The sequence below is a fragment of the Polynucleobacter necessarius genome, from assembly GCF_900095185.1.
Lineage (GTDB): Bacteria > Pseudomonadota > Gammaproteobacteria > Burkholderiales > Burkholderiaceae > Polynucleobacter.
Genome location: NZ_LT606948.1, coordinates 1,361,342 through 1,419,012, shown reverse-complemented (window position 1 = coordinate 1,419,012; position 57,671 = coordinate 1,361,342). Strand labels below are relative to the sequence as shown.

General features: G+C 44.2%; 52 protein-coding genes, 3 tRNA genes and 8 pseudogenes (2 of these 63 running past the window's edge). 14 read left to right on the top strand and 49 right to left on the bottom strand.

Annotated elements, in window-relative coordinates; translation table 11 throughout:
• The 5 genes and pseudogenes from DXE31_RS08200 to DXE31_RS08175 all read right to left on the bottom strand — a co-directional run.
• Positions 1 to 539 (bottom strand): annotated as a pseudogene (locus tag DXE31_RS08200) (alpha/beta fold hydrolase); it reaches 101 nt to the left of the window's first position.
• A gap of 60 nt (positions 540 to 599) precedes the next feature.
• Positions 600 to 851 (bottom strand): hypothetical protein, encoded by a 252-nt coding sequence (locus tag DXE31_RS08195; RefSeq protein ID WP_162785581.1) that lies wholly within the window; start codon positions 849 to 851, stop codon positions 600 to 602.
• 120 nt (positions 852 to 971) lie between these two features.
• Entirely contained in the window at positions 972 to 1,244 is a 273-nt protein-coding gene (locus DXE31_RS13015) for a DUF3313 family protein (RefSeq protein ID WP_197712211.1), read from the bottom strand.
• 467 nt (positions 1,245 to 1,711) lie between these two features.
• Positions 1,712 to 1,788, bottom strand: a tRNA-Arg gene (locus DXE31_RS08180).
• 41 nt (positions 1,789 to 1,829) lie between these two features.
• Positions 1,830 to 1,906, bottom strand: a tRNA-Pro gene (locus DXE31_RS08175).
• Positions 1,907 to 2,537: 631 nt separating this feature from the next.
• On the opposite strand from DXE31_RS08175, the gene DXE31_RS08170 reads away from it, so the two are divergent.
• The 3 genes from DXE31_RS08170 (at position 2,538) to DXE31_RS13010 (ending at position 3,944) form a co-directional block, all read left to right on the top strand.
• Complete coding sequence (locus DXE31_RS08170) at positions 2,538 to 2,777, top strand: hypothetical protein (protein ID WP_114698439.1); 240 nt, start codon at positions 2,538 to 2,540, stop codon at positions 2,775 to 2,777.
• A gap of 107 nt (positions 2,778 to 2,884) precedes the next feature.
• Positions 2,885 to 3,139, top strand: coding sequence for a hypothetical protein (locus tag DXE31_RS09800; RefSeq protein ID WP_162785580.1), 255 nt, complete (start codon positions 2,885 to 2,887; stop codon positions 3,137 to 3,139).
• Between the two features lie 400 nt (positions 3,140 to 3,539).
• Positions 3,540 to 3,944: a TonB-dependent receptor domain-containing protein gene (locus DXE31_RS13010; protein ID WP_114698437.1), complete on the top strand. Its 405-nt coding sequence runs from the start codon at positions 3,540 to 3,542 to the stop codon at positions 3,942 to 3,944.
• A 229-nt stretch (positions 3,945 to 4,173) separates the two neighbouring features.
• Here DXE31_RS13010 and glmM read toward each other — a convergent pair whose 3' ends face one another.
• From glmM to DXE31_RS08140, 5 genes and pseudogenes are all read right to left on the bottom strand, one after another.
• On the bottom strand, positions 4,174 to 5,517 hold the full coding sequence (gene glmM, locus DXE31_RS08155; protein ID WP_114698436.1) for a phosphoglucosamine mutase: 1,344 nt from the start codon (positions 5,515 to 5,517) through the stop codon (positions 4,174 to 4,176).
• Between the two features lie 7 nt (positions 5,518 to 5,524).
• A pseudogene (locus DXE31_RS11640) lies at positions 5,525 to 5,950 on the bottom strand (dihydropteroate synthase).
• A gap of 165 nt (positions 5,951 to 6,115) precedes the next feature.
• Positions 6,116 to 6,337: a dihydropteroate synthase gene (locus DXE31_RS11635; protein WP_231969481.1), complete on the bottom strand. Its 222-nt coding sequence runs from the start codon at positions 6,335 to 6,337 to the stop codon at positions 6,116 to 6,118.
• Between the two features lie 56 nt (positions 6,338 to 6,393).
• A complete protein-coding gene (gene ftsH / locus DXE31_RS08145; protein WP_114698435.1) occupies positions 6,394 to 8,271 on the bottom strand; it encodes an ATP-dependent zinc metalloprotease FtsH in 1,878 nt (625 codons plus the stop codon).
• A 139-nt stretch (positions 8,272 to 8,410) separates the two neighbouring features.
• Positions 8,411 to 9,091 (bottom strand): RlmE family RNA methyltransferase, encoded by a 681-nt coding sequence (locus DXE31_RS08140; protein ID WP_114698434.1) that lies wholly within the window; start codon positions 9,089 to 9,091, stop codon positions 8,411 to 8,413.
• Between the two features lie 126 nt (positions 9,092 to 9,217).
• Between DXE31_RS08140 and DXE31_RS08135 the strand changes: the two genes are divergently transcribed.
• Positions 9,218 to 9,790, top strand: coding sequence for a YhbY family RNA-binding protein (locus tag DXE31_RS08135; protein WP_114698433.1), 573 nt, complete (start codon positions 9,218 to 9,220; stop codon positions 9,788 to 9,790).
• Between the two features lie 197 nt (positions 9,791 to 9,987).
• Here the strand turns inward: DXE31_RS08135 and greA are convergent, their stop codons facing one another.
• The 7 genes and pseudogenes from greA to DXE31_RS11625 all read right to left on the bottom strand — a co-directional run bounded on the left by greA (position 9,988) and on the right by DXE31_RS11625 (position 19,141).
• Positions 9,988 to 10,464, bottom strand: coding sequence for a transcription elongation factor GreA (gene greA / locus DXE31_RS08130; protein WP_114698432.1), 477 nt, complete (start codon positions 10,462 to 10,464; stop codon positions 9,988 to 9,990).
• Between the two features lie 58 nt (positions 10,465 to 10,522).
• Entirely contained in the window at positions 10,523 to 13,786 is a 3,264-nt protein-coding gene (gene carB, locus DXE31_RS08125; protein ID WP_114698431.1) for a carbamoyl-phosphate synthase large subunit, read from the bottom strand.
• Complete coding sequence (carA, locus tag DXE31_RS08120; RefSeq protein WP_114698686.1) at positions 13,786 to 14,970, bottom strand: glutamine-hydrolyzing carbamoyl-phosphate synthase small subunit; 1,185 nt, start codon at positions 14,968 to 14,970, stop codon at positions 13,786 to 13,788. Before carA ends, carB begins: the two co-directional genes overlap by 1 nt.
• Before the next feature lie 182 nt (positions 14,971 to 15,152).
• Positions 15,153 to 16,903, bottom strand: a pseudogene (locus DXE31_RS08115) (AMP-binding protein).
• Positions 16,904 to 16,938: 35 nt separating this feature from the next.
• Positions 16,939 to 18,345: a transglycosylase SLT domain-containing protein gene (locus DXE31_RS08110; protein ID WP_231969480.1), complete on the bottom strand. Its 1,407-nt coding sequence runs from the start codon at positions 18,343 to 18,345 to the stop codon at positions 16,939 to 16,941.
• Between the two features lie 11 nt (positions 18,346 to 18,356).
• The gene (locus tag DXE31_RS11630) at positions 18,357 to 18,758 is read right to left on the bottom strand and encodes a hydroxyacylglutathione hydrolase C-terminal domain-containing protein (protein WP_231969479.1); all 402 of its coding nucleotides are present in this window, start codon (positions 18,756 to 18,758) and stop codon (positions 18,357 to 18,359) included.
• 47 nt (positions 18,759 to 18,805) lie between these two features.
• The gene (locus tag DXE31_RS11625; protein WP_231969478.1) at positions 18,806 to 19,141 is read right to left on the bottom strand and encodes an MBL fold metallo-hydrolase; all 336 of its coding nucleotides are present in this window, start codon (positions 19,139 to 19,141) and stop codon (positions 18,806 to 18,808) included.
• A gap of 54 nt (positions 19,142 to 19,195) precedes the next feature.
• On the opposite strand from DXE31_RS11625, the gene DXE31_RS08100 reads away from it, so the two are divergent.
• The 5 genes and pseudogenes from DXE31_RS08100 to dnaQ all read left to right on the top strand — a co-directional run bounded on the left by DXE31_RS08100 (position 19,196) and on the right by dnaQ (position 25,008).
• Complete coding sequence (locus DXE31_RS08100; RefSeq protein WP_231969477.1) at positions 19,196 to 19,984, top strand: class I SAM-dependent methyltransferase; 789 nt, start codon at positions 19,196 to 19,198, stop codon at positions 19,982 to 19,984.
• Positions 19,985 to 19,993: 9 nt separating this feature from the next.
• A complete protein-coding gene (gene rnhA / locus DXE31_RS08095) occupies positions 19,994 to 20,446 on the top strand; it encodes a ribonuclease HI (RefSeq protein WP_114698428.1) in 453 nt (150 codons plus the stop codon).
• A 417-nt stretch (positions 20,447 to 20,863) separates the two neighbouring features.
• Positions 20,864 to 21,199 carry an efflux RND transporter periplasmic adaptor subunit gene (locus tag DXE31_RS10620; RefSeq protein WP_197712210.1) on the top strand — a complete coding sequence of 112 codons (336 nt, stop codon included), beginning with the start codon at positions 20,864 to 20,866 and terminating at the stop codon, positions 21,197 to 21,199.
• Between the two features lie 170 nt (positions 21,200 to 21,369).
• Positions 21,370 to 24,290, top strand: a pseudogene (locus tag DXE31_RS08085) (efflux RND transporter permease subunit).
• 10 nt (positions 24,291 to 24,300) lie between these two features.
• Positions 24,301 to 25,008, top strand: coding sequence for a DNA polymerase III subunit epsilon (gene dnaQ, locus DXE31_RS08080; protein WP_114698685.1), 708 nt, complete (start codon positions 24,301 to 24,303; stop codon positions 25,006 to 25,008).
• On the opposite strand, the gene DXE31_RS08075 is transcribed toward dnaQ, so the two are convergent.
• The 3 genes and pseudogenes from DXE31_RS08075 to DXE31_RS09840 form a co-directional block, all read right to left on the bottom strand.
• The gene (locus DXE31_RS08075; RefSeq protein WP_231969476.1) at positions 25,005 to 26,936 is read right to left on the bottom strand and encodes an O-linked N-acetylglucosamine transferase, SPINDLY family protein; all 1,932 of its coding nucleotides are present in this window, start codon (positions 26,934 to 26,936) and stop codon (positions 25,005 to 25,007) included. The two genes, dnaQ and DXE31_RS08075, sit on opposite strands and share 4 nt — an antisense overlap.
• A gap of 148 nt (positions 26,937 to 27,084) precedes the next feature.
• A pseudogene (locus tag DXE31_RS08070) lies at positions 27,085 to 28,047 on the bottom strand (isocitrate/isopropylmalate family dehydrogenase).
• 37 nt (positions 28,048 to 28,084) lie between these two features.
• Complete coding sequence (locus tag DXE31_RS09840) at positions 28,085 to 28,546, bottom strand: SprT-like domain-containing protein (RefSeq protein ID WP_174222252.1); 462 nt, start codon at positions 28,544 to 28,546, stop codon at positions 28,085 to 28,087.
• 547 nt (positions 28,547 to 29,093) lie between these two features.
• Between DXE31_RS09840 and DXE31_RS08055 the strand changes: the two genes are divergently transcribed.
• On the top strand, positions 29,094 to 29,396 hold the full coding sequence (locus DXE31_RS08055; protein WP_162785477.1) for a hypothetical protein: 303 nt from the start codon (positions 29,094 to 29,096) through the stop codon (positions 29,394 to 29,396).
• Between the two features lie 27 nt (positions 29,397 to 29,423).
• Positions 29,424 to 29,834, top strand: a complete 411-nt coding sequence (locus tag DXE31_RS08050; RefSeq protein WP_114698423.1) for an amidase family protein — start codon at positions 29,424 to 29,426, stop codon at positions 29,832 to 29,834.
• An 8-nt stretch (positions 29,835 to 29,842) separates the two neighbouring features.
• On the opposite strand, the gene DXE31_RS08045 is transcribed toward DXE31_RS08050, so the two are convergent.
• Together DXE31_RS08045 and DXE31_RS10615 are read right to left on the bottom strand one after the other, a co-directional pair.
• Positions 29,843 to 29,989: a hypothetical protein gene (locus tag DXE31_RS08045; protein ID WP_197712209.1), complete on the bottom strand. Its 147-nt coding sequence runs from the start codon at positions 29,987 to 29,989 to the stop codon at positions 29,843 to 29,845.
• 181 nt (positions 29,990 to 30,170) lie between these two features.
• A pseudogene (locus DXE31_RS10615) lies at positions 30,171 to 30,653 on the bottom strand (oxidoreductase).
• Between the two features lie 266 nt (positions 30,654 to 30,919).
• Here DXE31_RS10615 and DXE31_RS13005 point away from each other — a divergent pair.
• Positions 30,920 to 31,235, top strand: a pseudogene (locus DXE31_RS13005) (aldehyde dehydrogenase family protein); the annotation flags it as partial.
• 14 nt (positions 31,236 to 31,249) lie between these two features.
• Positions 31,250 to 31,438: a hypothetical protein gene (locus DXE31_RS13000; protein WP_415077947.1), complete on the top strand. Its 189-nt coding sequence runs from the start codon at positions 31,250 to 31,252 to the stop codon at positions 31,436 to 31,438.
• A gap of 72 nt (positions 31,439 to 31,510) precedes the next feature.
• On the opposite strand, the gene DXE31_RS08030 is transcribed toward DXE31_RS13000, so the two are convergent.
• The 22 genes from DXE31_RS08030 to rpsO form a co-directional block, all read right to left on the bottom strand.
• The gene (locus DXE31_RS08030; RefSeq protein WP_114698422.1) at positions 31,511 to 31,999 is read right to left on the bottom strand and encodes a DUF1178 family protein; all 489 of its coding nucleotides are present in this window, start codon (positions 31,997 to 31,999) and stop codon (positions 31,511 to 31,513) included.
• 65 nt (positions 32,000 to 32,064) lie between these two features.
• Entirely contained in the window at positions 32,065 to 32,664 is a 600-nt protein-coding gene (locus DXE31_RS08025) for an NUDIX domain-containing protein (protein WP_114698421.1), read from the bottom strand.
• Between the two features lie 127 nt (positions 32,665 to 32,791).
• Positions 32,792 to 34,291 carry an NADH-quinone oxidoreductase subunit NuoN gene (nuoN, locus tag DXE31_RS08020; RefSeq protein ID WP_114698420.1) on the bottom strand — a complete coding sequence of 500 codons (1,500 nt, stop codon included), beginning with the start codon at positions 34,289 to 34,291 and terminating at the stop codon, positions 32,792 to 32,794.
• A gap of 10 nt (positions 34,292 to 34,301) precedes the next feature.
• The gene (locus DXE31_RS08015) at positions 34,302 to 35,768 is read right to left on the bottom strand and encodes an NADH-quinone oxidoreductase subunit M (protein WP_114698419.1); all 1,467 of its coding nucleotides are present in this window, start codon (positions 35,766 to 35,768) and stop codon (positions 34,302 to 34,304) included.
• A gap of 24 nt (positions 35,769 to 35,792) precedes the next feature.
• Positions 35,793 to 37,814, bottom strand: coding sequence for an NADH-quinone oxidoreductase subunit L (gene nuoL / locus DXE31_RS08010; protein ID WP_114698418.1), 2,022 nt, complete (start codon positions 37,812 to 37,814; stop codon positions 35,793 to 35,795).
• Between the two features lie 2 nt (positions 37,815 to 37,816).
• Positions 37,817 to 38,125, bottom strand: a complete 309-nt coding sequence (gene nuoK / locus DXE31_RS08005; RefSeq protein ID WP_114698417.1) for an NADH-quinone oxidoreductase subunit NuoK — start codon at positions 38,123 to 38,125, stop codon at positions 37,817 to 37,819.
• Positions 38,122 to 38,769 carry an NADH-quinone oxidoreductase subunit J gene (locus DXE31_RS08000; protein WP_114698416.1) on the bottom strand — a complete coding sequence of 216 codons (648 nt, stop codon included), beginning with the start codon at positions 38,767 to 38,769 and terminating at the stop codon, positions 38,122 to 38,124. Before DXE31_RS08000 ends, nuoK begins: the two co-directional genes overlap by 4 nt.
• A 20-nt stretch (positions 38,770 to 38,789) precedes the next feature.
• The gene (gene nuoI, locus DXE31_RS07995) at positions 38,790 to 39,281 is read right to left on the bottom strand and encodes an NADH-quinone oxidoreductase subunit NuoI (RefSeq protein WP_114698415.1); all 492 of its coding nucleotides are present in this window, start codon (positions 39,279 to 39,281) and stop codon (positions 38,790 to 38,792) included.
• 11 nt (positions 39,282 to 39,292) lie between these two features.
• The gene (gene nuoH / locus DXE31_RS07990) at positions 39,293 to 40,366 is read right to left on the bottom strand and encodes an NADH-quinone oxidoreductase subunit NuoH (protein ID WP_114698414.1); all 1,074 of its coding nucleotides are present in this window, start codon (positions 40,364 to 40,366) and stop codon (positions 39,293 to 39,295) included.
• Positions 40,367 to 40,374: 8 nt separating this feature from the next.
• Complete coding sequence (gene nuoG, locus DXE31_RS07985) at positions 40,375 to 42,690, bottom strand: NADH-quinone oxidoreductase subunit NuoG (RefSeq protein ID WP_114698413.1); 2,316 nt, start codon at positions 42,688 to 42,690, stop codon at positions 40,375 to 40,377.
• A gap of 31 nt (positions 42,691 to 42,721) precedes the next feature.
• On the bottom strand, positions 42,722 to 44,020 hold the full coding sequence (nuoF, locus tag DXE31_RS07980; RefSeq protein WP_114698412.1) for an NADH-quinone oxidoreductase subunit NuoF: 1,299 nt from the start codon (positions 44,018 to 44,020) through the stop codon (positions 42,722 to 42,724).
• The gene (nuoE, locus tag DXE31_RS07975) at positions 44,017 to 44,523 is read right to left on the bottom strand and encodes an NADH-quinone oxidoreductase subunit NuoE (protein WP_114698411.1); all 507 of its coding nucleotides are present in this window, start codon (positions 44,521 to 44,523) and stop codon (positions 44,017 to 44,019) included. Before nuoE ends, nuoF begins: the two co-directional genes overlap by 4 nt.
• A 23-nt stretch (positions 44,524 to 44,546) precedes the next feature.
• A complete protein-coding gene (locus DXE31_RS07970; protein ID WP_114698410.1) occupies positions 44,547 to 45,800 on the bottom strand; it encodes an NADH-quinone oxidoreductase subunit D in 1,254 nt (417 codons plus the stop codon).
• Between the two features lie 3 nt (positions 45,801 to 45,803).
• Complete coding sequence (locus tag DXE31_RS07965; protein WP_114698409.1) at positions 45,804 to 46,403, bottom strand: NADH-quinone oxidoreductase subunit C; 600 nt, start codon at positions 46,401 to 46,403, stop codon at positions 45,804 to 45,806.
• 3 nt (positions 46,404 to 46,406) lie between these two features.
• A complete protein-coding gene (locus DXE31_RS07960; RefSeq protein WP_114698684.1) occupies positions 46,407 to 46,889 on the bottom strand; it encodes a NuoB/complex I 20 kDa subunit family protein in 483 nt (160 codons plus the stop codon).
• 5 nt (positions 46,890 to 46,894) lie between these two features.
• Entirely contained in the window at positions 46,895 to 47,254 is a 360-nt protein-coding gene (locus DXE31_RS07955; RefSeq protein WP_114698408.1) for an NADH-quinone oxidoreductase subunit A, read from the bottom strand.
• Between the two features lie 110 nt (positions 47,255 to 47,364).
• Positions 47,365 to 47,449: transfer RNA gene (locus DXE31_RS07950), tRNA-Leu, on the bottom strand.
• An 86-nt stretch (positions 47,450 to 47,535) separates the two neighbouring features.
• Positions 47,536 to 47,880 (bottom strand): preprotein translocase subunit SecG, encoded by a 345-nt coding sequence (gene secG, locus DXE31_RS07945; RefSeq protein ID WP_114698407.1) that lies wholly within the window; start codon positions 47,878 to 47,880, stop codon positions 47,536 to 47,538.
• 22 nt (positions 47,881 to 47,902) lie between these two features.
• Positions 47,903 to 48,661: a triose-phosphate isomerase gene (tpiA, locus tag DXE31_RS07940; protein WP_114698406.1), complete on the bottom strand. Its 759-nt coding sequence runs from the start codon at positions 48,659 to 48,661 to the stop codon at positions 47,903 to 47,905.
• 18 nt (positions 48,662 to 48,679) lie between these two features.
• Positions 48,680 to 49,678, bottom strand: coding sequence for an NAD(P)H-quinone oxidoreductase (locus tag DXE31_RS07935; protein ID WP_114698405.1), 999 nt, complete (start codon positions 49,676 to 49,678; stop codon positions 48,680 to 48,682).
• 26 nt (positions 49,679 to 49,704) lie between these two features.
• Positions 49,705 to 51,873 (bottom strand): polyribonucleotide nucleotidyltransferase, encoded by a 2,169-nt coding sequence (pnp, locus tag DXE31_RS07930; protein WP_114698404.1) that lies wholly within the window; start codon positions 51,871 to 51,873, stop codon positions 49,705 to 49,707.
• A gap of 268 nt (positions 51,874 to 52,141) precedes the next feature.
• Positions 52,142 to 52,411 (bottom strand): 30S ribosomal protein S15, encoded by a 270-nt coding sequence (rpsO, locus tag DXE31_RS07925; protein WP_114698403.1) that lies wholly within the window; start codon positions 52,409 to 52,411, stop codon positions 52,142 to 52,144.
• Between the two features lie 541 nt (positions 52,412 to 52,952).
• Between rpsO and DXE31_RS10605 the strand changes: the two genes are divergently transcribed.
• A complete protein-coding gene (locus DXE31_RS10605) occupies positions 52,953 to 53,114 on the top strand; it encodes a lipid-binding SYLF domain-containing protein (protein WP_197712207.1) in 162 nt (53 codons plus the stop codon).
• Between the two features lie 112 nt (positions 53,115 to 53,226).
• Here the strand turns inward: DXE31_RS10605 and DXE31_RS07915 are convergent.
• From DXE31_RS07915 to ilvN, 5 genes and pseudogenes are all read right to left on the bottom strand, one after another.
• Positions 53,227 to 54,759, bottom strand: a pseudogene (locus DXE31_RS07915) (2-isopropylmalate synthase).
• A 223-nt stretch (positions 54,760 to 54,982) separates the two neighbouring features.
• Positions 54,983 to 55,846 (bottom strand): CDP-diacylglycerol--serine O-phosphatidyltransferase, encoded by an 864-nt coding sequence (gene pssA, locus DXE31_RS07910; protein WP_114698402.1) that lies wholly within the window; start codon positions 55,844 to 55,846, stop codon positions 54,983 to 54,985.
• A 29-nt stretch (positions 55,847 to 55,875) separates the two neighbouring features.
• Positions 55,876 to 56,523: a phosphatidylserine decarboxylase gene (locus DXE31_RS07905; protein WP_114698401.1), complete on the bottom strand. Its 648-nt coding sequence runs from the start codon at positions 56,521 to 56,523 to the stop codon at positions 55,876 to 55,878.
• Positions 56,524 to 56,577: 54 nt separating this feature from the next.
• On the bottom strand, positions 56,578 to 57,594 hold the full coding sequence (gene ilvC / locus DXE31_RS07900) for a ketol-acid reductoisomerase (RefSeq protein ID WP_231969475.1): 1,017 nt from the start codon (positions 57,592 to 57,594) through the stop codon (positions 56,578 to 56,580).
• Between the two features lie 50 nt (positions 57,595 to 57,644).
• Positions 57,645 to 57,671, bottom strand: the end of a protein-coding gene (gene ilvN / locus DXE31_RS07895) for an acetolactate synthase small subunit (RefSeq protein WP_114698399.1). It continues 465 nt past the right edge of the window; the window shows 27 of its 492 coding nt (coding positions 466–492); the start codon falls outside the window, past its right edge; it ends in the stop codon at positions 57,645 to 57,647.

Sequence of the window (57,671 nt, the reverse complement as noted above, 5' to 3'; positions counted from 1 at the left end):
TGTTGATTAAACCATGCTCTCCTCAAAGTGCCCGTAGTAGCATGGATAGCCTTTTTCTGTCCGCCCTATCTGTGCCCCTATCGCGAACCAAATCTATAGAAGCAGCAGCGCGATAATGTTGGAGAAATATCCAACACCATGAGACGCAAAACACTCCCTGAAAAATCCATGGCTAAGCAATGAGCAACTCTTCCGCCTCGGTCATGCCCTGTTAAAAAGAATTGATTATAGCCAAGAGCCTTCATGAGGGCGCGCTGATCTGCAGCCATAGATCTCTTTGAATATGAAGCGTGATCCCTTTTCTTTTACCATGAGGTTTTGAAGAAGCTCCATCACCCCTTAAGATCTGATACAACCACTGTATAGCGTGTTGCTAGTTCTGGAATGACTTGACTCTAAATTCCCTTAGTTTGAGGAAACCCATGAAGAAGCAACAAAGGTGGACCGTTACCTCCTCTCAAATAAGCAATATCTATAGTTCCATCTTCAGAAGGAACTTTCATACTGCTTTGCTCAAAATCAGAAAAACAAATTGACATCGTTCACCCAATTAAAAATGGCCTGCTAAAGACTCTATTCTTGTTATGATTATCTACCAGCTATTGCCTGTATTTCAGCAACATTACCGATCCTTGATTTCCAGGATCAATATAGCTAAAGTTGCTGTAAATACGTGGCATATAACCTTTAGCCTCCCCAAGGGTTAGCTTGTCGTCTTTGTTGACATCACATTTGGCGAAGCGCTCAGCAATTTCTTGATTACGAGAAGCATCATCTGCATAACTTAATAAAGGAGATGTCAATAAAGCACATATGCCGTAAGAAATAAATCTACTGATTGATAAATTCATATTATTCATCATCTGCCAGTTGGGACTGGATTTGCAGAGGTTTCCATTGCTGTACGAACAACTTTTTTTGCCATCGCGAGAACTGCTGAATCCGCTGATCCTGCATTGGTTCTAAAAGATTCACCTTGGACGGAAATCAAACCCGCACCGAAAACCTGTTTGGTCTGAGTATCGGTAATTTTGCTTTCGACTTAAAAGGGCTGGAGTTTGTGAGTTCACACCACCGGCATACGCTGCTGCATTCATCGCTAATCCTATCGGGGTGAAATTCCATGGCTGTAAACTATCTGTTGAGCTCTCAGCTCCAGTAATGCCCACCGAAATGCGAGCTACCCCGGGACCAGGGTGATTTACAATTCTAATATTGCCCCGTGCATTCCCCGCCTCAATCATAGAAGCCTGTAATGCAGCTTTTGCTTTGTTGATGACATCAACGCTATGAAGATGTGGATCCTGATACTGGGGCTAATTCACCTGTTGTGGAGGTGACAAGACACGACGGCAGAATTTACAGTAGATGCGCTATTTTTTGCTGGTATCAGGCCGGCTTCCCTATAAAACAAAACGCCTTATCTGAACCTGGGCACGGCATTAGAGCTCCTGTTTTGGCGTTTAAAACATCCTTACATTGCGGGTTTGCCTCAAGACGCGCCTCTATTTGTGCAATGTTGCATGCTGCAACAAGAGATAAAAGTGCCAAGGGTAACGCGATAGACTTTATGGATGAAATTTTCATCAGATCATGTCTAAGACATAGCTTAAAGCTATTGCATGTTGAGGAAAAAATGAGGTCCAACTTAATGAAAATTAAGTGCGCGAAGGAAGTATTTGCGGAAATGGGAATCTAGTTTTCAGAAATTTGGCCTGCCCAGCAGGAGTCGAACCTGCGACCTACGGCTTAGAAGGCCGTTGCTCTATCCAGCTGAGCTATGGGCAGATAAATGCTGGGTGCGATTCTCGGCGACTCAATAGAAAAAATGGTCGGAGTACAAGGATTCGAACCTTGGACCCCCTGCTCCCAAAGCAGATGCGCTACCAGGCTGCGCTACACTCCGACGGAACCCACATTCTACACCGAGAGGGCTTATACAGGCAAATCCTGTAAAATCCGGATGATGCATGCCTATTTTTCAAGCAATTTTAAGAAGCAAATCCGCACTATTTGTATGGCGGTATTGCTCTTATCGTGCTTGCAAGGAAGGCAATGGTTGGGCGTGTTGCATAGTATTTCGCATTCTCGCTCTCAGGTTCATGAACTAACAAACACCGTTCAATCCGATTGCCAGCTGTTAATAAATCATAGTTCTGATGTTTGCCATCTATTTGATGCGCTATCACTCGCGGGATTTATTCCATCTCTCTTTATAGATAACATTGCACTTAACAACTTTGTAGTTGACTCAAGCCATGCAAGCTACCAATTTATTAGCCTTACCTCTCTCGAAACCTATCAATCAAAGGCTCTCCCCCAAACCTACTTTTGTAAATCAAGAAGGCAACCAGTTCGAGGAACTGGTGATCAATTTATATACGCTATGAGTCTTAGCGTAAGAGCAGAAGGTTTTTCTAATGAAGTATAAAAATTTATTAAGAAAACGTATTATTTGCATCTTAGTCTCTGGTTTATTTAGTCCAATTGTGATGGCATAAAACCAAGCCCATAGTCAAGAAGCAACGCAAAGTATTGTGACTCCTACCAAAGTTCTCCAGGATGATGAGCTGTTGAATAAATTATGGACAACCTTAGGAGCCACGTTGGCTAATGAATTTGGAGTCGAGGCAACTGGTTATGGTGCAGGATCTTCTCGCCCAGTGATTCGTAGTCTCGAGGGAGCACGTTTTCAGATCTTGCAAAACGCCCATCCAGTAGAAATTTTGCTGGGGCTGCTGCACTACTCTATAGTTCAGGCTCTAGCGGTGGCTTAGTTAATGTTATAAATGACCGAATTCTTACCAATCTACCAGATAGAGCGACAGGAGCAATTAATACCAGTTATGAGGCAGTTAATAATGGTCGAGCAGGCTCTATAGAATTGGATGGTGCAATTGGTTCAGTGGCTGTACACGTTGATACTGCAATTAATTATTTACGCCATTCCTGGTGGCCCCACGCAATCTCAGGGGGGAACCCATTGGCGGCTGGACAGTCCCCACCCGAGGGGAACGGCGGAAATAACTACACCGGAAAATTACCCAACTCTTATAGTAATCAAAACAATTTTGGGTTCGGAGTCTCTGATATTGGCCAAGCTGGCTATACAGTGGGTATCCATAGAGCGACTAAATAATCACTATGGCATTCCACAACACCAGAGGGTGGATCGATTAATCAGTCTCAAAATCGTTACGATTTACAACATCAAACCTGCGATCCATTTTCAGACTTCTCTTCCTTCAAATTTAGTGCTGCCAATACGAATTACCACCATACCGAGTTTGCAAATACAGGTGAGGCTGCATCGCTCTGGAAAAATATCGTTAACGAAACTCGTCGCGAGTTAACCCACAATCCATTATTTGGCTGGAAAGGTACATTCGGGGCTCAGATCATAGCATCATCTTTAAATGCTACTGAAGTTGGAAGCGGTAGTTTTGCAATTGTTCCCCCAACTAAAACTAACTCGAATGCCCTATTTTGGATTGAGGCGGGAAAATGGGGCGCCCTTCAGGGTAATCTTGGCTTGAGATATAACACTGTTTGCTCAACATCCAAACACCGGTACGTTACCAGAGGCCCAAGACACTACGGCTGGGACTTTAACGCCTAACATCACCTTGCACAATCGAAGTGTTAATCTTATAGCATATTCCGCAGGTGGGTTGTGGAGTTTTCGTAGAGGGCATGGTTTGGGAGTTGCCTATACGGTCTCGCAACGAGCCCCAACCGCTCAAGAACTCTATTCTTATGGCGCCCATGAATCGACTGCCACCTTTGATATAGGTAATCCCAACTTAAATAAAGAAACCTCTCATAATCTCGAGCTCAACTATCAAAAAACTTTAGGAGTTCTTCGAAGTCAGGCGAGTATTTACGCCAATCGTTTCAATAATTATATTTACCGCTACTATACAGTTACCAGCAGAAACGCTTAGCTGCTTGGGGACAAGGCCCGGCACCAAGTTATAACCTTTTAAATGCAGGCATCTCTTATACAGAAAGAATCCAGCAAGTGATCTAGACGAGCATATCTAAATATGAAGAATTTATTGAATCAGCAAATACGTTATGCAACTACACCAATGAGGGTTAGGCTATATGCTCCGCAACCTGAGAGAAGTTTCGTAGTTGGTTTAAGCGGAACTTTTTAATTCACTAGACTGACTAGGTGGTAGGTATTAAATCGGCAATACTCTTGGCGGCCGCCAGGGCTGTATTGCTATCTTCGGTTTCCACCATCACGCGTAAAAGCGGTTCTGTCCCTGAGGGACGGATTACAACTCTGCCAACATCCTTAAGATTTGCCTCAACCTTGGCAATTTGCTTTTTCAAACTTTCATCCTCTTTCCAATCATAACCTGGCTTAAACCTCACATTCAAGAGGACTTGGGGGTATAGATTTACAGCTTCTACTAGTTGTGCAAGAGTATTTTTAGATTTACTCATCACCGACAATATTTGTAGGGCAGCGATAGTGCCATCACCTGTCGCATGACGATCTAAACACAGTAAATGACCAGAACCCTCCCCGCCAATCAGCCAGCCATTCTTTTTGAGCAACTCTAATACGTAGCGATCTCCTACATTGGCGCGCTCGAATTGAATACCTAAGTTCTTAATGGCGTTTTCAACTGCGAGGTTTGTCATTAATGTACCGACGACACCTCCCACATCGTCACCACTACTGACCCTATCTTTTGTCAAAACATAAAGAAGCTCATCGCCATTGAATAATCTACCAGCAGGATCAACCATCTGTAGGCGATCAGCATCGCCATCAAGTGCAATGCCAACATCAGCATTTACCTCTTTAACCTTGGCGATTAAAGCTGCAGGTGAAGTAGTGCCACAACACTCATTAATATTACGGCCATTAGGGTGTACGCCAATCGCAATTGCTTCAGCACCTAACTCATGAAAAACATGTGGAGCAGTATGATATGCAGCACCATTGGCACAATCAACTACGATCTTCATCCCCTTGAGATTAAGGTCGCCAGGAAAAGTAGATTTACAAAACTCAATATATCTACCTGCTGCATCATCCAATCGATATGCTTTTCCTAACTCCTTGGAGCTAACGCAACCCATTGGTTTTTCAAGTTCCTGCTCTATTGCAAACTCAAAATCATCAGAAAATTTATCGCCATTGGCAGAAAAAAACTTAATGCCGTTATCTTGATATGGATTATGAGAAGCAGAGATGACTAAACCCGCAGAAAGACGCAGAGCTTTTGTAAGATAAGCAACCGCAGGAGTAGGTATGGGTCCGCAAAGCATGACATCTACCCCCGCAGCTGCAAATCCAGCCTCTAATGAAGCTTCCAACAAATAACCCGAAACGCGCGTATCTTTACCAATTAATACTTTGCAACACTCACCCGGCTTTGTATTGCGGGCTAATACCATTCCAGCCGCGTAGCCTAAGCGCGTCATAAATTCTGGAACGATTGGAAAATGGCCCACTTCACCGCGTATGCCATCAGTACCAAAGTATTGATTTTTCATGTCGTGATTATAAAACGTAGAGAGCTCTGCCCATCTGAACTGCCTCCCAGAGTTTTAATGCATCAACCGTTTCGGCTGCATCGTGCGCCCTCGAATAATCTGGTCGCCTCGATCTGTGTGCGGCCATAATCGCCGCAGCAATACTGGGAGCTAGACGTTCGTTAGTATCTTTACCTGTAATTGTCCCAATCATTGATTTTCTAGAAATTCCCGCTAGAATAGGGTAGTAGCCAAGAGAAAGAAAGTCAGCAAAATTGGTGAGCATACTCAAGTTGTGTTCCAGGCTCTTCTAAAAACCAAAACCAAAACCAAAACCTGGATCAATAGCAATCCAATGTGGTTCGATACCATGGACTATTAATTGGTTAATACGATCTTTCAAACAGATGCTAACGTCAACAATCACATCCTGATATTGTAGATTGAATTGCATGGTCAATGGATCGCGTTACTTATGCATCAGAATAAGTCCGCAGTTACTACTTTCCAAGACTGCCTTAATTGCACCCTCTTGTCTTAGAGCTCATATATCATTCAGACAGTCAACGCCAGCGTGCAGAGCTTGACGCATGGTTTCAGCTTGATATGTGTCTATAGTTCAAGGAACGCCACAATCCTCTTGCAGCACAACTGGATCAGCTCCTGGACGCGTAGATCTCCTCCGATGTCTAGCGAGGAGATCTACGCCATTAGCGATCATTAATTCTGCTTGTGCTACGCCATCACTTGGCGTTCTATTTTTGCCACCATCTGAAAAAGAATCTGGAGTTGCATTCAGAATACCCATCACAATCGGGCGAATACGTTGTCTAAACGCCAAGTTGTGGGCGTTATTCTCTGACCATGATCGAGCCTCAGACTGAGGCAATATTAAAATTACGCAGTCGCAGGAGTGCTACCAGTAGCAGGATCTGCAGTACCAGCTGTATTACCAAACTGGGTAGTTGGAGGGGGTTTTGGAGCGCGCGGAGGACGACCTGCCATGATGTCATCAATTTGCTCTGCATCAAGAGTTTCCCACTCCAACAATGCGGCAACCATAGCCTCAACCTTGTCACGGTTTTGCTCTAAGATAGACCTAGCTAAGGCATGCTGACTATCAATTAACCTCCGAATTTCCGCATCTACTTTTTGCTGTGTTAACTCGGAAACCGTCTTAGTACTGTTACGACCAAAAATACTTTCTGATTCAGTGTCCACATACACCATCGTACCCAAGCTATCGCTCATGCCATAACGTGTAACCATATCTCGAGCCATCTTAGTGGCACGTTCAAAGTCATTTGAAGCGCCTGTACTCATAGAGTGTAAAAAGACTTCCTCTGCAGCACGACCACCAAACAAAATCGCTAGCTCTTCAAGCATACAATCTTTGTAAAGATTGACACGATCAAATTCTGGCAGTTGCCAAGTAACCCCTAATGCCATACCGCGTGGCATGATAGTGACCTTATGAACTGGATCAGCCTTGGGTAAGACTTTAGCCATAACTGCGTGTCCGGACTCATGATATGCAGTATTGCGACGCTCTTCTTCACGCATAACTGCTGACTTGCGCTCTGGACCCATGTAAATCTTATCCTTAGCGTCTTCGAAATCCTTCATATCAACCGAGCGCTTATTACGTCGAGCAGCAAATAACGCCGCCTCATTTACGAGGTTTGCTAAATCGGCGCCAGAAAAGCCAGGTGTACCACGAGCAAGAACAGCAGCATTAACATCAGGGTCGATTGGCACTTTGCGCATATGCACTTGGAGAATTTGTTCGCGACCACGAATATCGGGAAGACCGACGTGGACTTGACGATCAAAACGACCAGGACGAAGTAATGCTTTATCCAATACATCAGAGCGGTTCGTTGCAGCAACCACAATGACGCCACTATTGCTTTCAAAACCATCCATCTCAACCAGCATTTGATTGAGCGTTTGTTCACGCTCATCATTGCCGCCACCCATGCCGGCACCACGATGACGACCTACGGCATCAATTTCGTCAATAAAGATGATGCAAGGGGAATTCTTTTTGGCATTCTCAAACATATCCCGCACACGGGATGCACCAACACCAACGAACATTTCTACGAAATCAGAACCGGAAATAGAGAAGAAAGGAGCTTTTGCCTCACCCGCGATTGCCCTTGCTAAAAGGGTCTTACCGGTACCAGGAGGACCTACCAACAGAACGCCATGAGGAATTCGACCACCCAACTTTTGAAATTTCTGTGGATCCTTTAAGAAGTCGACTAGCTCAAATACTTCTTCTTTAGCTTCATCACATCCAGCGACATCGGCAAAGGTAACAGTATTACTGTTTTCATCAATTAGGCGTGCTTTGGATTTGCCAAAGGAAAATGCTCCTCCTTTGCCGCCACCCTGCATTTGTCGCATCATGAAAAACCAAAAACCAATAATTAAAAGTGTTGGTCCTAAATAGTACAAAGCAGATATCAACATATTGGGCTCATCTTCTGCTTTACCAGTTACCTGAACGCCATATTTCATCAAGTCTCCCACCATCCAAATATCGCCCGGAGAAATGATGGAATATTTATTACCGTCAGCAGGCGTCACTTGTAATGTGCGACCTTGGACATCGACGCGCTTCACTTTTCCCGCTTTAGCGTCATCCATAAACTGGGAATAGGTGACTTGATTTTGGTCCTTAGGCCTATCGAACTGTTTGAAAACAGTAAAAAGCACTAGACCCACAATTAGCCACACACCGATTTTTTGGAACATATTGCTGTTCAAAATGAGTCCTTTTCTCGATTGATCCAGGAGTTAATGCGAATCGTTACCTAAGTATTTGATTCTACTACCACCCTTTTGCAAGAGCCAATGAGATATTTATTTATTAAAACCCTACTTTTTAAGGGTAATTAAGCAGCAATCATCCTGATTTAGCAGGCTTTAGGGTTCTACCCAGCAAAAATATTTCTGAAGAACGGGCTCTAGAGACCTTAGGCTTTCGAGATGCCACTGTTTTAAAGTCTTTTTTAAAGGACTCAACGATTTGGCTGTAACCACTTCCGTTGAAGCATTTAATCAGCAACGCCCCTTCAGGCTTGAGGTGAGAAACTGCAAAATCTAAGGCAATTTCTGCTAAAAAGACCATTCTGGCAGCATCAGCTACCCCAACCCCAGATAAATTAGGGGCCATATCAGATAGAACTAGGTCAACCTTACCCCCTGCTTCTTTTGGAAGAAGGGCTTCAAGCGCTGCAAGACCCTCTTCTTCGCGAAAGTCTCCCTGTATAAAGCGCACATCCGCTATATCCTCCATTGGCAGAATATCAATAGCAATAATCTGACCATCAGGTTTACCTGATTCAACATTAGGATTGGCTTTACCGAGCTCAGTCAAGCGATGACGAGCGTATTGTGACCAGCTCCCAGGCGCACTACCTAGGTCAACAATACTCATTCCCGCCTGAATGAGATGATCTTGCTCGTCTATTTCACTAAGCTTATAGACCGCTCTAGCACGATAACCCTCTTTCTGAGCCATCTTTACATAGGGATCGGTCAAATGATCCTGTAACCAACTTTTATTAAATTTATTCTTTGCCACAACTTACCCACTTTCCTTTCTTATTTTCCTGGTTTCTGCACCCTAAAGCAAAAGGAATTCAGAAAAACCAGCTTACATTCCACCTCAAGAGCTGATTTTCACAGTCAATGCTCTATCATCAAGCTCATGACTGCATTAATACTTACCCCCGCACAAAGAAAATCCCTTAAAGCAGATGCTCATGGCTTGAGTCCAGTAGTCATGGTAGGTGGAGATGGCTTAACTCCTGCGGTCATTAAAGAGGCTAAATTGGCCATTAATCATCATGGTTTAATCAAGATCCGAGTTTTTGGCGATGATCGTGAAGAGCGCATTGCTATTTATGAAGAACTCTGCGACAAATTGGATGCTGCCCCTGTTCAGCACATAGGAAAGCTACTGGCTCTGTGGAAGCCAAAGGATGTTGTAGAAGAAGCATTTAGTAACTTGGGTCGCTCAAGTAAGCAAACTAAAAAATCATTGCAAGCGCCACAAACTAAGCGCCAACCTAACCGCTGCTCTGCCTCGAATGCGTCGCCCTTTGCTCGTGCGGCTACCGTTAAATCCGCAACGCCAAAGAAAAGAGTTTGGCGCTCAGAGGCTGCTGAATCCAAGATTGGTTGGTCATCGCCCGGATATAGAAAAGCTATAGCTACTCCAGCACCGCTTAAAAAGCGTAAAGTCAGAATGAGCGGCACAAAAAAATCGCTGGGCTCTTAAGAGTGGCCATCACCATTAAGATGGTGCTGAGAAGGACGCCAATATAGGCTGTGGTTTTAAAAAGGCCTGGCACCCAAGCCAGGAACCTGTCTGTCTTAAAAAAAGAATGGAGGCTACTAAAAAGCCTACACAGATAACACTTCCAACTCAGACTCCTGAAATCAGACTAAATATTCTCTGGACTCGTTGCAAAGACATCACACGTAACGAACGGCTAGTATTTCAACCTTACGATTACCACCAGGAGCCTGAACAGCAACTACATCACCCTCTTCTTTGCTAATTAAGGCACGAGCAATTGGTGAGCTGATTGAAATCTTGCTAGCAGCAATGTCCGCCTCATCATCACCAACAATTTGATAAGTAAATTGCGTCCCGTCCTCAAGATCCTCAAGGTCTACGGTGGCGCCAAACACTACACGCCCTGACACGTCAAGAGCTGCAGGATCAATAATTTGAGCGGCAGAAAGCTTGCCCTCCAACTCTTGAATGCGTCCCTCGATAAAGCCCTGCTTTTCTTTGGCGGCATCATACTCAGCATTCTCTGAGAGGTCGCCTTGAGCGCGTGCTTCTGAAATAGCGTTAATTACAGCCGGACGCTCAATGTGCTTGAGGCGGTGCAACTCCTCCTTTAGGAGTTCTGCGCCGCGCTTTGTAATCGGGATTGTGCTCATGCTACTCACCTAACTTAAATTCTTGCGCAAAATTACGCATATGAAAGGTGATTTTAGATTAAATAAGCGCCCGATGTAAGTTTTGCAAAGAATAGACCTCAAGGGACTCGAGCTTGCCATTTTGCGAAGCAAGCAATCCATCCATAACAGCACGAGCCGCGCTGATTGTCGTGTAATACGTTACACCATTGGCCTGTGCCGAAGTGCGAATTGATCTGGAATCGGCTATTGCTGTTCGCGTCTCATCAACGGTAGTAAATACGAGCGAAATCTCCCCATTCTTGATGAAATCAACAATATGGGGACGTCCATCTTTAACCTTATTCACTACTTTTACAGGTAATCCAGCAGCCTCAATGGCTGCCGCAGTACCTTTGGTAGCAACCATCGGGAAACCCAATTGATGTAATAACTTTGCTACTTCTATTGCTTTAGGCTTATCGCTGTCCTTTACTGTCAAAAGAACGGTACCGCTCTTCGGCAACTTCACCCCAGCGCCCAACTGGGATTTAAACAAAGCTTCGCCAAAGGTTTTGCCGACTCCCATGACTTCACCAGTCGAACGCATTTCTGGCCCAAGAATGGGGTCAATTCCAGGGAATTTATTAAATGGAAATACCGCTTCCTTAACTGAAAAATAGGGTGGCCTCACTTCTGAGGTAATGCCCTGCTGAGCTAAGGATTGGCCAACCATGCAACGAGCAGCAATTTTTGCTAACTGCAAGCCTGTAGCTTTAGATACAAATGGTACAGTGCGTGATGCGCGCGGATTTACTTCAAGAACATAAATGACATCCTCGCCATCAACATTCTGAATTGCAAACTGCACATTCATCAGGCCAATCACATTTAAACCTTTGGCCATCGCTGCGGTTTGCCGCTTAATCTCTTCAACAGTTTTATCTGATAAAGAATAAGGGGGCAAAGAGCAAGCTGAATCCCCAGAGTGAACGCCGGCCTGCTCAATATGCTCCATAACGCCACCAATAAAAACAGTTATTCCATCGCTAATGCAATCGACATCACATTCAATCGCGTCGTTTAAAAAGCGATCTAATAAAACAGGTGAATCGTGCGATACCTTTACAGCTTCACGCATATAGCGCTCTAGATCACGACCATCATGGACAATTTCCATTGCGCGTCCACCTAACACATAGGATGGACGAACAACCAAGGGATAGCCAATCTCTTCAGCTAGCTTTAGCGCCTCATCTTCAGTGCGCGCTGTGCGATTGGGTGGCTGTCGCAAACCAAGATCTTGCAATAACTTTTGGAAACGCTCACGATCTTCTGCTGCATCAATCATGTCAGGTGAAGTGCCGATAATGGGCACACCATTACGCTCAAGATCCAAAGCTAACGTTAAAGGTATTTGGCCACCATATTGGACAATTACGCCCTTCGGCTTTTCTTTAGCAACAATCTCCAACACATCTTCAAGTGTTAATGGTTCAAAGTACAAGCGGTCAGACGTATCATAGTCTGTTGACACTGTTTCAGGATTGCAATTAACCATGATGGTTTCATAGCCGTCATCACGCATGGCCAAGGCAGCATGAACACAACAGTAATCAAACTCAATACCCTGACCAATGCGATTTGGGCCGCCGCCTAGCGCCATAATTTTTTCTTTAGTGGTTGGACGGGATTCACACTCGCCGTGCTCTGCTTCATAGGTTGAATACATATAGCCTGTATTGGCAGAAAATTCGGCAGCGCAAGTATCAACCCGCTTGTATACGGGCAATACTTTCAAGCGATGACGGGCGGCGCGAACAGACGCAGCATCAATACCCAGCAATTTACCTAAGCGACGATCGGAAAAACCCTTTTGCTTTACAAAGCGCAACTCAGGCGCAGTCAAACTATCGATCTTGCGTTGCTTTAATTCAGACTCAATATTAATCAATTCTTCGATTTGCTCAAGGAACCAAGGATCAACTTTGGTTTCAGCATAAATTTCATCAAGCCCCATGCCCATGCGGAAAGCATCAGCTAGATACCAAATACGGTCTGGACCAGGTTCATTAATTTCATTAATGATGTCATCAAGGTCTGTTGATACTTCATCAAGACCATCGACTCTAACCTCTAAACCACGAAGGGCTTTTTGGAAGGATTCTTGAAAGGTACGACCAATAGCCATCACCTCACCAACTGATTTCATCTGAGTGGTTAAACGAGAATCTGCTTGTGGGAACTTCTCAAATGCAAAACAAGGGATTTTGGTAACTACGTAATCAATTGAAGACTCAAAGGATGCTGGTGTAGCGCCACCAGTAAGATCATTCTTCAATTCATCTAAGGTATATCCAACAGCAAGTTTGGCCGCGATCTTAGCAATTGGAAAACCAGTTGCTTTAGAGGCTAAGGCCGATGAACGAGAGACTCGTGGATTCATCTCAATAACAATCATTCTTCCATCAATCGGATTAATAGAAAACTGTACATTTGATCCACCAGTATCGACGCCTATCTCTCTTAGAACGGCAATCGATGCATTGCGCATGATTTGATATTCTTTGTCTGTCAGAGTTTGCGCGGGAGCAACGGTAATAGAGTCCCCAGTGTGTACACCCATCGGGTCTAAATTTTCAATCGAGCAGACAATAATGCAGTTATCGCTTCGATCACGTACAACTTCCATTTCAAACTCTTTCCAACCAAGCAATGACTCTTCAATTAAGAGCTCGCGGGTTGGAGATAAATCAAGACCGCGCTTACAGATTTCTTCAAATTCCTCGCGGTTATAAGCAATACCACCGCCAGAACCACCCATAGTGAACGAAGGACGAATCACCACTGGAAAGCCTAAACTGCCAGTTTCCTTCTGGATACGCTGCTGAACTTCATGAGCTTCATCCATAGAATGCGCAATACCAGACTTTGCAGAGCCAAGACCAATTTTGGTCATGGCATCTTTAAACTTCTGACGATCTTCTGCTTTATCAATTGTCTCTGGAGATGCCCCAATCAGCTCGCAACCATATTTCTCCAGCACGCCATAGCGATGCAAATCTAAAGCGCAGTTCAGGGCTGTTTGTCCGCCCATCGTTGGCAATATCGCATCTGGCTTTTCAGTAGCAATTATTCGCTCAACCACTTCCCAAGTAGTCGGTTCGATATAGGTGACATCAGCCATCTCTGGATCAGTCATAATGGTTGCAGGATTACTGTTCACTAGAATAACTTTGTATCCCTCGTCACGCAATGCTTTACAAGCTTGTGCGCCCGAATAATCAAATTCGCAGGCTTGTCCAATCACAATTGGACCAGCGCCAATAATCAAAATGCTTTTAATGTCGCTACGCTTAGGCATTATTTGCCCTCCTTCTTGGCAGCATTCATTAGCTCCACAAATCGATCAAATAAATAGGCAATATCATGGGGACCAGGTGAGGCTTCAGGATGCCCCTGGAAGCAGAGTGCTGGCTTGTTCTTCCAAGCCAAACCCTGCAGAGAAGCATCGAATAATGAGACATGAGTTACACAAATATCATCCGGCAAGGTATTGGCATCAACAGCAAAACCATGATTTTGAGATGTAATTGCAACTCGACCAGTATCTAAATCTTTGACAGGATGGTTAGCTCCATGATGACCAAATTTCATCTTCACAGTTTTTGCACCCGCCGCAAGACCCATAATTTGATGTCCAAGGCAAATGCCAAAAGTTGGCACACCCTTCTCAATAATGTCTTTTGCAGCAGCAATTGCGTAATCGCATGGACCAGGATCTCCAGGACCATTTGAGAAGAACACTCCATCTGGATTCATAGCCAACACTTCAGAAGCGCTAGTTTGTGCGGGCACTACTGTTAATTGGCAACCACGTTCAGTAAGCATCCGCAGAATATTTCTCTTTACGCCGAAGTCGTAGGCCACAACCTTCTTTGTTGGTTTGCTCGCATCCAAAGTTTTGTAAGCTGGTTTTCCATTTGGACCATGAAGATCCCACTCTGCTTCACGCCACTCATACGTCTTCTTGGTAGTTATCACCTTTGCAAGGTCTAAGCCAGACATACCTGGAAATGCTTTTGCAAGCTCAAACGCCTTATTGCCCAAAGTCTCATAGCTATCTCCGAGATTGTCAGCAACAATAGCGCCTGACTGAGCGCCCCTGTCACGCAGAATTCTGGTGAGTTTACGTGTATCAATACCAGTAATACCAAGAACACCGGCCTTAGTAAGGTAATTATCCAAGGAGCCTTCGGAGCGAAAATTGGAAACGCGTTTAGGCAAATCCTTTACCACTAAACCAGCAGCATGTATCTGATCTGATTCAGCATCTTGCACATTAACCCCAACATTTCCAATATGAGGGTATGTCAAGGCAACAATTTGGCGTGCATAACTGGGATCGGTAATGATTTCTTGATAACCTGTTAAGGCAGTATTGAAAACAACTTCACCAGCTGTCTCGCCGGGGGCGCCGATACTGAATCCGGGAAATAAAGTACCGTCGGCGAGAGCCAACACGGCGGGAGGAAAAGAAGGAAGCAAGGGTGACAAACCATCTCCAGTCCCTGCTCCATCCGACGCTCAAAACCCTCAAAAAGACCAACCCGAGGGTATGTTTGCGGGAGGTGAGTGTCTTTAAGCGCTAGGGTAATTTAATTCGTTTCGAACCGTGAAATTATACCATTTTTGCTCGTAAACCCTTAACAACCATACCAGATTAGCTCCTATCCTAGTTTGGCTCGCCGAGCAGTTGCACCCGGGGAGCCACCTATAGAAAAATAAAGCAAAATTTGAGCCAAAACAGACTGGTCTTCCATGGTGCTAATGTCACCGGGATCTCTGCCCTTGGCTACCACCTGCAGCGCGCGACGCACAATCTTGCCAGAGCAAGTTTTAGGAAAAGCTGTAACAACATAGACTCTTCCTGGACGGGCAATTGCACCAAGAGTGCTACCTACCGTCTTCATGCATTCAGCCTCAAGCGTCGCAGTATTGGATGCATCTTATAGGTATCACAAACGCAATTGCGGCCTGACCTTTGAGGTTATCTTCAATGCCAACTACGGCTACCTCAGAGATATTTGGATGACTAGAAATACTTTCCTTAATTTCACGCGTACCCAGGCGATGTTCTGCAACGTTGATCACGTCGTCTGTACGCCCTAAGATGAAGAAGTAACCATCCTTATCTTTGATACCCCAGTCAAATGTTGAGTAAATCAACTTACCTGGGATAGTTTCCCAATAGGTACTAATAAAACGTTTATCGTCACCCCAAACAGTTTGCATACATCCTGGCGGCAATGGGCCTTCAATAGCAATAACGCCTTTCTGATCTAGGCCCAATTCCTCGGAGGTAGCCTCGTCCAGCAATTTCATGTTGTAACCGAAAGCCAGGCGAACCAAACTTATGTGGCATTACTTCAATTTCACGTTGAATGACCAACATTGGCCAGTCAGTTTCTGTCTGCCAGTAGTGATCCACAATAGGCGTATTAATCGCACCATGAACCATGAACCATGAACCATGAACCATGAACCATGAACCATGAACCATGTAGCTGTTGGCGCAGAGAACAGGACAGAGAGTAAAGGCGCATAAATGATGTAGCTGTGACCAACAACCCACCCAATATCAGATGTGCAGAACATGGTTTCACCAACATTGCCGGTAAAAATATGTTTCATCGAGGCGGCAAGCGCTACTGCATAGCCGCCTGTATCACGCTGCACACTTTTTGGTTTGCCGGTAGTACCTGATGTATACAAAATATACGAAGGATGCGTTGCATCAACCCACTCAATCGGCACTAAATCATTCAAGCGCTTCTGACATTCAGTTGCATAGCCCAAATCACGCCCGGCAACACTTGTGAATTCAGTTAAGCCACGATTCACAATCCATACCTTTTCAGGTTTGTACTCAGCCAAAGTGATTGCCTCATCAAGGAGCGGCTTATATGGCGCTGCCTTACCACCTCGAGCACCGACTTCAGCTGTAACAATTAATTTTGGTTTGGCATCATCAATACGAGATGCAAGGCTATGCAAAGCCACCGAATACGACAGAGTGGATAGCGCCAATGCGCGCGCATGCCAGCATTGCAAAACAATGCCTCTGCAATCATGGGCATATAAATTAGAACCCGATCACCCTTTTTAAGGCCATTGACTTTATAAATTGCAGCCATACGATTAACCTCTTCGTATCACTCTTTAAATGTATAAGCCTTTTCCTGGTTAGTCTCTGTGGAAATAGCCACAAGTGCAATTTGATTAGGTCGATCCTTGAGGTATCAATCCACTGCATTTTAGCAAAGTTTGGTTAAACCACCCTCAAACCATTTTGCAAATGGGGGTTGTCATAATTGAGAACTTTGTCAACTGGCTTTTCCCAGTGAATTAATTGAGCTTGCTCACCCCAAAATCCATCTGGGTCTTTAATTGAGCGTTCGTGATGTGCGTTATAGGACATGGTCAACCTGATTTCTTTTAAAAAAGTTGCTGCAATTACTGACTTGTATTCGCCCTTTTGCTAGCGCTACTGCTACTGGTTAGAGCCGCATTACCATTTTTCGCAGAGTTTGCAAGCGTTGTCGATGCGGATTTATGCTGAGAGGCAGCATTTTTTACAGAAGAATTACCCTTAGAGACTGTTGGTGCCGCACATTTCACAGGCTTAGCCCCATGCTTTGCGCCTTTTGCTGATTTGGGACATTTTGGGACAGCAGGCGCTGGCTTTTCTAAACTTAGGCTAGCGTTCTCAGCTATAGCGGTAGGAACATCACCGGGGCGACGACTTGTTTTTGGAATGATGACAGTGGAGCCGGCGCGAATACGCATTCCCTTAGGTATTCCATTGACCTCTCTGAGCGTATCAACATCTACACCCAAGGTTTTTGCAGCTTGATCAACACTTTCTGTTTTTCTGATCTGAACAGCCGTCCATGAAGACAGAGGCTTGTTGTATTGCTTTAGATGTTCTTGAAAGATTTCTGCATGGGCAAATGGCAAGAGCATCTGTTGATTGGCATTACTCAGAATGACCGGCTTATTAAATGAAGAATTTAAACTATGAAACTCGTCAGCAGGAATTTCAGCCAACTTGATTGCTAGTGCGACATCGATATCACTATCTAACTCTATTGCAACAAAATAAGGATGATTCTCGAGTTCAGGCAAAATGATGCCATACGCCTGAGGATCTAAAACAATTTGACGATATGCCATCAACTTGGGAACATAATTGCGAGTCTCACGAGGCACAGTCAAGCTCTCATAATCAATTGGCAAACCAGCGGCAGCATTTCGCTTCTGCGCTTTGGAAATATTACCGGCCCCCCAGTTGTATGCAGCCAATGCCAATTCCCAGCTACCAAATTGTTTATGTAAACGTTGCAAATAATCTAATGCTGCGTCGGTTGACTGCACGACATCACGTCGCTCGTCTCTAAATACATTTTGCGTCAGCCGAAAGGCTTTACCAGTTGCAGGCATAAACTGCCATAAACCAACAGCTTTCGCACTGGATTTAGCATTTGTTACGAATGCGCTCTCCACAAAAGGTAGAAGTGCAATTTCGGTTGGCATATTGCGGGCATGCACCTCTTGAACAATGTAAAACAAATATTTTGAGGATCTCGCCATTGAGCGATGTACGTAGGCTGGACGCGCACTTAACCAACGAACTTGTTCAATCTCCAGAGGCGTGTTCATTGCTTCCATCTGGAAGCCATCGCGAATGCGTAACCATAAATTATCCGAAGGTGCATAAATCTTACTAACAGACTGATTTTTGAGATTGACACGGGTAGCTTTAGATGACTTTGAACTGGCTTTTGTTGGAATATCGGAAGACCAATCACCCGTACTTGCACAACCACTTAGCAAAGCAGCAATGAATATTGCCGCATACATTAAACAACGCATCAGAATCGATCTTTCCAGGCGCGGATTACCGCCGGCACATGTGCTGGAGTTAGGAGATCAGCTTGGTTAGAAACCTCCTTGGCAATAGCAATGACCTCAGATTGATCGCAACGCATGAACGGATTTACCTGAAGCTCTTGACCAATAGTGGTGGGAAGAGTTGGCAAGCTTTGATCCCGTAATGCTTTAGCTCGCTCAGCCCATGAGATTAAATTCAAATTGTTGGGCTCGACAGCAAGAGCAAAATGGATATTAGATAAGGTGTATTCATGCGGGCAAAACACCAGAGTATTTTTTGGTAAGGCAGCAAACTTTGCCACTGATTCAGTCATCTGAGTTGAGGCTCCTTCGAATAAGCGACCACAACCTGATGCAAACAAGGTATCGCCACAAAAGAGCATAGATTCAACGACATTGGCTTATATATTCGCAAAATACGCGATGTGGCTTAAAGAACTTCATAAACTTTTAAGCTGATACGAAGAAGCGATTCGATTTCAATTTTATCGTTCTGCATCGCTATTTCAGTACGGCCCGAGATATTGTCACCAACCGGCCCGTAAACTGGTATGTCTGAACCTAAACACTCTAATAACTGAAGAATGCCCCCAGTATGGTCGGCATGATGATGAGTGACTAAAATTCCTTTGAGAGTCAAGCTATTTAGTTTGAGATATTCCATGGTTGACTTTGATTCACCTGGGTCAACCACTAAAGCAGATTTGCCGTCGTGTATGCACCAGATGTAGTTGTCATCAAAGGCTCGTATGGGCCAAACTTGCAATAAAGTATTCTTATCTATAAACCGATGATACCAACCCCACCCATCCCCTCTCAGATGCCACCTCCACCCTGGAGCTCATGGGAAAAGTGGCTCCAATCATCCCCGGGCCGTTATGTCTTGGGCTGGGAACAACGCTGTTTCGATCAAATTGTGGCTGATGTCTTTGGTTTTCATGCTGTACAAATCGGTCTCCCCCAGATAAATACTCTTAGCGAGAACCGGATGCCTTTGCATGCCATTTTGATGCATGCCAATGACAATCCCGCTTATGCGTCTCATTATCACTGGCGCTTAATTGAAGGCGGCCCCGCAGAGCTACCCTTCGGGAATGACACTTTAGATTTAATAGTCCTGCCTCATGTATTGGAATTTGCAGCAGATCCTCATCAAATTTTGCGTGAAGTTGATCGCGTTCTGCGCCCTGAGGGTCGTTTGATCATTTCCGGCTTCAATCCAGCCAGTTTGTGGGGTGCTAGACAGTATTTAAGTAGATTAATTGGTAGCCCCTACCTTCCCAGAGATGGGCAATTCATTGGTCTTTTGCGGATTAAAGATTGGCTAAAGCTACTAAACTTCTCTCTAGATAGAGGCCATTTTGGTTGCTATAAATTTCCATTACAGAGCGAATCAGCAATGCGGAAGATGGAATTTTTGGAAAAAATGGGGAATCGCTGGTGGCCTATTTTTGGGGCGGTATTTTTAGTCTCCGCAATCAAACGCCAACAAGGCATTCGCCTAATTGGCCCTGCGTCATTAGCCAGAATCCCCGCCTTAAAACCACTGAGTCCTGCGGCCGAAAGAGCCCATATTCAGAAACCTATTCAGCGCATCAATAGGATGTAAATTACAAATATGCCTCATTCAAAACACCCACATATCGTGATTTATACCGATGGCGCCTGCAAAGGAAACCCGGGCCCTGGAGGCTGGGGAGCGGTATTGCGTTCTGGTAACCATGAAAAACAGATACATGGCGGTGAAAAGCTTACTACCAATAACCGCATGGAAATATGTGCTGTTATTTTTGCTTTAAAAGCACTAAAACAGCCTAGCACAGTTGAGCTGTGGACCGACTCCCAATATGTTCAAAAAGGGGTAACAGAATGGCTTGACGGATGGAAGAAAAGAGGCTGGAAAACTGCTAATAAAGAGCCTGTCAAAAATGCTGATTTGTGGCAAGAGCTAGACTCTCTCCTTCCAGACCACAATCTTTCTTGGCATTGGGTTAGAGGTCACAACGGCCATCCCGGAAATGAGCTCGCAGACCGGTTGGCAAATAAAGGCGTCGAAGAGTGTTTACCCTAGGCTTGAAACACAGAGCCAAAGGACACCCGATTTTTAGACATCGGGTGAGAGAATGAATCTGCCTTAGAGGCCCTTAAACCTGTGCTAAACCCAGATAAAACAAGAAAACGAGGCTGTGTCAAAAATAAATTGTCACCATTTTTGAGTAACCTCAAAAATATCGATTACGTCTCAATTAAAACTTTTGTGAAGCGTTTCAAATGGCGAATTCTGCTTGTACTGATTCTGCTATACGCTGGCTCTAAGACATACGACTATTTCTTCCCTGCTAGTAAGACATCCGGTGGCCCTCAAACGATCACAAGTATGGTGGCGGAAAAAAGGATATTCCACTAATTATCAAATCTACCGGTACCATTATTTCGAGTAGTATTGTGGATATACGACCCATGGTGACCAATACGATCAGCAAAATTCATGTCAAGGATGGTAGAGACCAGTCTTGCTAACGCAACATCAGCTCAAGCCTCAGCTCGTGCTGCTGAGGTCCAACTTTCCTTTGATTACATCAGGCTCCCTATTGATGGTCGGGCAGGTATTGTGAATGTATTCCCCGGATCTTTAGTTCAAGCCAGCAATATTGTTTCAACTCCCACCAGTTCTACAACAACCGCAAGCGTAGGCTCGATGCTCACTATTACCAAATTAAATCCAATTAATGTTCAATTTGTTATTCCAGAAAAGCATATTCCCATCATGCTAGGGAATCAGCTTGATGGGGAAGCAATGACGGTGAATATGGTTGGGGGATAGCAGTAAAAAACATATGAATATCAAGGCAACTCCGTCATTACTGGCATAGAAGCAAGAGATCGAGTGGTGGTAGAAGGTAAGCAGAACTTACGGAATGACAACAAAGTACGGGAGTCCAAGCAAGGAAAAGGTAGTGCAACAAGTAACAATACTTCAGCAACCGAGAAAACATGACGCTCTCTGAGTTATGCATCAGACGGCACCGTAATGACGGTGCTCCCTTCTATTGCTACGGTGATCGCAGGAAGTGTGGCGTATTTCAAAATTTCAGTTGCAGCCCTTCCTAGTTTCAATACACCAATCATTTCGATTTCCGCCAGTCTCCCTGGAGCTGCTCCAGAAAACATGGCCTCTGCAGTTGCTCTTTCCCTAGAAAAAGAATTTGCAACCATTGATGGTATTAAGGTTATCAGCTCGACAAATACCCTAGGCTCAACTAGCATCACTCTTGAATTTAATAATGATCGGGACATTGATCAAGCAGCAGTAGATGTACAGGCAGCCCTTTTGCGCGCTCAAAGACGTCATTCCAATAGAAATGACTAACCCTCCTCCTGCATACAGGAAAATGAATCTGGCTGATACGCCGGTTTTGATTGTAAGAATGGGTTCTCCATCGATCATCTCTTTCAGAGATGAATGACTATGCTGAAAATCTAATGGCGCCTAATTTATCGACTATTACAGGAGTGTCCCAAGTTTCTGTATACGGTGCCAAGCGTTATGCAGTGAGGGTGAGTGTTCAGTCTGATGCTTTGGAAAATCGCAACCTCACCATGGATGAGGTTGCTGCAGAGCGATAAATAAAGCAAATACCAATAGCCCTGTCGGCACTTTAGATGGTCCACGGCAATTAATCACGGTTTATGCAAACCCACAGCTTATTAAGGCTGAAGAATTTGGCAATCTCATCATTGCCCAGCGCAATGGTTGCCCTATTTATTTAAAAGATGTTGCCGATTTCCAGGAAAGCTATGACGATGTGAAAACATTTGCCTCCCCCAAAAGGGGCAAGATCAATAGCGATTGGCATTAATAGGCAACCTAACGCAATCACTGTTGAAGTGGTAGCGGCCATTAAAAAATTACTTCCGTCTTTAAAAGCTCAAATGCCAGAGCCGATTCGGTTCACTCTTGTGAACGATCGCTCCCTTTCCATTATTGAATCTATCCATGACGTCAAGATCACTCTAGTCTTGACCATAGCACTAGTCGTATTGGTAATTTTTTTATTCTTAAAGCATTTATCTGACACCATCATTTCATCTATCAGTTTGCCTATCTCGCTGATAGGCGCCTTTTTTGTCTTTTATTTTTTTGGATATAGCCTAGACAATATCTCCTTACTTGGAATAACTTTGGCAGCTGGGTTTGTTGTTGATGATGCGATTGTTGTTCTTGAGAACATCATGCGCTATGTTGAGCAAGGTATGGATCCATTAAAGGCTGCACTTAAAGGTAGCAAAGAAGTGGGCTTTACGATTGCCTCCATTTCATTATCTTTGATTGCAGTTTTTATTCCGCTATTTTTTATGGCTGGGCCGATTGGACTTTTGCTTAGAGGATTTGCGGTAGTTGTGACTCTTTCCATTCTAGTATCAGCCGTAGTCTCATTAACGATAGTGCCCATGTTATGCAGTCGATATTTGCCTAAGCCAGGACATCAGATCAAGGAGCATGCAATTACCAAGAAGTTTGACCGACTTTTTGATTGGACATTATTGCGAGTTTTGTTGCAACGATTCTTTTGTTTGTCTACAGCCCCAAAGGTTTCTTTCCTGCAGAAGATATCGGACAACTGCGCATTACTGTTGCGGTCTCAGAAGAGACTTCATTTAAAACGATGATTGCATTACAAGATCAGGCAGCGAGTGATCCCAACGTAGAAACATCTATTTCGATTCTGGGTAGCGGACAAAGAGCTCGGGGCGCAATACAGGACGATTCTTCATCATCCTCAAGCCCAAAGGTGAACGCTAAAAGATGAGCAAGGTAATGGAAGGACTACGAGCTAAATTTAGAGAGGTCCCGGGTATTCAGGTATATATGAGACCAGTTCAACATCTTCAGTTGGGCAGTCGGAGCAGTAAAAGTCGCGATCAGTTTACCCCGCAAAGCGTTGGTTTCGAAGGCGTCAATGAATGGGCTGATAAGTTGCTCGAGAAAATGCGGGCTGATCCCATCTTTAGAGCTGTGACAAGTGATTCACAGCTTAAGGGATTAAATGTCAAAATTGAAATCGATCGTGAAAAAGCGTCTAGCGCCGGAGTAACCATTGCAGATATCCGTACCGCCCTCTATTCTTCGTTTGGAGAGCGTCAGGTTTCTGCAATTTCTACCCCCGTCAATACCTGCTATGTTATATTGGAATCTGCAGAAGATGATCGCCTCTTTGAGACTGACTTAAATAACGTCTATCTACGCGGTAGAGCCACAGATAAACTAATTCCATTAGCTAGTTTGGCCAGCTTCGTACGCACTATTGGCCCTACTGCCGTAAATCATCCAGGTCAAATTCCTGCAGCGACCATTTCGTTTAACTTGGCTCCTGATGTCTTTCTGGGAAACGCAAGCAAAGCGATAGACCGGTTTGTAAAAGAAGTGGATGTACCGCCTGCGATTATTACAAGCTATGGGGCGTTGACGCAGAAGTCTTTAAGGATAACCAATCAGGTCAAGTAATCTTGCTTTTGCCGGCACTAGCTGTTCTCTATATATTGCTAGGTGTCTTGTACGAAAGCTATATGCATCCCTTACTCTTGTTGCCGGCTTACCTTCTGCGGCAATTGGTATCCTACTGTTGATTGGTATTATGCAAAAGAATGCCATTTTGATGATTGACTTTGCGTTAGATGCCCAACACAATCAAGGTATGACACCAGAAAAAGCAATTCATGATGACTACGATCGCTGCTTAATGGGCGCCCTTCCTATTATTGCCCTAGGTCTTGGTGCAGGAGCAGAGCTACGTCAGCCGCTTGGCCTCAGTTTGTTACCCGGATCATTACACCAGCATATCTATCTATACTTAGATAGATATGCTGGTAATGGACCCTTAGAAATTCCTCCATCTGTTTTAGAAGGCACTTAAATTCGTGAACTTGCGTCAAGTTATTCTCGATACTGAAACTACAGGCTTAAATCCTGCAACTGGCGATCGTATTATTGAAATTGGTTGTGTTGAGATGGTAGGGCGACGTTTAACCGATAGAACCTTTCATTACTACATCAATCCAGAACGCGATATCGATGCTGGTGCATTTACAGTGCATGGGCTATCTAGGGAGTTTTTATCGGATAAGCCGGTATTTGCTAATATCGTAGAGCAATTGATTGTGTTTGTAGATGGTGCAGAAGTCATAATCCACAATGCTGCCTTTGACTTAGGATTTTTGGATAACGAATTTGCCCTTTTAAAGCGCCCTCCATTTCGCAATCTTGCTGCAAAAATTACCGATACATTGCTTGATGCCCGCCAGATGTTTCCAGGCAAAAGAAATTCTCTAGATGCATTATGTGAGCGCTTTGCAATTAGCAATAAACATCGGACGCTCCATGGCGCCCTATTGGATGCCCAGCTCCTAGCTGAAGTCTATGTCGCCATGACGCGTGGACAGGAAGATCTATCGATTGATTTGATCGATTACACTGTCGGGGCTGACTCATATGGGCATTCCAGGCCCTTACCGACCAACCTAAAGGTGTTAGTTGCCTCTAATGAGGATCTTCAGCATCATCAAAAGATTCTTGCTGAAATCGCCAAAACTACAAAACAAGATTCTGTCTGGAAAATAGGCGCCTCAACTTAAACATGCCTTTCTAAAGTCGAAATATAAAGCGCCTCTAAGTCAGAAACATATTTCTTGGTATCAAAAAGTGGTGTGTTTTGCCTATTCGCCTCAAGCTTTAATCTCAATGATTTCAACAGCTCTGGATGCTCAGCTAGCTCCTTTGCCTTAGAGAAATACTGCTCTACAGATTGGGTAATTAACTCTGGAAGACCCATTGCAGTTAGCTGACTCGCAGCAACCCTACTAGCAAATGTATTTCCTCGTAATGTCAAAACTGGCACACCAGCCCATAACGAATCTGCAGCAGTGGTATGAGCATTAAAATAAAATGTATCAAGAAATAGATCTGCTAATCGTAAGCGACTAAGATGATCAACTCGCCTATCCTCACGAGTTGCAAAAATTACTCTACTTGGATCTATGTCATTATTATGCGCATGTTGACGAAGATTATTCATCGCCAATAGAGAAGTTTTACTGAGCCATAAAATACTTTCAGGAATCTGTTTTAGTAATTTCATCCATACATTAAAAATACCAGGGGATATCTTATATGGATGATTAAAGCAAGAGAAAATAACACCTGTTTCAGGCAACCCCTGACTTGCTCTTGTTGGCAGCTCGCCAAAATCGCCTAATTGAATTAAGGAATCTGCCGGAAAAAAAGAGTTGGGTAAATAAAGCACCTCTTCAGTGAAGAGGGTCTGGTCTTCCTGTGGAATTACAATCGGATCAGCAATAAGATACTGGTAAAAATCTGCCCCTGAAGTACCGGCATAGCCCAAATAACCCACTTGCACTGGGGCTATCTTTCTTGCAAATAAGGCCGTTCGAGCACCTGCAGTTCGTCCGTTAAGGTCTATTGCGATATCAATTTCATGCTCAAGGATTAGCTTCCGAGCTTCTTGATCTGTCATGCTAAAAAGATTGCAAGAATGATCAAATATTTTGAGCAAACGACTTTCTAATTCATCACCTGTTTTTTTATTTAGCCAGTATCCATTTATCTCAAAACGTGATCGATCGTGCAGTTCAATCAAATTTTCCATCAATATCCCAACTGGATGTTCTTTAAAATCACTTGAAAAATACCCTATTCGAATCTTACGATTTTCAATTGCCTGTAAATTAGGAAAACCATAGGTCTCAGATAACGCGACTCGTGCTCGAATATACGTTTGAGCAGCTTGTTTTTGCATTGCCAATGAAGCTGACGTTTGCAATAGTATAAAAGGTTCAATTGCTTCATTGCCCTGGGAAACTAATTCGATTCCCTTGATTGCTAGAGGTTCACTTTTTTCCCAATCACATACATTTCGGTAGGCGTTAAATAAATGGCCAATTAAAAAGGGGTGATCAGGAACAAGATCGTATGCTTTTTGATAGCTTACGATGGATTGCTGTCCCAACTTAAGTTCCTGTAAGGCGTTTCCATGATTGGACCAAGCCTCTCCATAAAGTGGATTTAATTCAAGCGCCTTCTCATGCTTTAATCGAGATTCTTCAAGACGACCTAAATCAAATAATGCATTGCCATAATTGGTCCAGGTTTCTGGATAGTTAGGGTTATATTTGAGCGCTGTTTCGTAGTATTCAATCGCTTTGCCAGGATAGCCTTGCTCTGACCATAAGTTGCCGTAATTTGACCAAACCAAATAGTAGGTAGGATCCAGTGCAATAGCTTTGTCATAACAAGCGGCAGCGAGATCAAATTGACGCAACTTTCCATGCGTGGTTCCCTTGTCGGTCAGAATCTGGCTATTATTTGGAGCAATTCGATTCAGTTTCTCAAAGGTTTTAATTGCTTCTTCGTATAGCTTTGAACCAAATTGGGCCCTTGCCAAATTAGTCAATAACTCGGGATTTTTAGGGGCTAGAGCTGCCGCCTTAGCAAGAGGCTCTATAGCTTTAACTACAGCTCCTCGAATGGCTAATGTTAAACCCAATATTTGTAATGCAACTACGTCTTTTGGGTTAATGCACAATATTGATTGAGCTAGTCGATCTGCGACATCAAAGTTTTGCTTTTCGAATTCAACCAGCATTTGCTGGAACAACGCATTATAGGGTTGAGCCATCTAATAAAACAAGCAACTAAATAGCTGCTGCAATCGCTTTACCTAGATTGTCAGTTTTTGCATTTCCTCCCAGATCTGGAGTTAATGATGTATGACCTGGGCCTGATCCCAGAACATTTTCGATAGCAGTAAAGATTGCTTTGCTAGCTTCCGGATAGCCTAAGTGATCAAGCATCATCGCTCCACTCCAAATTTGACCAATTGGATTGGCAATCATTTTCCCATAGATATCAGGTGCAGATCCGTGAACAGGCGGAAAGAGTGAAGGAAACTTTCCTTCTGGATTAATGCTACCGGATGGTGCTACTGCAATGGTCCCTGTACATGCTGGTCCTAAATCTGAAAGGATATCCCAAAATAAGTTGCTAGCAGCAACCACATCAAAGCGCTCTGGATTCATCACGAAGTGTGCCGCCAAAATATCAATGTGATACTTATCCGCCCTCACATCGGAAACTTTCTTTGACATTGCTTCAACACGCTCATCCCAGTACGGCATTGTGATAGCGATGCCATTAGATTTTGTTGCAGAAATTAAATGCTTCTTAGGTCGGCTTTGAGCCAAATCAAATGCAACTTGCAAAATACGATCAACGCTTTGCCTTGTAAAAATCGATTCTTGAATCACGATGTCGCGATCAGTATCCGGGAACATTTTTCCACCAACACTAGAGTATTCACCTTCTGCATTCTCACGAACAACGAAGAAATGAATATCTCCGGGTTTACGGTTTGCCAATGGACATGGAACGCCTGGTAAAAGTCATACCGGACGCAAATTGACAGACTGGTCAAAGCCACGTCGGAACTGAATCAAGCCACCCCATAAAGAGACATGATCAGGAAGAACATCTGGCATGCCTACGGCCCCAAAGTAAATAGCGTCGTACTTCATTAAAGTATTGAACCAATCATCTGGCATACGAATATTGTCCTTAGGGCAAATTGGAGCGCCGTAACTTGCCCATTTTTTGAGCAATGTAACTTCGCATTCACATTGTCCGCATTTCGCCTTGCTACGACTTGCATTGCTGGGTCTTGGTGGAGGGAAAACAATCGCTTGATGTGTGAATATGGGCCCAAAACTCTTGGCTGATCATCATGAGCTTAACTGTCAACTCTTCCGTGGCGTGAGCCATCCTAGCTGGACCTTCTAGTCCAACTGTTTGAGCAATCCCTTTGAAATCCTCTCCATGACCACTAAAACAATCATCAACCGCATGGCACAGTTCATGCACCAATGTATCTAATAATTGAATGGGCTCATCTAATGTAAGAGATATAAAGATCTCATTCGCGCCACCACCAGAACGTTCACGAGGCCCACACTGCCCTAGGGTCGTTCTGGGGCTGCTAGATGCCGGAAAACCGCAGGATACCCTGACTGGAGGAATTGCATAGCCTGTCTTTGAAAAAACGGGCTCTAGGTGTCTTACCGCATCCTCAAGCCATGTTTCACGTACTGTATGTTGCTTCATCTAATTCAACTTTAATCAAAATTCTGGGACAGAATACTCAAATTGCGATCATACGCCACCCTAAGTAGAATGAGCGTATAAAAGATTTAGAGAGTCTCAGCGCTACCCAAACCCTTAATAACGCCCTCTCCAAAAGAGAAATCAAGGCCAGAGATTTATTGCTATCTTGTTTGGACCGAATTGGGCAAAAAGAGAGCTTGGTTAGTGCATGATGGGGACAAGCCCAGGTAAAGAAAACGCTCTTTCTCGTGCAAATCAGCTTGATAGAGACTCTTTTCAAGGTTTGTTTTATGGCTTTTGCCAATCGGCATCAAAGACCTCTTTGCCAACCTCATTTGGATCCCCAAAATTCATAAAGATCATTACCCTGTTGCAGATGCTGTATCCGTAGCCCTGATGCGGCAAGCCGGTGGAATTATTTTAGGTCAAACAGTTACTACTGAGTTTGTATCCTTTAAAAGTGGTCCTACTACTAACCCGCATAACTTCAAGCATACCCCCCACAAGAGGCTCCTCAAGCAGCTCAACCGCAGCTGTGGCAGATTTTATGGTTCCCTTCAGCTTATTGCGGGGTTGTGGGCTACAAACCAAGTTTTGGCAAGATTATACTCTCGGTTGCTTTGCTAGGACGATTGAAGATGTGGAACTGGGTGCTGCTGTGATGAGTGGCGATCACCAACTAGCCAGAGTTGAATTAATACACAATAAGCCGCGCATCGGGATTTGCAAAACAAATCATTGGGCTTTTGCTCAACAGGAATCTGTAACAGTTATTGCTGTTGCCCGCTATGCTGCAGAGGCAATATCCAAAGGCGTTGTAGCCGATGTGCAACTGCCTAAGTCAAGCTAAGCGCTGACATTAGCGCAAACATGCATTATGCTTTCAGAGACATCACGAAGCTTTGTCTTTGAACGTCAACACTTTGCAAAAAAATTAAGCGCCCAATTTTTTAAATCATTCATCGAGGGCACAGAAATCAGCTACAAACAATATGCAGCCGATTTCACTCTGACAAACAATACGAAAGCTTCACTATCAGAAGTTTTCAATATGTTCGATATCCTAATTGCGCCTAGTATTCAGGAAGGTACTGGCAATCCAATCTTTTGTAGAGACTGGACTTTATTGGGGCCACCTTGTCTAAACGTCACTGTCAGTACTGACCCGAATGGCCTGCCTGTAGGTGTACAGTTGATTGCAGGCCCAGGACAAGATCGACTTCTTCTGAGTGTAACAAGATCATTTGTATTGGCACTGCCTGACCCCGTATTACGAGATCAGACCTAAAACCATGATTAGTCCAAAGTAATTTTTGCCGCTTTAATCGACTTACGCCAGAATGGAAGTTCTTTTTTAACCAACGCATCGGTTTGCGCTGGAGTCAAATAGCGCAACTCAACACCAGCTGCATCAGATCGATCATTAATTTCAGGTAACGCCAAACTCTGTTTAACTCACTTTTGGTAATCCCAATTTATCTTTCACTATCTTTGCAAATGGCACCTGATATTTTGGGCCAATCGCAATTTGCTATTTTGGCGAGATTCCGCCTGATGAAAGATGGACAAAGTCACAACCCAAGGGCTTGAAGCGCGTAGTGAACTCAGCAGTCTCTTCTGGTGTCTAGCCACCCTGCATCCAATCACTTGCAGAAATTCGGATTCCGAGCACACCCTGATAGGCATTTCTTACTGCTGCAAATAACTCCAATGAAAAACGAATTCGGTTTTCAAATGATCCGCCATATTCATCATTACGTTGATTTGCAATTGGTGATAAAAATTAATGTAGCAAATAACCATGTGCGCCATGAAGTTCAATGCCATCAATACCAATGCGATCGGCACGTTTAGCTGATGAAACAAAGTCTGCTATGAGCTTTTCTAATTCTTCTTTTGTCAGCTCGTGGTGTGGCACATGCTCTCCCTCTAATTGCGGAATTGCTGCAGGCGCTAAAGTTTCCCATTCACCCTCTTCATTTGAAAGTAACTGTCCTCCATCATCCCAGGGCGTTGCACGCGAAGCCTTTCGTCCAGCATGCGCAAGCTGAATAAAAACAGGCGTTGCTGGAGCCAAGGAACGAGCACGAGTTAGCTTATCCTTCACGGCCCTCTCAAAAGCCCTAGACACGCCGGCGTGATACGCGCTTCTGGACTAACACCAGTAGCCTCAATAATGAATAATGCCGCGCCGCTGTTAAGCAAGTTACCCCAATGCATTAGATGCCAGTCGGTTGCTTCACCATTTTTCGCTGAATACTGACACATGGGCGCGACCACAATACGGTTCGCTAGTTCTAGGGGCCATCGCGGGGAGTGCAGGGTATAGCTTGTAACTAAAAGACTCATGTAATACCTTTAACAGCCTAAATTAAGTACCTAGAACTTTTAAATGATAATCGCGATGAATTAGCCGCAATTATCACTGCAGAGCATGGCAAGGTACTTACGGACGCTCAGGGTGAAGTTACCCGCGGCATTGAACTTGTTGAATTTGCTACCGGTATCCCTGAATTGCTAAAAGGTGACTACACTCGAACGGGTCTCTACCGATCTTGATAACTGGGTGATGCGCCAGCCATTAGGCGTAGTTGCTGGTATCACGCCTTTTAACTTTCCAGTCATGGTGCCGATGTGGATGTTCCCAATGGCAATTGCGTGTGGTAATACCTTTATCTTAAAACCCAGCCTCAACCGATCCCTGTGAGGCAGGTTGGTATCAACGTACCCATTCCAGTTCCAATGGCCTGGCATGGCTTTGGTGGTTGGAAAAAGTCTATCTTTGGTGATTTGCACGCTTATGGCAAAGAAGGTGTGCTGTTATACGTTATGCAGCGCTGGCCCGAAAGCATCACTAAAGGTGTCGAATTTGTTATGCCTACTTCAAAGTAATTTATGAAAATTGCATTATAAAAGCGATCCAAGGATCGCTTTTATATTACATTTGAAAATTAGACTACTTAATTATTGAAGTGTATTTTTTAAGGCTGGAAGCATTGGCATCGACAACACATCAATACCCTCCTCTCTTAAGGCCTCTGCTTCATCTAAAGTTGTTTGACCACGAATACTTCTCTCTGGTGATTCTTTGTAATGGATCCTTCTAGCCTCATCAGCAAAAGTATCGCCAACGTCCTCTGAGCAACCCATTAACTCACGTATTCCCTTTAAAAAGGCTGCCTGTACTTGCGCCTCTACGTGAGAGTGATCGCTACTACCAGCGAGTGCGACTACGCCGCCACTTGAAGTATCGGCATCAGCTTTGGAAGTAGCTAATTGAGCTAAAGAAGATTTCCCAATATGCGGGGCAGAAGGCATACGAGAAATTTCTGTGCTGTCGCAAACAGGGCATGCAAGCATCCCCTTATCTTGTTGAGCAAGACAATCCTCTTCAGAAGCAAACCAACCCTCAAAGCGATGGTCCAATGGGCAAGCTAGGTTATAAACTTTCATAAAACTGGTATGGGGTCAAAAACAATAAATTCGATACCCCTATTTTAATCGGGTTTAATAAACAACTAAGTGATTGGCTTGGGACGCACTAATCCACGGCGATATCGATCCAGCCAATAGGCAGAAATAGTAGTTTTTATGTCTGTTATCTCACCCTCTTCAACCCATACCAATAATTGATCTATGGATGCAGCAAAGACATCTAAGAACTCTTCTTCATCTAGGTGACTTTTACCAGGCACCAATGCCTCTGCAAGATAAATGTCGATAAATTCAGTTGAGTACGATATGACTGGATGAATGCGACGGATATAACTCCATTTTTTTGCTGTGTATCCAGTCTCTTCTTCTAGTTCGCGCTTTGCACAAACTAAATGATCCTCGCTAGGATCTAACTTTCCCGCAGGGATTTCTAAACAAGCTTTCGCTATCGGATAACGATATTGCCTTTCCATGAGTACGCGACCATCATCCAAAATTGCGACAATCGCTACTGCACCGGGATGCGTTAAATACTCCCGTATTGCCTGCTCGCCATTTGGCAGAGCAATTTTGTCGCGCTTCATGGTTAGAAAAATGCCGCCATAGATATCTTCACCGGAAATTCGCTCCTCTTTCAAATGAGCGTCTCCTGTTGGAAGCTGTTCAAACGATTTTTCTGTCATGGGTCTAATTTAACGATTTGTATGAGATAAGGATGATCCTAAGAATCAAACATGACAATTTAATGGCTTAAAAACAATAAAGGCCCCTTACGGAGCCTGTATAGAGCACTGATCTCAATTTGGAGACTTAGGAACCCAAAAGCGTGCGACGCATGGCATCCAAACAGAGACTCATCAAACCTGCTGGAACCATGCCGATAGCAATGACTAAGATACCATTTAGACCAAGAATACCTTTAGCAAACCCAGACCCGCTAACTGTAATTTCGTGAGAAGGCTCATCAAAGTACATGACTTTGACCACTCTGAGGTAGTAGAAAGCGCCAATTAATGATGCAATTACAGCAATAACAGCCAAAAAGGTATGCTCAGCATCCACCAAAGCCTCTAAAACACCTAATTTAGCAGCAAACCCTACTGTCGGCGGAATACCAGCCAAGGAGAACATCATTACTAGTCCAATAAAGGCAAACCAAGGATGACTTTTATTGAGACCCTTTAGTCCTTCTAAAGACTCACAGTCGTAACCCTTACGCGATAACACCATTAAAAGGCCGAATGTTCCTAGCGTTGTGAAAATATAGGTAATTGCGTAGAACATCGCAGCGCTAAACGCATGATCATCAAAAACAGAAAGCATGCCCAATAGAACAAAGCCCATTTGCGCAATCGCAGAATAAGCAAGCATGCGCTTCACATTGGTCTGTGCTATTGCAGTCACATTACCAACAACCAAGGATAAGACAGTCAGTAATACCAGCATAGGCTGCCAATCACCTAATAGAGGCAGCAAGGTGTTTACCAACAAACGGAATAACAATGCAAAAGCAGCAATTTTTGGCGCTGCTGCAATCATGAGAGTTACTGCTGTAGGAGCCCCTTGGTAAACGTCCGGAACCCACATATGAAATGGCACCACACCTAATTTGAATGCTAAGCCAGCAACAATAAATACCAAGCCAAAAGCCATTACCAAGTGATTCATCCGTGGATCAGCAACAACCTCGAAAATCTCAATCAATTCTAAGGACCCAGTAACGCCATACAATATCGACATGCCATAAAGTAAGAAACCGGAAGCCAATGCGCCCAAGATGAAGTACTTGATACCTGCCTCTACACTTTTCTCGCTGTTGTGCCGCATAGCCACTAATGCATAGGTAGGCAAAGCCATTAATTCCAGGCCTAAATACAAAGTAAGTAGGTTTGCACCGGATATCAACACAAACTGCCCAAGTAAGGCTAGTAAAGCCAAAACAATAAAGTCTGGCCGGAATAATTCGCGATCCACCAAGTACTGCTTTGAATAAATCAAACTGACCAATACTGCTATACAAGAGCAGGCCTTAAGTAAATTTGAGATAGGGTCAGATTGAAACAGGCCATTCATAGCCACGAGTGAAAGGTCACCCATGCGACCAATAAACGCCAAACTCAAACAAACCAATAAGATAATTGTGAAGCAATAAACAAAACCTACGCCACGTGGCGTATGAAATATGTCTTGCTCCACCCCAGGGGGTGAAACCACCCTTTCGCGAACAAAAACGCTGCCTACTAATAGTAGGCAAGTTACTACGAGTAAAACAAGTTCTGGCAGGATAGCGTATAGGTCAAATGCTTGCATGTGTAATTACTCAGAGTTTGCTAACAGCAACATGCTGTAACAGATTCATCACGGCTGGATGAATAATGTCAGTAAATGGCTTTGGATATACACCCATTCCAATCACACAAATAGATAGAACAGCCATCAAGAAATATTCACGTGCATTGAGGTCCTTAAGCTCATCAACATGAGCATTATTAATGGTGCCAAAGAAAACGCGCTTGACCATCCATAGAGAATATGCAGCCCCTAAAATCAATGCAGTTGCAGCCAAGATACCTATCACAAAGTCATAATCAACCGCAGCCAAAATAACCATGAATTCTCCGACAAAACCTGATGTCGCAGGAAGACCGCAGTTCGCCAGAGCCATCAATACTGCAAAAGCAGTAAAAGCTGGCATACGATGCACTACTCCACCGCAATCCGCAATTCGACGTGTATGCATGCGATCGTAAAGAACACCAATAGATAAGAACATTGCGCCAGCAACAAAGCCGTGAGAAATCATCTGAACAATGCCCCCCTCAATTCCTAAGGGACTGAAAAGGAAGAAACCTAATGTCACAAAGCCCATGTGGGCTACAGATGAATAAGCTACAAGCTTTTTCATGTCCTTTTGCACTAATGCCACTGCGCCAACATAAATCACGGCAACCAATGAGAGGAAAATAATAAATGGGCCTAAGTATTGGCTCGCATCAGGTGCAATTGGCAAAGAGAGGCGCAAGAAACCATATGCTCCAAGCTTTAGCATGATTGCTGCCAAAACAACCGAACCGCCAGTTGGCGCCTCTACGTGAACATCGGGCAACCACGTATGCAATGGCCACATGGGAACTTTAACTGCAAATGCCATGAAAAATGCCGCAAATAATAGAATTTGCTCAACAATATCTAAGCGCGCATCTTGCCAAGCCAAGATATCAAAAGTATTGGTGATGTTATATAAGTAGAGCATTGCAACCAAAGTGAGCAAAGATCCAAGCAAGGTGTACAGGAAGAACTTGAATGCTGCATAAATGCGGTTATGACCACCCCAAACACCAATAATGATGTACATCGGAATGAGTGTCGCCTCAAAGAAAACATAAAACAGCAAAGCATCCAAAGCACAAAATACACCAATCATTAATCCCGAAAGGATCATGAATGAAGCCATATATTGCGATACTTTAGTGTCGATTACTTCCCATGCTGCAATCACAATAATAATGTGAATGAAAGCCGCAAGAACAATGAACCACACTGAAATACCATCAATACCCAAATAATAATTAATGTCGTAACGAGGAATCCAGCTCAGTTTTTCTACGAACTGCATACCTGGATTTGCAATATCAAATTGCAGTATTAAAGGTAGTGTTGCAATAAAGCCGAGTACGGCACCTATCAGCGCTAACCAGCGAACGCCGGCAGATGGTTTTTCAGACCCATAAAATAGAATAATAAGTCCAAAGACAATCGGGGTCCAAATGGCGTAAGAAAGAATCATCGTGGCTACTTAAGTTACAAAGGCCTATCGTACAAAAGGCAGGTAAGCATACAAAACCCAGGCTAGAAATAACGCTAGGCCAGCAATCATTGCAAACGCATAGTGATAAAGATAACCGGATTGCAAATGGCGGATGACTCCAGCGAATCGCCCTACTGCATGCGCGCTACCGTTAACAAAGAAACCATCAATCACTTTTTGATCACCACGATGCCATAAGATTCCACCGATCCAAATCAGACCCTTAGCAAATACAGCTTGATTGATTTCATCAAGGTAGTATTTGTTATCAAATAATTTTTTGATCGGTGCAAATACTTGAGCAACCATTCCAGGTAGTTTTGGAGCCCATAAGTATCCAACTGCCGCAGTCAAAACGCCTAACACTACTAATAGCAATACTGGTGATGTAAAGACATGCATCGCCATCGCAACAGGTCCATGAAACTCATCTTCCAACTCTTTCATTACTGGATGGCGCGCCAAATCAATAAAAATAGAATCGCCGAAGTAAGTACCAAACAGCAACGGAGAAATGGTGTAAAAACCAATGATGACCGATGGTATGGCCAAGAGAGTCAGGGGCAAGGTAACTACGAAAGGAGACTCATGTGGTTTTTCGTCAGGAGCAGGGCCATGATCATGATGATCATATCCGTCTGCATGACCCCAACGTGCTTTGCCGTGAAACACATAGAAATATAGGCGGAATGAATACAAGGCAGTAACAAATACACTTGCCATCACAGCAAAATAAGCAAAACTGGAGCCAGGAATATGGCTAGCAGCTACCGCCTCAATGATTGAGTCTTTTGAATAAAAGCCAGAAAAGAAAGGTGTCCCTATCAAAGCTAAATTACCCAGCAACATCATGAGGCAAGTAATAGGCATGTATTTCCAAAGGCCGCCCATCTTACGCATATCTTGCTCATGATGCATGCCTAGAATGACGCTACCGGCGGCAAGGAAGAGCAAAGCTTTGAAGAATGCGTGGGTCATGAGGTGGAAGATAGCTATTGGGTATGCGGAAACACCTAAGGCAACCGTCATGTAGCCAAGCTGCGACAAGGTTGAATACGCAACCACTCTCTTAATATCGTTTTGAACAATTCCAAGAAAGCCCATAAATAGCGCCGTAATCGAGCCTATTACCAATATAAAACTCAACGCTGTATCAGAAAGCTCAAACAATGGCGACATACGTGACACCATAAAGATACCTGCCGTTACCATGGTCGCAGCATGAATCAATGCTGAGATAGGTGTAGGGCCTTCCATTGAATCGGGCAACCAAACATGCAATGGGAACTGAGCAGATTTACCCATTGCACCGATAAATAGGCAAATACAGGCTACAGTCATTAAATTCCAATTAGTGCCTGGCAAGGTTTGAGCTGCTAACGCAGAATTCTGAGCAAAAATCACGTCATACTGCATTGAACCTGTGGATGCCAATATAATACCAATCCCTAAAATGAAACCAAAGTCGCCGACTCGGTTGACTAAAAAGGCCTTCATACTGGCAAATACTGCAGACTGACGCTCAAAGTAGAAGCCAATTAATAGGTAAGAAACGACACCCACTGCTTCCCAGCCAAAGAAAAGCTGCAATAGATTATTGCTCATCACCAGCATCAGCATGGCAAATGTGAATAGCGAAATATAAGAGAAGAATCGGTTGCAACCCTCTTCACCTTGCATATATCCAATCGTATAAATATGAACCATCAGCGATACAAAGGTAATAACGCACATCATTGTTGCGGTTAATGGATCAATAAGGAAACCAATATCTAAATTACGTTCGCCTAATTGCATCCAGCGATACACGGTTCCATTGAAATAGAAACCATCCATAACCTGCATAAGGACATTGCAGGAGAGAGCAAATGCAATCGTTACACCTAAGATAGTCACAAACTGGCATGCACCATGGCTAATCTTATTGCCACCTAATTTTGTACCAAAAAATCCAGCGATGATCGAGCCAACCAATGGAGCCAGTGGAATTGCGCAAAGCAAGGGAATATTTAAGGTTAAATGCATGACTAGCCTTTTAGGTTGTCAAGATCTTCGGCATTGATCGTATCAACCTTACGGAAGAGTACAACCAGGATAGCTAAGCCGATAGCTGCTTCAGCCGCTGCCACAGTCAAAATAAAAAATACGAATACCTGACCAGCCATGTCTCCCAAATAATGAGAGAAGGCGATAAAATTCATGTTCACAGCAAGAAGCATGAGTTCAATTGCCATCAGCAATACGATGACATTCTTGCGATTTAAGAAGATTCCAATCACGCTAGTAGCAAACAAAATTGCACCAAGGACCAAATAGTGAGCGAGGGTTATAGTCATTTCTTCTCCCCTCTTGAATCTTGCTTTGCAGCCATATCAGAATCCATCTTGACAATTCGCATACGGTCTGCCGCCACTACATTGACTTGTTCATGAATATTTTGTGATTTAGAGTCTTTGCGGTTACGTAATGTCAATGCAACAGCTGCAATAATGGCAGCCAACAAAATCACGCCCGCCACTTCAAAAGCATAGACATAGTCAACGAAAATTAACATCCCGAGAGCTTGAGTATTGTTAGCCATCATCTCTTCTGGCATAGGCTGCACTGGAGTGTGCGTCCCTATGAAGCTACGAATAATCACAATCGATAACTCTAGAACGATAACTGCTCCCATGAGGAAAGCAACTGACAAGCACTTTTTGAAATCGCGGCGTAAGTGTTCAAGGCCTAAGTCCAGCATCATCACTACGAATAAAAACAAGACCATAACAGCGCCAACATAGACCAATATGAGCGCCAAACTCAAGAACTCAGCCTTTAAGAGCATCCAAAGCCCTGATGCACAACAGAATGCGAGAACCAAGAACAATGCCGCATGAACAGGATTACCTGCTGTAATCACACGCAAGGCGGAAATGATTAGTAAGCCAGCGAAGCCGTAGAAAAATACAGCAAATAGGGTGGATGGATCGAATGTCATATTAGTGAGGCTCAATTCGATTAACGGTAAGGCGCATCTGCTGCACGGTTAGCGGCAATTTCTTTTTCGTATTTATCACCAATAGCCAAGAGCATCTCTTTCGTGAAATATAAGTCACCGCGCTTATCGCCAAAATACTCAAAAATATTTGTTTCTACGATTGCGTCAACAGGGCACGCCTCTTCACAAAATCCACAGAAAATGCACTTTGTGAGATCAATGTCATAGCGGCTAGTACGACGTGTACCATCACCACGCTCAGCAGTTTCGATAGTAATCGCATATGCAGGACATACAGCCTCACATAATTTACAACCAATACAACGCTCCTCTCCATGTGCATAACGTCGCAACGCATGAAGACCACGAAAACGAGTTGATAAAGGGGTCTTCTCGTCTGGATATTGAACTGTAATTTTGGACTTAAATAAATAGCGACCAGTTATAGACATGCCTGTCAGAATGTCTTTTAGCATTAAACTATCGAGGAATTGGGAAATTTTCTTAAACATGATTGATCAACTTATTTCCAAATATTCCATGGAGATACCACCCATGCACCGATTACAACAACCCAAAATACGGAGATGGGGATAAAGATTTTCCAGCCCAATCGCATAATCTGGTCATAGCGATAACGAGGCAATGTTGCACGCAACCAAATTACACAAGACAACAAGAAGAATGTTTTACCAAACAACCAGAAGATCCCTGGGATGTCGCGCAAGATTGGCAAATCAATAATAGGAAGCCAGCCACCTAAGAACATAATAGATGCAACAGCTGCGATCAAAATCATGTTGGCATATTCTGCCAAGAAGAACATTGCAAATGACATTCCAGAATACTCAACCATGTGTCCTGCGACAATTTCTGACTCACCCTCAACCACATCAAATGGATGGCGGTTTGTCTCAGCAACGCCTGAGATGAAATAAATCAGGAACATCGGCAAGAGAGGCAACCAGTTCCATGAGAGGAAATTCAAGCCCATACCGGCAAAGTAACCCTGCTCTTGAGAGGCAACTATGGCGCTCAAATTCAAAGAACCCGATGTCAGTAACACCGTCACCAAAGCAAATCCCATAGCAATCTCGTAAGAGATCATCTGTGCCGATGCACGCATAGCACCTAAGAATGGATATTTTGAGTTGGAGGACCAACCAGCAAGAATTACACCATAAACGCCGATTGACGAAATTGCCATAATGTACAGTAATCCAGCATTCACATCCGCAAGAACCATCTTTGCTTGGAATGGAATTACGGCCCACGCTGCAAAAGCAGGCATGATGACCATAATGGGAGCAATAAAATAAAGCACCTTACTTGCCTGGGCTGGGGCAATGATTTCTTTTAGCAGCAGTTTGAGTGCATCAGCAATAGGTTGCAGTAACCCTAAAGGACCAACACGATTTGGTCCAAGACGAATATGCATCCAACCAATGAGCTTTCTTTCCCAAAGCGTTAAATACGCAACACAAGCGAACATTGGCAGCACAATTATCACAATGCGTACTAAAGCCCAAACCAATGGCCATAATGGCCCAAAAATGGCTTCGCCTTGTGATGTAACGAGGTTCAAGAAATCATCCATCTCGTTCCTTATACTTTACTAACAGTTACTGGACCAAACATCGATCCTAATTTGGCACTCGCCGCAGTTCCTGCGGAAATTCTGATGGCGCCTGGCGCTAAATTAACTTCTAATGTTGCGGGAAGATCTGCGGAGGCAGATCCTTGGGTAACACGCACAGCATCCCCCTCTTTTAAGCCTAATTCAGAAAAGGCTTGCTGATTCAGGCCAACCTGATTGCCACGCTTTGCATCTCGCGTTAATTGCAAAGCAGGTGAACGTCGGACAATCTGATCGCCTGCATAAATATTGACGTCAGAAATACGTTCTAAACCATTCGCTGGTGATTGATTACCATGAGTAACGACCGAAGTAACAGTCTTGTTGCTAAGACGAGCACAATATGCTTCATCCAACGCCTCACCGAGAACTTCTTCGGGCAGATTAAACAAGAAACCATCGAGCCCTAATAAGCCACCAAGAACACGCAGAACTTTCCAGCCTGGACGTGAGTCTCCCAAAGGCTTTACAGATGGCTGGATTGTTTGAAGCCTACCCTCAAGATTCACAAAAGTAGAAACTGTTTCAGTAAACGGTGAAATCGGCAGAATGACATCTGCAGTTTCTAATAAATCAGCGCTCTTATAGGCACTTAATGCAATAACCGTGCTCGCTTTTGCTAATGCTGCACGGGCTGCTTCTGGGTTTGCTAAATCAGAATCGGGCTCGATATTCATCAATATGATGGCGCGACGGTCGCCTGATAGAACTGACTCTACTCCAGCACCATTAACATTGACCAATGAAGCACCTACTGCATTACCGCCTACTGGTAGGAAACCTAAAGTTGCCCCTGTTTGCTCGGCAATGAACTGAGCCAGTAAATGTAAATCTGATGCATGAGGATGAGAGATTGCAGCAGAACCCAGCAATACAGATGTCACCGAGCCAGACATCAAAGCCTCTGCAATATTTTGCGCCTCTTTCGAGACGGCAACATTTGGAGTTCCGGCTGGCACATTTACTTTCTTAGCTTTTGCAACCGCATTTGCAACCTCTGCTAAAACATTTAGCCAAGCACTAGGCGAAGCCGAAATATCTTTAGTAGTAATTAACCAATCATCTCCATCTGCATCGATTCGAAGCACCTGTAATCCACGCTTGCTTGCTGTGCGGATACGTGCAGCTAATACTGGTTGATCTTTACGCAAGAAGCTACCAATAACTAAAAGACGATCTAATTCATTCAACCTAGCAATTGGCATTCCCAACCATGGAGCGCTAGCAGCACCAGTAATGTCTGCCTGGCGTAAGCGAGTGTCAACTTGACTAGAACCTAAGCCGCGCATCATCTTTTGCAAGAGATGCAATTCTTCAGTACTAGAAATTGGATGAGCCAAAGCACCGACTGCCTCTGAGCCACACTCCTTAGATATTGTTTTCAGGGAGTGAGCCACATAATCCAGAGCAGATTGCCAATCAGTTTCAAGCCACTGACCGCCCTGCTTCACCATTGGTGTAGTTACTCGATCTGAGCTATTAAGTCCCTCGTAAGAAAATCGATCGCGATCACTAATCCAGCATTCATTGATTGCTTCATTCTCTAAAGCTACGACCCGCATTACTTTGTTTGCCTTCGTCTGAACAGTTATATTCGCACCGAGACTGTCATGCGGGCTAACTGAACGCTTTCGACCCAACTCCCAAGTGCGTGCCGCATAACGAAATGGTTTACTTGTAAGTGCACCAACGGGACATAAATCAATCATGTTTCCAGATAATTCGGAATCCACTGTTTGGCCAACAAATGTTGTGATTTCAGAATGTTCGCCACGATTAATCATACCTAGCTCCATAACGCCAGCGACTTCCTGACCAAATCGAACACAGCGCGTGCAGTGAATGCAGCGGGTCATCTCTTGCATTGAGATAAGTGGACCTACATTCTTATGAAACACAACACGTTTTTCTTCGTTGTAACGAGAGTGAGATTTACCGTAGCCTACCGCCAAGTCTTGTAGTTGGCATTCGCCACCTTGATCGCAAATCGGGCAATCTAGTGGATGATTTATCAGCAGAAATTCCATGACGGAGCGCTGAGCTTCAACTGCTTTTGCAGAATGCGTAAAGACCTTCATCCCTTGTGTTACTGGTGTTGCGCATGCAGGTAACGGTTTCGGAGCCTTCTCTACCTCAACCAAACACATGCGGCAGTTAGCGGCAATAGATAACTTCTTGTGATAGCAGAAGTGAGGAACGTAGGTGCCCAGCTTGTTCGCGGCGTGCATCACCATCGAACCTTGCGGAACTTCTACTGCCTGACCATCTAATTCGATTTCTACCATACTCGCTTTAGATATCCCGTTCTCTAAATCTTTATAAAGGTTGTGCAGAATCTAAGCAGCGCTTATGTTCTACGTGATATGCAAATTCATCCATGTAATGCTTCAACATGCCGCGCACCGGCATAGCAGCCGCATCACCCAAGGCACAAATTGTGCGTCCTTGAATATTGGCGGCAACGTCATTTAATAAATCTAAATCTTCTGGACGTCCTTCGCCATGCTCGATGCGATGCACAATACGCCATAACCATCCAGTGCCCTCGCGGCATGGTGTGCACTGACCGCAAGATTCTTCGTGATAAAAGTAGGATAGGCGCTCTAAAGCACGCACCATGCATCGGGTCTCATTCATCACAATCACCGCACCTGAACCCAACATAGAGCCTACTTTCGCAATACTGTCGTAGTCCATCGTCAAATCCATCATTTGTGAGCCAGGCACGACAGGAGCTGAGGATCCGCCAGGGATAACCGACTTTAAAGCAATACCATCACGCATACCGCCAGCCAATTTCAGCAATTCAGCAAATGGAGTCCCCAAGGGAATCTCATAATTTCCTGGATGAACTACATCGCCAGAAACCGAGAATATTTTGGTTCCGCCATTATTAAGCTTACCCAAATCTAAATATGCTTGACCACCAATAGCCAAAATAAAAGGAATGGCAGCAAAGGTCTCGGTATTGTTAATCGTTGTCGGCTTGCCATACAAACCAAAACTTGCAGGAAAAGGAGGTTTGAAGCACGGCTGACCCTTCTTGCCCCCTAATGATTCGAGCAAGGCAGTCTCTTCGCCACAGATATAAGCACCCCATCCTGGAGAAGCGTGCAACTGAAATGAGAAGTCGCTACCCACAATCTTCTCTCCAAGATATCCAGCAGCGCGAGCCTCTTCCAAGCTTTCCTCAAAGCGAGAATACACTTCCCAGATCTCGCCGTGGATATAGTTATAACCAACCGAGATACCCATTGCGTAGGCGCCAATGATCATTCCCTCAATCAAAGCATGAGGGTTGTAACGCATGATGTCACGGTCCTTAAAGGTACCTGGCTCACCCTCATCACTATTGCAGACTAAATATTTTTGTCCCGGGAATTGGCGTGGCATGAAGCTCCATTTCAGGCCTGTAGGGAAGCCAGCTCCGCCACGACCACGCAAGGCTGAAGCTTTTAGTTCAGCAATGATTGCATCAGGGGCAACCTGATCATTTAACAAACGGCGTAGCTGCTGATACCCCCCGCGACTTTCATAGTCTTTTAAGCGCCAATTGTCACCATTTAATCCAGCTAGGATCAGAGGTTTAATATGCCGGTCGTGCAAGCTGGTCATGCTGCTTTCCCTTCTGCACGCAATTCATTTAATAGAGCATCAATTTTTTCTTTACTCATAAAGCTACACATACGCTTGTCATTTACAAGCATCACCGGTGAATCACCACACGCACCCATGCACTCACCCTCTTTCAAGGTAAAAGTTCCACAAGGGGTAGTCTCGTTGTAACCAATGCCTAAGGTTTCCTTGAGGTAGTTTGCAGCCGTCTCACCATAAGTTAACTGGCAAGGTAAGTTGGTGCAAATAACCAATTTGTACTTACCAATAGGCTTGGTGTTATACATATTGTAGAAAGTCGCAACTTCTTCAACAGCAATAGTCGGCATTTCTAGTATCTGTGCGACGGTTTCAATCACCTCCGGAGATACCCAACCTACTTCAGTTTGAGCAGCAATGAGAGAGGCCATTACAGCAGATTGTTTTTGCTCTGCTGGATATTTAGCGATATTGCGATGTATATCGGCCAGTGTTTTATTGGATAGCTGAAGAGGTGTTGTCATTAAATAATCCTTGAACCGCTTGATTAACGGTCAATCTCCCCGAATACGATATCTTGGGTACCGATAATGGTTACCGCATCCGCCAACATATGACCTCGAGACATTTCATCCATTGCAGATAAATGTACAAATCCTGGAGCACGGATCTTCATCCGATATGGCTTATTAGCACCATCTGAGATTAAGTAGATACCAAACTCCCCCTTAGGATGCTCAACAGCAGAATAAGCCTCTCCATTGGGAACGTGAATACCTTCAGTAAAGAGTTTAAAATGATGAATCAACTCTTCCATATTGGTTTTCATATCTACACGCTTAGGCGGCGCAACTTTATGGTTGTCACTCATAACCGAGCCAGGATTTGCTTTTAACCAAGCAATGCATTGTTTAATAATGCGATTAGATTGACGCATCTCTTCCATGCGAACCAGATAACGATCATATGAGTCACCGTTCACACCAACCGGAATATCAAAGTCGAGTCGATCATAAACTTCATATGGCTGCTTTTTACGAAGATCCCATTCAATTCCGGAGCCTCGCAACATTGGACCAGTGAAGCCGAGCTGCAGAGCCCGCTCTGGTGTGACGATGCCAATATTAACCAACCGCTGTTTCCAAATGCGGTTATCGGTTAACAGTTGACCATACTCATCAACATTTGCGTCAAAACCATTGGAGAACTGTTCAATAAAATCTAATAAGGTACCACTGCGATTTTCATTGAGACGTTTTATGGCAGATGTGCTGCGAATCTTGTTCTTGGTGTACTGCGCCATTTGATCAGGCAAATCACGATAGACACCACCTGGGCGATAGTATGCAGCGTGCATACGTGCACCAGAGACTGCTTCATACATATCAAAAATATCTTCACGATCACGGAATGCATAGAGAAATACCGCCATCGCACCGACGTCCAGTCCGTGACAACCAATCCAAAGCAAATGGTTCAGTAAGCGAGTCAATTCATCGTACATCACCCGAATATATTGAGCTCGTAATGGCACATCTACTTGAAGTAATTTTTCAATGGCTAATACATAAGCGTGTTCATTGGACATCATGGATACATAGTCCAAACGATCCATGTATGGAACGTTTTGAATCCAAGTGCGTGTCTCGGCTAACTTTTCGGTCGCACGATGCAATAATCCGATATGCGGATCAGCGCGCTGAATAACTTCACCATCAAGCTCCAGCACCAATCGCAATACGCCGTGGGCTGCAGGATGTTGAGGACCAAAATTCAGAGTATAGTTCTTAATTTCTGCCATGATTTAAATTGGACCTCCGTACTGCTCTTCGCGGACAACCCGTGGGGTAATCTCTCGCGCTTCAATCGTGACTGGTTGATATACAACGCGCTTTAACTCTGGGTCATAACGCATCTCCACATTGCCACTAATTGGAAAATCTTTTCTGAAAGGATGACCAATAAAACCATAGTCCGTCAAAATGCGACGTAAATCATCATGACCTTCAAACAAAATACCGTAAAGATCGAATGCCTCACGCTCAAACCAGTTTGCCGAACTCCAGACCGGAGTGATAGAAGCAACCAATGGATAGCTATCGTCAGGCGCAAATACGCGCAGACGAAGGCGCCAGTTCTGCTCCAAGGAAAGCAGATGACTGACAACGCCAAAGCGCTGACCACTCCAATCGCCCTCGCGGAAATCTTGATAGTCAACACCGCACAAATCAATTAGTTGCTCAAAGGCAAGAGATGGGTCATCGCGTAAGAGCAAGGCAGCTTCAAAGTAAGCATCCGCATTCACAACTACAGTCACCTCACCCAAAGCAATCTCAATCGATTGCACACGTTTGCCCAATACTTTTTCTAAATTGCTGGCCAGTTGCACTAAACGAGCTGACATAACTTAGGCCTTCCGTGCGATAGTGCTAGTGCGAGCAATCTTGGATTGTAATTGAATAATTGCATAGATCAACGCTTCCGCAGTTGGAGGACAGCCAGGAACATAAATATCGACCGGCACGATGCGGTCACAACCTCGTACTACTGAGTAAGAGTTATGGTAATAGCCACCACCATTTGCACAAGAGCCCATCGAAATAACCCAACGAGGCTCGGGCATTTGGTCATAAACCTTACGTAAAGCGGGAGCCATCTTGTTACACAATGTTCCAGCGACAATCATTAAGTCGGACTGACGGGGTGAAGGACGGAAAACAACGCCAAAACGGTCCAGGTCATAACGAGATGCTCCAGCATGCATCATTTCTACTGCACAGCAGGCTAAACCAAACGTCATAGGCCACAGAGAGCCATTTCGAGTCCAATTGATGAGCTGATCAGCAGTGGTAGTAACAAAACCTTCTTTGAGAATGCCTTCAAGTGCCATATCTCTCACTCCCAGTCGAGAGCGCCCTTTTTCCAGATATAAACAAAACCCACAATGAATTCCAAAAGGAATATCACCATTGAGGTGTAGCCAAGCCAGCCAATATCACGCAATGCTACACCCCATGGAAACAAGAATGCGGTTTCCAAGTCAAATAGGATGAAGAGAATAGCAATTAGGTAATAACGCACGTCAAACTTCATACGCGCATCTTCGAACGCCTCGAAACCACACTCATATGGAGAGAGTTTTTCAGCATCCGGCTTTGAAGGAGCCAAAATTTTTCCAAGGAACATGGGGACTAATCCAACCCCAATACCTACGAGGATAAAAAGTAGAACCGGAAAGTAATTAGCGAGATTCAAAATAGCCCTGATTCGTTTGTCTAGTAAATCCTAATAGCTACAAATTATTCAATATTCAATTCAGCAATGCATTGATTTAATGCAAAAAAACTCATCAAAAACTTGATTTTTGGTGCCGACGGCGAGACTCGAACTCGCACAGCCTAAGCCACTACCCCCTCAAGATAGCGTGTCTACCAATTTCACCACGTCGGCATCTTATAAAACCCATCAATTCTACTGCATTGCACAACTGCTCTACCCCAAAAAATGGGCTGAATAATAGGTAAAAACCTACTTGTTTATCTAGGAACTGCTGGTTTACTTGGATCCCGAACTGGCGCAACAGAGGCTGCAGGTGTGACCGTTGGGGCAACCGTACCCGATAGAACTCCTGGGCTTACTTCCTTCTTGTTGCCAAGCCAGGTAATGCCAAGCGTACTGAGGAAAAAAACCGCTGCAAACATAGCGGTTGTGTGGGATAAAAAGTTAGCAGAACCACTGGCGCCAAAGAGACTTCCAGATGATCCGGAGCCAAAGGCTGCCCCCATATCAGCACCTTTTCCTTGCTGCAATAAAACCAAGAGAATTACAGCCAAAGCTGAAATTACCTGCAATACGATCAATAAAGTCTTAAACCATTCCACAGCTTATCTCCAAATAAAAAATCTATGCCTGACAGATTGCTAGAAATTCTTGAGGGTTCAGCGATGCACCCCCAACCAGTCCACCATCAATATCCGGCATGGCAAACAACTCAATAGCATTGTCAGGTTTAACACTGCCGCCATACAAAATTCCAACATGCGAGGCTACATCTTCATCGAACTCAGCTAAGCGTAAGCGAATAGCGCGATGCATATCTTGTGCAACTTGAGCGCTAGCGACTTTACCCGTACCAATGGCCCATACCGGCTCGTATGCAATTAAACAGTCGGCAAGCCGATCTTGTAAGACATTGACCTGCTTGGCCACTTGTCCACAAACAATTGCTTCAGCCCTGCCAGAATTACGCTCGTCCGCAGTCTCACCCACGCAAATTACTGGCGTCATACCATGATCGAGCACCTGAAGCGCTTTAGCAGCCCCCACCTCATCAATTTCATGATGCAGTAGGCGACGCTCTGAATGACCAACGATGACATAAGTGCATCCAAGCTCTGTGAGCATTGAAGCAGACACTTCTCCGGTATAAGCGCCTGAGCTATGCGCTGACGCGTCCTGTGCACCGAGATTTAAAAATGCCAATGAATGCTCTTTAATTAACTGGGCACATTGTTGCAAATACGGAAATGGGGGGCAAACCGCAAACTTACGACCCGATGGTATGCCGCTCTCCATGCCATGGGCAACGGCCTTGACCCAGTCTTGATTTCTTGCAAGACTTCCATTGAGTTTCCAATTTCCGATTACGATGAGTGGTCGCATAAGGGTTTATGAATTTACCTAAACAGTTAAAACAATTTTGCCTACATGCTCTGAAGATTCCATCAGTGCATGGGCATCAGCCGCCTGATCCAAGGTAAAGGTTTTATAAATAACTGGCTTTAATTTGCCTGCATTCAACAAAGGCCAAACCATATCGAATAACTGTTTGGTGATTTGTTTTTTGAAAGAAACTGGGCGTGGACGCAATGTAGAGCCTGTAATAGTGAGGCGACGGCGCAAAATTTGACCGGTATTCACCTCTGCCTTAGAGCCACCCATGATCGCAATTATGACGATGCGACCATCGTCAGCCAAGCAATCAATTTCTTTTTGTACATAAGCTCCAGCCACCATGTCCAAAATGACGTTGACACCCTTGCCATCCGTAGCCTTTTTAACCTCTTCCACAAAATCTTGTATCTTGTAGTTAATAACAAGATCAGCACCCAATGCAACACAAGCAGCACATTTTTCATCTGTACCTGCAGTTACAAAGACCTTATGGCCCATTGCTTTTGCAATCAAAATAGCGGTCACACCAATACCACTTGATCCACCTTGAACTAATAAGGTTTCACCTTCTGACAATTCACCACGCATGAAGACATTGCTCCATACAGTATAGAAAGTCTCTGGTAGTGAAGCCGCCTCTTGATCGCTAAATCCATTTGGATAGGGTAAACATTGCGCAACTGGTGCTGTACACAACTCTGCATAGCCGCCACCCTGCGCTAAAGCACAAACCTTATCACCAAACCTCAAACCAAATACATTATCAGCATGCGCTAAATCACCACCAACAATTTCACCAGCAACTTCAAGACCGGGAATGTTAGAGGCGCCTGCTGGTACAGGATAGCGACCTTTGCGCTGCAAAACATCAGGTCGATTAATTCCGGCTGCTAAAACCTTTATCAAGATTTCGCCAGAGCCAGCAGCGGGGGCAGCTGGATCCGGACGAGTGGTCGGCACCAGCATATCTGGTGGACCAAATTCTTTGATTTCAACTACGCGCATACATGCTCCCCCGCTTGCTGTGGTTCTTAAGCAGGCTCGCCAGCTTCTGGCGCAGCCTCAGCAGCTACTTCAGTAGCTCCAGCTAAGGGAGCGATGGTGCCACCCTCATCAACCATTGCAGCTTTAAGTGATAAACGCAAACGACCACGTTCATCAGAAGCTAACAATTTCACGCGAACTATTTGTCCTTCTGCCAAATAGGCTTTAACTTCTTTTACACGTTCATTTGAAATTTCAGAAATATGCAAGAGACCATCTTTACCAGGCAGAATATTTACTAAAGCACCAAATTCAAGCAATTTCACTACTGGGCCTTCGTAAATCTTACCTACTTCAGCTTCAGCCGTAATGCCTTCAATACGTGCTTTTGCTTCAGCCATACCTTCAGCACTAGTTGAAGCGATTGTTACAGTACCGTCATCTTTAATGTCTATGCTGCAACCGGTTTCTTTAATCAAGGCCTGGATTGTTGCACCACCCCTACCGATTACTTCACGGATCTTGTCTGGATGAATCTTGAAAGAAATCATACGTGGAGCATGAGCTGATAACTCAGTACGAACTGAACCCATCGCTTCTTGCATTTTGCTCAAGATATGTAAGCGACCTTCTTTAGCCTGCGCTAAAGCAACTTGCATAATTTCTTGAGTGATACCTTGAACCTTAATGTCCATTTGAAGTGCAGTAATACCGTTTGCAGTACCCGCCACTTTAAAGTCCATATCGCCTAAATGATCTTCGTCACCCAAGATATCTGTCAACACAGCAAAACGATTGCCATCCAAAATCAAGCCCATCGCCACACCAGCAACATGTGCTTTGACTGGAACGCCAGCATCCATCATTGCTAAGCAGCCACCGCAAACGGAAGCCATTGAAGAAGAGCCGTTTGACTCCGTAATTTCTGAAACCACACGAATGCTGTAAGCAAAATCTTCAGGACTAGGCAATACTGGAATCAAAGCACGTTTAGCTAAACGACCGTGACCAATTTCGCGACGCTTAGGGCTGCCTACACGACCTGTTTCTCCAGTAGCGAATGGAGGCATGTTGTAGTGAAGCATGAAACGATCGCGATATTCACCTTCGAGTGCGTCAATGATTTGCTCGTCACGTGGTGTACCCAAAGTGGCAACAACAAGAGCCTGTGTTTCGCCACGAGTAAACAAGGCAGAACCGTGAGTACGTGGCAATACCCCGTTACGAATTTCAATTGGACGAACAGTGCGTGTATCACGACCATCAATACGTGGTTCACCATTCAAAATCTGACTACGAACAATCTTCGCTTCGATTTCAAACATAATGTCGCTAACAGCAACAGCGTCTACGTCGCCCGCTTCAGACAATGTCGCCATTACTTCTTTAGAGATTTCTTTGAGCTTGTCGGAGCGAGCGCCTTTTTGACGCATTTGATATGCTTCGCGCAATGGACCTTCAGCTAAAGCAGTCACCTTAGCGATGAATGGTTCATTCTTAGGGGCTGCAGTCCAATCCCATTCTGGTTTACCAGCTTCACGCACTAGATCATTGATGGCATTAATTGCCGTTTTCATTTGTTCATGACCATAAACAACTGCCCCCAACATGACTGCTTCAGACAATTGATTGGCTTCAGATTCAACCATTAATACCGCAGCTTGTGTACCAGCAACAATTAAATCAAGTTCGCTAGAAGTTTGCTCTGTGCGAGTTGGATTTAAGAGGTATTGGCCATTTGCGTAGCCAACACGTGCTGCACCTACTGGGCCAGCAAAAGGAATTCCTGAAACAGCCAAAGCTGCAGACGCAGCGATCAATGCTGGAATATCAGAGGGCACATCGGGGTTGATAGATAACACATGCACTACAACCTGAACTTCGTTCAAGAAACCTTCTGGGAATAATGGGCGTAAAGGGCGGTCAATCAAACGGGAGATCAATGTCTCACCCTCAGATGGACGACCTTCACGACGGAAGAAACCACCGGGTATCTTGCCGGCAGCGTATGTCTTCTCTAAATAATCAACTGTCAATGGAAAAAAGGATTGGCCAGTCTTAGCAGACTTAGAGGCAACTACTGTACCCATGACAACCGTGTCATCCACGTTAACAATTACTGCACCACCAGCTTGACGAGCAATCTCGCCAGATTCCATCGTTACTTGATGATTGCCCCATTGAAAACTTTTTACTGCTTTTTTAAACATAGTCATTCTGATCTTCTCCAAATTGTTCACGCAAAACTCACATGAGCATTACGCTTGTCGTGGGATAAAGCAGTGTCACGACAACACTGGAGCGATTGAAGTTCACAAGGGATGCCATTCCAAGGAGGTTCTGAAGCCATCATCAGAAACTCATTGGAATGACACAATCCCCTACACCAATGCTCTTGAAACGCCCAAAAAACATGCCATCCACTTAAGACTGAATCCGCGAAGAAACAACCCTAAGAAAGATGGCATTGCATACCGATAAGAATTACTTACGGAGACCTAATTTCTCAATCAATGCGCGATAGCGATCCCAATCTTTGCCTTTGAGGTAATCCAAAAGGCGACGGCGACGTGAAACCATCTTCAACAAGCCACAACGGCTATGATGATCTTTAGCGTTAGCCTTGAAATGGGGGGTTAATTCATTGATGCGGGCTGTTAGCAATGAAACTTGGACTTCAGGGCTGCCCGTATCGTTTGCGCTGCGCGCGTTTTCTTTGACGATTTCCGCCGTTTGAATATCAGCAACTGCCATTTTTTAATACTCCTAACTTGCGAACACTTGAGCTTTCACCCAAACTGTGTCGTGCTATTAAACATAAACAAACAAAAAAGCTTTAAAAATCAAAGCCATCGAATTGTAGCAGAGCTAAGGCAGAAGAATCGATTTCAAGCTCAAAAACTAGTCTAATGTATGATGTATGATGTAAATAAGATATGCATGATATTTAATCTTTTAAAATCATTAACTTAAGTAATAGCGCTACCACTTAACCACGTACTAGCCGTCTTTTTTTGCCTGGGTCTTGGACTGATCCAGCCAGCTCAAGCCCAATTTAGGTCATTTTTTGGTCCAGATAAAAGCATTGCCGAGCAACGGCAGGATATTTTGATCAAAAACCAGGTAATTCTGAAGCAGCTTTATGAAGTCCAGCCTAAAGCCAAGGTATGAATTGAAAAATCAGCTGGCTATGCAACGTTTAGCAATTTCGGCATGAAAATTTTGATAGCTGGCGGTGGCACAGGAAGCGGAGTTGTAGTTAATAGAGCAACCAAAAAAACCAACTTTTATGCAGATGACTGAAGTTCAAGCTGGTTTAGGTATCGACATCCAGCCATTCCAAAATACTTTTGTCTTTGAAACAGAGTCAGCATTGAATGACTTCGTTAATTCTGGATGGACTTTTGGTGGGCAGGTTACTGCGGCTGCCAAATATGAAAAAGACGGTTATGCCTAAATTGACAGATTCGGGCCTTGCCGCTGAGATCACCGGCAAAGGCAAGAAATACTATAAAAACACAGATTTAAACCAATAAACCCTTAAGCGATTGACCCCCCTTATTAGGGAGTCATCTCTGGGCATTAAGTTTTGCCTGACTTGGATCAGGCAGCTGATTTAATGCTGATAAATAGGCTTTTGCAGAGGCGGCAATGATATCGGGGTCGGTTCCAACACCATTCACAATCCGACCGCCTTTTGCTAATCGTACCGTGACCTCCCCTTGAGACCGTGTTCCAGAAGTAATCGCATTGACCGAATAAAGCAGTTGCTCTGCACCACCATCTCAATGGTATTCAAACTCGTGTCTGCTGGACCATTTCCTTCAGCCTCAGAGCTAATCTCTGTTTCACCCATGCGAAATGTTACGCGTGATTTAGGGCGCTCACCTGTTTCAGAGTGTTGACTCCAATGATATGAATTTATAGTGCTCACCCTCCTCTGCGGCCGCAGAATCAGACATGATGGCAATGATATCTTCATCAAAGATCTCAGCTTTTTGGTCAGCCAATGTCTTAAATCGTATAAAGGCTTCATTTAAATCTGCTTCGGCCTCAACCGTAATTCCCAACTCTTGCAGGCGTTGTTTAAAGGCATTTCGACCAGATAATTTACCGAGAACAATCTTGTTAGCAGACCAGCCCACATCTTCTGCGCGCATAATTTCGTAGGTGTCGCGATTTTTTAAAATACCATCTTGATGAATTCCAGAGGTATGTGCAAACGCATTTGCGCCAACAACTGCCTTATTGGGCTGAACCACAAATCCAGTAATTTGAGAAACCAATTTGGATGCCGGCACAATTTGGGTAGCATCGATTCCACAAACCATATCGAAATAGTCTTTGCGAGTTCGCAATGACATCACGATCTCTTCTAAGGCGGTATTCCCAGCACGCTCTCCTAAACCATTAATCGTGCACTCAATTTGGCGGGCACCACCAATTTTTACTCCTGCCAATGAATTAGCAACTGCCATACCTAGGTCATTATGGCAATGTACGGACCATATTGCCTTGTCTGAGTTGAGCACGCGTGTACGTAATGTCTTGATAAATTCGCCATATAACTCCGGCGTTGCATATCCAACCGTATCCGGAATATTGATAGTGGTAGCCCCCTCATTAATGACCGCCTCCACCACTCTAGACAAAAAATCCATTTCTGAGCGATAACCATCTTCCGCTGAAAACTCAATATCAGCGGCCAAATTACGTGCAAATCGAATCGAACGCTTGGCTTGCTCTAAAACATCTTCTGGAGCCATGCGTAATTTAACAGCCATATGCAAGGGACTCGTTGCCAAGAAGGCGTGGATACGCTTTGCGTTTGCAGCTTTGAGAGCATCAGAGGCTCGTGTAATGTCCTTATCATTTGCCCTTGCTAAAGAACACACAATGGAATCTTTAACAGCCGCTGCGACTGCAGAAATAGCTTGAAAATCCCCTTCTGAGCTAGCGGCAAAGCCCGCTTCAATCACATCGACTTTCAGACGCTCCAATTGACGTGCAATGCACACCTTCTCATCTTTGGTCATGGATGCACCAGGCGACTGTTCGCCGTCACGCAAGGTGGTGTCAAAAATGATTACTTTGTCGCTCATCACTACTCTCCAATTCAAATGCCGCTTAACTTATTCATTCGATCTTAAAAACAAAAACCCCAACAAATTGCTGGGGCTGGTATGTGGTGGTTAATGCAGTTTCTCTATCTCATTAACTCAGGCCTTACCCGCCCCAAGCTTTAGGCTTAGTGCTAGCAGAAGAAGATCTAATAAAAAAGACAAACTTATCAACATGGGTTAAATATACCCCAAAAATAAGGAATTAGCTAAATCGCTTACCACTTAGCCTTTCCCAAGCCCAAATAACATATCCAGAAATGGAATAAACCACAAATAAGCCAAATAAGGTTAAGGGAGGGTTTGAAGATATCAGCACAAAGGTGATGATCATTAAAACCATCACACCAAAAGGCACTCGATAACGAACATCCAAGGCTTTTCCACTATAAAAACGCGCATTGGAGACCATAGTAAGACCTGCGTAAACAGCAATAAAGAAAGTTACCCAAGGAATTGCAGTGTCACGAACGGGAATCTTATTGTCATCAGCTAACCAAATAAATCCAGCCATCAATGCACCGGCAGCTGGACTTGGAAGTCCTTGAAAGAATTTCTTATCCACCACACCAGTATTTACATTAAATCGCGCCAGACGCAATGCAGCTCCAGCACAGTAAGTAAAGGCAGCCAACCAACCCCTCTTGCCTAAATCCTTTAACGCCCATTCATAAGCAACTAGAGCAGGAGCAACACCAAATGAAACCATGTCAGCAAGGGAATCATATTGTTCGCCAAAAGCGCTTTGAGTATTAGTCATGCGGGCTACGCGGCCATCCATCCCATCGAGTACGAGCGATGCAAAAATCGCAATCGCCGCCATTTCAAACTGATGATTCATGGCATGAACGATGGCAAAAAATCCGCAGAAGAGAGCCGCAGTAGTAAAAGCGTTAGGCAACAGATAAATACCCTTATTGCGCAAGCGAGGCTTTTGAGGATGCAATTCCTCTACTTCATAGTCAACGTCATCTCCCAATTCTTCAACCCACTGGCTTTCAGAAGAGGACGCATTTCTCTGAGAGAGTCGACTCCGGTCTATTCGACCGCGACGGCGAAAAGTAGTCAAAAAAATATCCTAGTAAGTAATGAATCTAATCAGTCTAAACCAGGCAAGCTAGCCAAAGCTGTATTGGTTGCAAATACCTTGTCACCAACACTGACTAATGGTTCGGCTGTTAAAGGTAAATACACATCTACACGCGAACCGAAGCGAATAAAACCATAACGCTCACCTGCTTTAAGTCGATCTCCAACATGGATGTAACAGAGAATGCGTCGGGCAATTAAACCGGCTACTTGAACGAGGGTGACAATTTGACCATTGGCCTCAATTACGACCGCATTTCGCTCATTTTCTGTTGATGCCTTATCCAAGTCTGCATTAACAAATTTACCCGGGAAATACTGTACTTCTTTCACCAAACCATTAACGGCACTGCGATTAGAGTGCACATTAAAAACATTCATAAACACGCTAATTTTGAGGGCTTCACGACCCGCATAAGGATCATTAGCTTTTTCAACTACAACAATACGGCCATCTGCTGGAGAGAGAACTAAATCACGACCCAGAGCAGGAATGCGCTGTGGGTCGCGAAAGAATTGCAAAACAAGAATAAAGATGATCCAGAAAGGCCATGACCCTACAATGCCACCCAGGTAGTGAACCAGCAATGCCAAGACCCCTACTAACACTAAATACGGCCAGCCTTCTCTCGCAATAATAGGGTGTGGATACATCATCTGTGTTCTGAGCCTTTATATGTACATCAAGTAATTAAGTAATTACCTCTCGGCTTAGTTTTTTGTCTGGTCAACCAACTTGTTTTTGGCAATCCAAGGCATCATGGCACGCAATTTAGCACCAACCACCTCAATGTCATGTTCTGCATTTAAGCAACGACGAGAAATTAATGTAGGAGCACCAGCTTTGTTTTCCAAGATAAAGCTCTTTGCATACTCGCCAGCTTGAATATCTTTTAAACACTGACGCATTGCGTTTTTGGTATCTTCCGTAACAACGCGTGGGCCTGTAACATACTCGCCATACTCTGCATTATTAGAGATAGAGTAGTTCATATTGGCAATGCCACCCTCATAAATCAGGTCAACAATCAACTTGAGCTCATGCAAGCACTCAAAGTAAGCCATTTCTGGAGCGTAGCCAGCTTCAACTAAGGTCTCAAAACCTGCTTTAATTAGTTCAACAGTGCCACCACAGAGAACAGCTTGCTCACCGAATAAGTCAGTTTCTGTTTCCTCCCGGAAGCTTGTTTCAATGATGCCAGCACGTCCGCCACCGTTAGCAGTTGCATAGGACAACGCCACATCGCGAGCAGATCCTGTTTTATCTTGATAAACAGCGATCAAATGGGGAACACCGCCACCTTGAGAGTAAGTGCCACGAACTGTATGGCCAGGGGCTTTCGGGGCGATCATAATCACATCCAGGTCAGCACGTGGTTGAACTTGACCGTAATGAACGTTAAAACCATGAGCAAATGCCAATGCAGCGCCTTGCTTAATATTGCCGTGAACTTTATTTTTGTACACATCAGCAATTTGCTCGTCAGGCAACAAGATCATGACAACATCAGCGTCCTTTACAGCTTCGCCAACTTCTTTAACTGTCAAACCTGCATTCGCAGCTTTACTCCAAGAAGCGCCGTTTTTACGTAAACCGACAGTAAGGTTAACACCAGAGTCTTTAAGGTTCAATGCGTGCGCGTGGCCTTGGGAACCGTAACCAATGATGGTGACTTTCTTGCCCTTAATGAGAGACAAATCAGCGTCTTTATCGTAAAAAACTTTCATGCTCTTTCCTTGTTTTGAAAATGTAATTAATGCAGTAATCAGTGAAAAAATTAAACCTTGAGGATGCGCTCACCACG

What these genes read in the sequence shown, in the direction of transcription:
- DXE31_RS08055 (WP_162785477.1), top strand. Translation starts at nt 29,094, where the DNA reads ATGGTTCCCTTCAGCTTATTGCGGGGTTGTGGGCTACAAACCAAGTTT.
- DXE31_RS10620 (WP_197712210.1), top strand. Translation starts at nt 20,864, where the DNA reads ATGTCAAGGATGGTAGAGACCAGTCTTGCTAACGCAACATCAGCTCAA.
- nuoN (WP_114698420.1), bottom strand. Translation starts at nt 34,291, where the DNA reads ATGCAAGCATTTGACCTATACGCTATCCTGCCAGAACTTGTTTTACTC.
- rpsO (WP_114698403.1), bottom strand. Translation starts at nt 52,411, where the DNA reads ATGGCAGTTGCTGATATTCAAACGGCGGAAATCGTCAAAGAAAACGCG.
- DXE31_RS08015 (WP_114698419.1), bottom strand. Translation starts at nt 35,768, where the DNA reads ATGATTCTTTCTTACGCCATTTGGACCCCGATTGTCTTTGGACTTATT.
- pnp (WP_114698404.1), bottom strand. Translation starts at nt 51,873, where the DNA reads ATGACTATGTTTAAAAAAGCAGTAAAAAGTTTTCAATGGGGCAATCAT.
- DXE31_RS07965 (WP_114698409.1), bottom strand. Translation starts at nt 46,403, where the DNA reads ATGTCAGCTCGTTTAGTGCAACTGGCCAGCAATTTAGAAAAAGTATTG.
- nuoF (WP_114698412.1), bottom strand. Translation starts at nt 44,020, where the DNA reads ATGACCAGCTTGCACGACCGGCATATTAAACCTCTGATCCTAGCTGGA.
- DXE31_RS09840 (WP_174222252.1), bottom strand. Translation starts at nt 28,546, where the DNA reads ATGAAGCAACATACAGTACGTGAAACATGGCTTGAGGATGCGGTAAGA.
- DXE31_RS08195 (WP_162785581.1), bottom strand. Translation starts at nt 851, where the DNA reads ATGAATTTATCAATCAGTAGATTTATTTCTTACGGCATATGTGCTTTA.
- DXE31_RS07905 (WP_114698401.1), bottom strand. Translation starts at nt 56,523, where the DNA reads ATGATGTATCCACACCCTATTATTGCGAGAGAAGGCTGGCCGTATTTA.
- DXE31_RS08100 (WP_231969477.1), top strand. Translation starts at nt 19,196, where the DNA reads ATGCCACCTCCACCCTGGAGCTCATGGGAAAAGTGGCTCCAATCATCC.
- DXE31_RS08110 (WP_231969480.1), bottom strand. Translation starts at nt 18,345, where the DNA reads ATGTATGCGGCAATATTCATTGCTGCTTTGCTAAGTGGTTGTGCAAGT.
- DXE31_RS07935 (WP_114698405.1), bottom strand. Translation starts at nt 49,678, where the DNA reads ATGCGCGTAGTTGAAATCAAAGAATTTGGTCCACCAGATATGCTGGTG.
- DXE31_RS08025 (WP_114698421.1), bottom strand. Translation starts at nt 32,664, where the DNA reads ATGACAGAAAAATCGTTTGAACAGCTTCCAACAGGAGACGCTCATTTG.
- glmM (WP_114698436.1), bottom strand. Translation starts at nt 5,517, where the DNA reads ATGAAAAATCAATACTTTGGTACTGATGGCATACGCGGTGAAGTGGGC.
- nuoE (WP_114698411.1), bottom strand. Translation starts at nt 44,523, where the DNA reads ATGACAACACCTCTTCAGCTATCCAATAAAACACTGGCCGATATACAT.
- DXE31_RS08135 (WP_114698433.1), top strand. Translation starts at nt 9,218, where the DNA reads ATGACTGCATTAATACTTACCCCCGCACAAAGAAAATCCCTTAAAGCA.
- DXE31_RS07970 (WP_114698410.1), bottom strand. Translation starts at nt 45,800, where the DNA reads ATGGCAGAAATTAAGAACTATACTCTGAATTTTGGTCCTCAACATCCT.
- nuoK (WP_114698417.1), bottom strand. Translation starts at nt 38,125, where the DNA reads ATGACTATAACCCTCGCTCACTATTTGGTCCTTGGTGCAATTTTGTTT.
- DXE31_RS13015 (WP_197712211.1), bottom strand. Translation starts at nt 1,244, where the DNA reads ATGATTGAGGCGGGGAATGCACGGGGCAATATTAGAATTGTAAATCAC.
- nuoH (WP_114698414.1), bottom strand. Translation starts at nt 40,366, where the DNA reads ATGGATGATTTCTTGAACCTCGTTACATCACAAGGCGAAGCCATTTTT.
- DXE31_RS08000 (WP_114698416.1), bottom strand. Translation starts at nt 38,769, where the DNA reads ATGACATTCGATCCATCCACCCTATTTGCTGTATTTTTCTACGGCTTC.
- ilvC (WP_231969475.1), bottom strand. Translation starts at nt 57,594, where the DNA reads ATGAAAGTTTTTTACGATAAAGACGCTGATTTGTCTCTCATTAAGGGC.
- rnhA (WP_114698428.1), top strand. Translation starts at nt 19,994, where the DNA reads ATGCCTCATTCAAAACACCCACATATCGTGATTTATACCGATGGCGCC.
- DXE31_RS08030 (WP_114698422.1), bottom strand. Translation starts at nt 31,999, where the DNA reads ATGAAAGTTTATAACCTAGCTTGCCCATTGGACCATCGCTTTGAGGGT.
- DXE31_RS11630 (WP_231969479.1), bottom strand. Translation starts at nt 18,758, where the DNA reads ATGCTCTTTTGTGGCGATACCTTGTTTGCATCAGGTTGTGGTCGCTTA.
- DXE31_RS07960 (WP_114698684.1), bottom strand. Translation starts at nt 46,889, where the DNA reads ATGGCACTTGAAGGCATTCTCAAAGAAGGTTTTGTTACTACCACTGCT.
- nuoG (WP_114698413.1), bottom strand. Translation starts at nt 42,690, where the DNA reads ATGGTAGAAATCGAATTAGATGGTCAGGCAGTAGAAGTTCCGCAAGGT.
- DXE31_RS10605 (WP_197712207.1), top strand. Translation starts at nt 52,953, where the DNA reads ATGACTGAAGTTCAAGCTGGTTTAGGTATCGACATCCAGCCATTCCAA.
- carB (WP_114698431.1), bottom strand. Translation starts at nt 13,786, where the DNA reads ATGCCTAAGCGTAGCGACATTAAAAGCATTTTGATTATTGGCGCTGGT.
- DXE31_RS08050 (WP_114698423.1), top strand. Translation starts at nt 29,424, where the DNA reads ATGCTTTCAGAGACATCACGAAGCTTTGTCTTTGAACGTCAACACTTT.
- tpiA (WP_114698406.1), bottom strand. Translation starts at nt 48,661, where the DNA reads ATGCGACCACTCATCGTAATCGGAAATTGGAAACTCAATGGAAGTCTT.
- greA (WP_114698432.1), bottom strand. Translation starts at nt 10,464, where the DNA reads ATGAGCACAATCCCGATTACAAAGCGCGGCGCAGAACTCCTAAAGGAG.
- nuoI (WP_114698415.1), bottom strand. Translation starts at nt 39,281, where the DNA reads ATGTTTAAGAAAATTTCCCAATTCCTCGATAGTTTAATGCTAAAAGAC.
- nuoL (WP_114698418.1), bottom strand. Translation starts at nt 37,814, where the DNA reads ATGCATTTAACCTTAAATATTCCCTTGCTTTGCGCAATTCCACTGGCT.